The sequence below is a fragment of the Enterococcus sp. C74 genome (assembly GCF_040887125.1).
Taxonomy (GTDB): domain Bacteria; phylum Bacillota; class Bacilli; order Lactobacillales; family Enterococcaceae; genus Enterococcus_B; species Enterococcus_B hirae.
Window position 1 is genome coordinate 1 of record NZ_JBFOFA010000005.1, and the last position, 57,671, is coordinate 57,671.

A 57,671-nucleotide genomic window follows, 5' to 3' on the forward strand; every position below is an offset into this window, starting at 1 on the left:
GTCGAGATTGCCGTAGCAACTTTTATATCATATCAGAGTGACGTTTGTTTGTCAACTCTTTTTTTAAAAGTTTTTTTAACTTCGTTTTTCAGAAGTGTTTCAGCAACTCATTTATCATAACTCATCGTTTGTTATTTGTCAACAACTTTTTTGAAGTTTTTTTCGATAGAATCAAGCTTCGTAAGCTGTCGTTTTTTAACGACTTAGTTATCTTATCATGTGTTTTTAGAAACGTCAAGAACTTTTCTGCTATTTTTTTAGAAAGTTTCATTACGCTGTTTCTTAAATCAACGTTAATAAATTTATCACGTAAACCAAGGTACGTCAACAAGCATTTTCACTTAATTTTTCAAAAGAATATTCAAGCAAAAGATCATCATTCGCTTTTACTTCAAAAGAAGCATAAAAAAGTTTGCATTATCGAATATAATCCATGATAAACTGAACGTTTCATCCTTTAAAGAGGACCGGTTACCATAAAAAAAGAAACTTGAATTTTTTTCAAGTTTCTTTTGGTGTCTAATTCTACATTAAAAGAAAGGAACTCCTTCTACTTCGTAAGTGCCAAGGACAGAGCGCATTTGATCTGGGTCTTCCCAAAGATAGCCTTTACCTAAGTCTTCACTTTGACTTTTTTGCTCAGTTTCAAAAACAAACAATGGAACATTTTCGTGATTAATATGTGTATTGGTCAACTCCATCAAATTAATTTTGCTAACATCAATATGAACGATTTCTTTTAAAAAGCTAAGTATGTTTGCTAACCCCGTCTTTTCTTCTGAAAGCTCTGCTAATGCAAACTCCAGCTTGTCATCAATTGAATGGACTAAAAATTTTTTTGATCCATCCTCCAAATGCAACATGATTGTACCAGCTACTTTTTTGCTTGCCAAAATTTCCACCTCGATCAACTTGTTCTGTGGTTTACATAAAAATTCTAGCACATTTTCAGAAAAAATACACTTTTTATTTCTTATTTTCTTTCTGTTCTAGTTCTTCTAGTGCTTCGTCCACCCATTTTGGTAGTTGTTCCGCAATCGTGGCAAACCCGATCTTTTTATTTTTATTCGTAAAGTATCTTTTCCTTCGATAAGGAATAACAGGGCTCTTCTTCTCCAACGTACGTAACGACAAACTAATTTTTTTTGAATATTCATCAATATCAATGATTTGAACAGTTACTGGTTGACCAACTTTTAACAATGTGTGAATACTTTTCGTGTAACCTGATTGTACTTCTGATACGTGAATCAAGCCTTGTGTTTCCTCGTCTAAAGACACAAATGCACCATAAGGCTGTATTCCAGTTATTTTTCCTTTAATTATTTGTCCAATTTTATATGTCATGTACTTCCCTCTCTTTGCATTTATCATTATACTGTAAATGATTTAAAAAAAGAAGTTTTGAAAATACTCAATAGAAAAAGGGGTCCTTTAGATGAGTGAATTTGACAAGAAAGTTTCAAGAAGACATACCGATAGCGTAAAATGGGATTCAATTAAAGAAACCTATCAAAGAGACGACTTATTGCCTTTATGGGTTGCAGACATGGATTTTTTATCACCTGTTGGAGTAAAAAAAGCTTTTGAAAATTATGTTTCTCAAGGTCTTTTTGGTTACTCTACCGTTTCAGAAAAATTATATCACGCAGTCATCAATTGGGAAAAACAACAGCATCAGGTATCTTTAACAAAAGAACACATTGTCTTTACTAGCGCTGTTTTATCTAGTTTAGCTGTTGCAATTCAAACTTTTACTGAACTAGGTGACAGTGTGTTGATCCATGACCCCGTTTACCCACCTTTTTCTGCAATCGTCGAGAGTAATCACCGTCAGCTTATACGGAGTCAATTAATTGAACAAAACAATAAATTCATGATGGACTTTCAAGATATGGAAAAAAAGATCGTTGAACAACAAGTAAAAGTGGTAATCCTTTGTAATCCTCACAATCCAGGGGGGCGTGTTTGGACTAAAGAAGAATTATCACAACTAAGCGAACTATGTTTGAAACACAAAGTGCTGCTTTTTAGTGATGAAATTCATCAAGACTTAGTTTTTTCAACGAACCATTTTAACTCGATGTTAACGATTGATGAAACACTAAGCCAGTCTTTAATCACGTTTACTTCGGCAACCAAGACCTTTAATTTAGCAGCGATTAAAAACTCAATGGTGTTTATAAAAAATCCTAAATTAAAAGAACAATTTGAACAGCGGTTACTAATGAATCAGCAACAAGATATAAATACTTTTGGTCTAATCGGCACACAAGCTGCTTACGAAACGGGTAGAGAATGGCTTAGTCAACTGCTTCCTTATATAGAAAAAAACGCGGCCACTGCCACTTCTTTTTTTGAAAAACATTTACCTCAACTAGGTGTGATGACGATTGAAGGAACGTATTTGATGTGGTTAGATTTTTCTGCTTATGAAGCGAATGACGAGTTGCTAGAACAAACATTGATTACCAAAGGAAAAGTTGTTTTAAATCCTGGCATCTCATTTGGTCCTGCCGGTCATGCTCATATGCGATTGAATTTAGCTTGTCCGGAAGAAACACTACTAGATGGATTGATGCGGATAAAAAAAGCCTTCACATAAAAAACAAAAGCACTTTTGACGACTTTTAAACGAGGTTCTATTCTAATTAGAAATAAAATAAACCAACTGGTTCAATGATTGAAACCAGTTGGTTTATTTTGTGATTAGTTAATAATTAAAATGTCTTACTATTGCGAGTGATTATTCTGATACTTCAACTTTCTCGATCACTACATCATGTACTGGACGATCTTGTGGACCACGTTGTACGTTAGCAATTTCATCTACGGTAGTCATGCCATCAATCACATGACCAAATACAGTATGACGGAAATCTAGCCAAGGTGTCCCACCACCTTTGTATGCTTCGATGATTTCAGCCGGGAAGCCTGCACCTTCTAATTGATCTAGCATATTCGCTGGTACATTTTCATTATTCACGATAAAGAACTGGCTACCGTTTGTATTTGGTCCAGAGTTAGCCATCGATAACGCCCCACGTAAGTTGAACAACTCACGACTAAATTCATCTTCAAAACTTTCACCATAGATGCTTTCGCCACCCATACCTGTACCAGTTGGATCGCCACCTTGAATCATAAAATCAGGGATGACACGGTGGAAAATTACTCCGTCGTAATATCCTTTTTTAGCAAGTTCAATAAAATTTTTAACTGTTTTAGGCGCTAATTCTGGGAATAATTGGACCGTAATGTCACCACGGTTTGTTTTTATTACTGCCTTTGGTCCTTTTTCATTTTCTAAGCTTAATTGTGGGAATACCATATCTTTTTCCTCCTAAAAATTATTCCTTCATTGGTAATAATAACATATTCTCTCTATTCGCTGTTACATGAAACTTAAGAAAACAAAAAGACTCATCCTTATGTAAAAATGATTATATACTTTTTATCAAATGATAGATACTTTTCTGCGTTTCTCTGACTTAAAAAATAATCCACGAGTATTTTTTAATATGTGAACCAGTAGATTTCACGAGAGATCGTTTTCGCTTCTGCCCCAACCTCCTTAAGAATTAGAAATAAATCATTTGTTTGAGAAGTATTCTCAATTAAATTCTGCTATAGTGTGGGTATGAGGAGGAAGTTTTCTATGGAAATCTATGATATTACAATTATCGGTGCAGGACCAGTAGGGATGTTTGCAGCGTTTTACGCAGGTATGCGTCAAGCAAAAACTAAGATCATTGACAGTTTACCTCAACTAGGTGGGCAATTAGCAACGCTTTACCCAGAAAAATACATTTATGATATTCCCGGCTATCCCGCCGTGAAAGCCAGTGACTTAGTAGCAAATCTGGAAAAACAGTTAACCACATTCAATCACTCTTTTCATTTGAATGAGGAAGTTCTTTCTATTACTAAAGAAGATGAAATAATTGAGATCACAACTACTAAAGGAATCCACTATTCAAAAGCAGTCATTTTGACTTTAGGAAGCGGTTCTTTTCAACCTAGAAAATTAAATGTACCAGAAGCAACAACTTATGAGCATCACGGTCTCGATTATTTTGTGAACGATTTAATGAAATATGCTGGTAAAAAAGTAGCAATTGCAGGTGGTGGTGATTCAGCAATTGATTGGGCGTTGATGCTAGAACCGATTGCGAGTGAAGTTTATCTTATCCATCGCCGGCCAGAATTTAGAGCTCATGAGCATAGTGTAAACTTATTGAAAGCTTCATCAGTCAATCTTTTAACTCCCTATCTCATTGATGAATTATCTGGAGAAAATGGGGAATTGACTGCTGTTCGCTTAAAACGGGTAAAAAGCGAGGAAACAATTGAGTTACTGATTGATTCATTGATTGTTAATTATGGGTTCACCTCAAATCTAGAACATCTTTCAACATGGGGACTTGAAAGTACCAGAAATGCAATTTCAGTAAACTCAGATATGTCAACCTCGATACCAGGCGTTTATGCTGCTGGAGATATCTGTTCTTACAAAGGAAAAGTAAAATTGATCGCTACTGGATTTGGCGAAGCACCTACAGCTGTCAATAATGCGTTACACTTTATTAACCCTAAAGAACGCACACAACCTGGACATAGTACCAGTTTATATGATAAAAAAGTTCCTCCGAAATAGGATAGCTTGTGTGATTTTTGACCATTTTGTCCAAAGCAGAGGAGACAACATTTGTTTCTTGCTTTTTTATTTGGTAGGCTAACAATATAGTTGATTCACAGAAGCAAAAGGAGGAAGAAAATGGTTATCAAAACTGAAACGCTAGAAGAAAAAGCACGTGAATTGCTCAATGAGCGTGGAGTAACCCTTGAAGACATTGCTGAGCTAGTGATGTTTTTACAAAAAGATTACATTACTGATCTTACTTTAGCAGATTGTATCCAAAGTGTTCACGCTGTCTTAACCAAACGTGAAGTCCATAACGCGATCATAACTGGGGTTCAATTAGATATTTTAGCAGAAGAAAATAAATTGATGTCACCGCTCCAACATATCATTGAAGATGATGAAGGACTGTATGGGATCGATGAAATACTAGCCTTATCAATTGTAAATGTCTATGGGACAATCGGTTTCACTAATTATGGCTATATCGATAAAGTAAAGCCTGGTATTTTACAAAAATTAAATAGCCATGACGGAAAAAATGTGCATACTTTCTTGGATGACATCGTGGGTGCAATCGCTGCCTCTGCTGCCAGTCGTCTTGCTCACCAAGAGCCAGAAAAACGCAGTCGTTTGACTCAATAAGAGGTTGTGAAAACATCGTATAGCTCCGATGACAATAAGAAAGAATTTTTTAAAATAGCTTCTCATATTTTGAAAAATTCAGGCTTATTTCAAGGAGCTGATGTTTGAACACCGTTTAAAGCAAAAACCCGAGACAATCTCCTTGTCTCGGGCTTTTTTTATTCTGTTGAAACAAAATAGGCATTATGATTTGTTCTATTCTATGTTTGATTTTAACTTCTTTTTAGCTCTCTTTTTCCAATGATCACAAAAAAAGCAAAAAAGAGTTCAATTAAAATAAAAAATAAAATAAAACTATGCATAAAAAATTGTTCTGGTAAGACGTTAATGATTGGATCGGTTGTCGGATCAAACAGCCAATCGTCGTTGTTAAAAAATGTTTCATGGAACAAGATAAAAAAGCGATCAAATCCTACCAACATAAAAAAGCCAGAAACAATCGGTACGAGCATTCCAATCTTAAACGGTTGAACTAAACGCCAAAAACGCTTATGACGTTTCAGATAAAAGAGATAGTAGATACTAGGTATCAACGTCAACAGTAGCACAAAATAGTTAAGTAAAAAAAGTTTTTTGACTTCATAAAAATGATGTGCTCCACTTGCAGAAATAGGAAAATTTTGCAGACTTAATTCCTTCTGAAAAGGATTATTTAAATAAGCCATTAATTGATCAAAATTTTTCAATAAAGTTTCTTGATCAAGCGTAGTATGATCCAATATGTTCAGATATTTGATGTCTAGTTCATAGAGAAAGCGAAAATTGATTGTTATCGCGATCGCCAGACTGATCAGCATGAAGAATAGACAAACCAAACCCGCATATTCTCCCCACACCCATTTTGTTTTTCTCATTCTAGAAACTCCACTCATCTAACGAACGGAGAACGTGTGTAGCAGGTACCGGTAATAAAGGTACATCCTCAGCTTTCGTAAATCCTGAGAGCACCAACAACGTATCAATCCCATTTCGAATCCCTGCTTGGATGTCTGTTTCATAGTTGTCTCCAACCATGATGACATCTGCTTTCGTTAAACCTAATTTTTCTACCGCCTTATCCATAATGATCGCTTCTGGTTTGCCAATATAAATCGGTGGCGTCTGTGTAGCTGTCTCCACAAACGAAATAACCGATCCTGCACCCGGCAGCAACCCACGCTCAGTTGGAATATTTTTATCTGGATTTGTTCCAATAAATGTTGCCCCTTTTTGGATCGCAAGAGTCGCTTTGACTACTTTTTCATACGTCAGATAATTATCTAGACCGACCACTACATAATCGGGATTGTCTTCATCCCAGACAAACCCTGCTTCTAAAATCAAATCGATCAAACCAGCTTCACCTATGGCATAAAACGTGTTTCCTTTCCCGGCAGCGTGCATAAAATCGATCGTTGCTAAAGAAGCTGTATAAACAGTTTCTGGGCTAACGTGTATATCAAATTCATCTGCCAAGCGATTGGCTACTGCCTGCGGACTTTTTGTGGTGTTATTCGTAACAAACAGAAAAGGCTGTTTTTTTGCCTGAAGAGCCTCCACAAAACGTTTCCCAGCAGGTATAGGTTCAGTCCCCCGATAAATCGTTCCATCTAAATCAATCAAATATCCTTTATAATCCATCTTTACTCTTCCCTTTGTCTTATCGTAAAATTAGTGTTGGCTTTTGGTTTAGTTGATGTTTTTTCAGTCTTTTTTTGTTCTGTTTTTCTTTTTTTGATGACCGGTTTTTTGTGATTTGAAGAAACGGGTCCTTTTTTCTCATCAATGTACGCACGATGTTGGTTTTGATTTTTCTTTTTTCTTCGGCGAGGAGTATTTTTTTCCTTCTTACCTCCGATTTGTTCAATCACAAAATAAGCGCAACCAAAATTACAATACTCATACAAATAATCTTCCAAAGCATCAATTCGTTGGTCGGGATGAGCACGTCTGTTATCTACACGGAAAAATCCTTTTAATCTTAGTTGTTCATAGCCCCAATCACCAACGATATAGTCATAACGCGACAAGACTTCACTATATCTTTCGCCAAGTTTTTCTGGATTGAACCCCTCTCGATGATCCTTTACTAGGCGATAGTGCTGTTCGCCAATCAAAAAATTCTTCTCATCGATGAAAGTAATGATTTCTCCTTTTACTTTCTCCGGTTTGGGTTCTTCGATAATTTCTTCTAACACGGCGGTGATTTCTTCTGTCACCGTATGGTCCTCGACATTTTTCGCTGTCTGTTTTTCTTTTGTTTTAGCTTCAACGGCGTGTTGCTCTTTTTGTTTTGCCGACATGCTTTCACCACCTATCATTCCTATTATACCTTGTTTTTATTTTATTGGATAGTGAGCATTTAAGTATTCCCCTACTACGCTACGAATAAATTCCGGAAATAAAAATTCATTTTCACCAGCAATCTCAATCGTTGGAAAGAAAGGTACAAACATAAAATGATCCACTGTTGTAAATGTATATCGATGCTCGTTATCTATCGGCTGATTCAGCCAGTGAACTTGATGATTCACTGCATCATAAGAGATCCCACTATAAACTACTTGTCCAAAAATTTTCCCCCGAAATCCCATACCTCTGATTGGGTAATTGCGTAAAAAGGCACGATTTTTTTCGATTTCTAATACCAATCGAATCAAATCACTTCCTTTAAGTGTGACATTCAGTAAATGCATTGGATGAGGCAATGCCGTATGCAGTTGATCCTGATTGATCAGCCCTGCTGGTAATCCAGTTAAAAACAACCCACTATTTAGCATTGCGCCTTGTGTTTGCCCACGATACTTGACTGCTTCTAACGCCTCATAGATAAAAGAATGTTCCGAAAAAATATCTACTGATAAATCATAAGGTAACTTGGCTACTTTTTTTGCCGCTAATAGTTCGTGCCCTTTAGTTAAATAATCATGGCTTTCCTGCTCATCTTCAATAAACGTCGTCATCGTTTCTGTTGGGATAGCCCGAGCTGATTTTTGGATGATGTTTTTATGCTCATCAACGGTGAGGTGAACCTCTCCAACGTATTGTCCATATTTTCCCGCTGCTGCAAGCTGAACACCATTAACGATTTGACCATCAATCAGCAAATGATGCGTATGTGAGCCTAAGATTACATCGATTGATGGAAGTTCTTGGGCAATTTGACGATCGTCTTGGATACCTAGATGGCTCATCAATACCAAGATGTCTACTTTTGGTCTTAGTTCTTCCACTAATTCAGGCAAAATATCATAAGGGTTTCTGATATCCCAACCATTTGGACTATAAGTTAAGGGAAAAGGAGCCGTCAAAGCCAGTAAGCCGATTTTAGTCTGTTGAGGAGTTTCAATGATCTTGTACTTTTTTGCCCATTTCGGCGGTTGCAACAGATGTTTATCAAACAAATTATCCAATAAAATATCAAAATTTGCCTGATCATAAAGATGATTCAATTGATCCTTGGCATTTCCCACGCCTTCATTATTACCTATCGTCACAGCATCATAGCCTACGTTATTCATTAGTTCAACATTGGCTTGTCCATCGGTTGCTTCTGATAGCGGGTGCCAGCGATCAACAAAGTCACCTAAATCAACAGTGATGGTCGTGGTATTTTCTTTTTTTTCGTTTTCACGCTTTTTTTGCTCAATAAACCTTCTGATTTTAGGCCAGTTTTCTAGATGCGAGTGTAAATCATTCGTATGTAATAGAACTATTTTTTCCATCTTATTCTTTCGCCTCACTTTTCTTTATCATACCATAGGCTTTTTCTTTGTTCACTTTGAAAGATTTTAAAGAAAATCAAATTCCTCCGCTGTGAATAGACTCCATTCTAAACGTTAGCCTTGTGGATAATATCGGATCAAAGTAATAATCAGTCTATCTCTAGCTAGCGATTCGGGGTAGAAAAGTGATGAAAAAATACGTTACAGCAAAACATGATCAATAGATATAATTCTATCGGCATTGCCCATTTATTCGTCAACCAACGTTCAAACAAATCGACAGAAATAAGCCGTAGAATTTCCAGTATACGCAGGACGAATGTCGGAATTCTTCGGCTTATTTCTTAAAACTAACTCTTCTATCACTACTTCTTCAGTAATAATCAAGTAGCAATCAGTTTCTCATTTTTCTCTTTTCAGCCAACTAATTGAAGTTTTTTTAATCAAAAAATTGATTAGATGCAGCTATGCTGATTTGTAGACGATCCAATGGTTCGCCAAACATTCCTGCCCAGCCATCATAGCCAGCAATAGAGGTGCCATCATCACAACATACTCCTAGCCAACCAGCTCGGGCGGTCGTTTGGGAACGGTAGTAGGCTTGCGATAATGTCTTACCTGTAGGTGTTGTATAGTAAAGTTGCACACCATCGATGGCTTCACCAGGATTTCCTGCACATCCATTGACCATATCATTTGGATCACCTTTGCTGACCCAATCTAACCAACCACTTTTTACCGTATGGACTCGATAACGAATCGTTCCCGCATCTACTTTGATATAAAGCATGTCATGTTGATTATTTGGCAATCCTGAAAAACCATTGGAATCGACATCATTGAAATTGGTAATTTCTCCTAACCAACTTCCGCCCAACACACGTAACCCATAGTGAACATTGGTAGAAAAACTTCCCCCATTATTTACCCCTGGTGAATAAGTAAATAAAGGATTGGATTTCGCAATCCCGATTTGCAGACGGTCTAGCGGTTCGCCAAACATCCCTGCCCAACCATCGTAACCGACGATCGATGTTCCATCATCGCAACAAGTTTGTAACCAGTCAGCACGAGCGGTCGTTTGTGAACGGTAATATGCTTGTGAATAAGTTTCTCCAGCAGGTGTTGTGTAATAGATTTGTACACCATCAATCGCTTCTCCAGGATTCCCTGCACATCCATTGACCATATCATTTGGATCACCTTTACTAACCCAATCTAACCAACCGCTTGTCATCGTGTGTACTCGATAACGTAATGTTCCTTTATCAACCTTGATGTATAGCATATCGTGTTGATGATTCGGTAATCCTGAAAAACCATTAGAATCTGAATTGTTAAAGTTAGTGATTTCTCCTAACCAAGCTCCCCCCAACACTCGTAAACTATAATGAACATTTGTCGAAAATGAAGGTGGCGTTGGGTCATTAGTCATTCCTGTTGAACTTGATTGATTAAAACCGCCAGAAAAACGCCAAACTTCATAATAATGAAACCCATTTGCAACGATATAATTTTTATCAAAACGTAATTCTTGAATCGCAGTATTTTTTTCTCCTTGCGTATAGTAACAAGTTGAAGTGATGTTTTTACCACCACCAGTAATCACACCTGTATGTCCAATCGCACCACCTGAATCAGCCATCGAGGACCCACCAGAAAGTAAAACAATATCCTCATCTTTCAGCTGAGAGAGATTGGAAGCGTTTGAATTTCCGACTAAAACTAATACATAACCACATCTTTGGAGATAACCACCAAGGGTAACCGTATTATATAAATAGCTATAAGGAATTCCAGAGCTGTCTTTGACTGCTTGAGTAATACTTCCAGAACAATCTGCCGTTCCATCTGTACCGTTTCTTGAGCCAGTCATGGAATAGGTTATCTGTCCACGATGTTTATTGAACCAATCCACGACTTTTGTTCGGTTTAATTGTTGGTACCAGTATCTAGCTTGTTGCGCTCTTGCTGGTTGGTTTGCATTTGCCGGTCTTTCATAATATTGAATGAAAATATTCGCCAGTTCTTCTGGAGATTTGTTACTTGTCTTAAATTGTTGAAACGTCATAGATATATTATAAAATTGTTGATTGTTTGCTACCTCCCACTCAATACGTTTGCATTGAGAAATGACGTCTTTGTAATTTAATCCATTCGCATTTGCCCAATTGATATATTTAGATGCTGGTGTCCATTGCACTAGTCCGTATCCACCAGACATATTTCCAACAATGTCGCTCTCCCATCGGTCGGCAATAATGCCACTTTCTGATTGCATGTTCCCTAATAATCCAGCAACTGCGGTTTTTGACCAACCTTGACTGACCAAGTAATCCCAAATTGTTTTTGCTGTTTCAAATTGTCCCATAATAGTTGTTCGCTCCTTACTTTCAATCATTTTTTCATATTAGTTGCGCCTTTAAATGTACACAGCTTATTACTTACTGTTATCTTTCATCCTCCTAAAAAATTATTTTGATCATTTGATTCGAATCACATAGATATGTGAGCTATTTTAGTGATTTGTGACAGAAAAAATAAAATCTTTCACTTTTTTCTAAAAAGCTGTGCCTAGGTTGCTTTGTTAGTAAATAAAAAAGTCATTGTCACGTAGTATCTCGGTAAATTCACTTTGATCCTTCCTAATCGTTCTCTGTTTCGTTATTGTTTTGGTTTCATTTTGTCTTGAATTGATTTTAAAATCCCCTCAAAATAAGTCGTTACTTCTGACTCAGCAATATTGGTCAAAATGCTCCCAATCTCAGTGAAAATCAGGCAAGTCGTAAAAACCTTTACTAACGTAAATTCAAAATGAACGCCGTTTTGGATCAACACAAAATCAACGACTCCCGTCAGGATCAATAACACAAAATGACTGAGTTTTTTCCAAAGTCCTCGCCAACTTAGCGTTGAATACCAAACATGATTGACTTTTGCTTTAAGCCAACCTGTTATGAGATCTAATAGAACCACTAGAAAAAAACTGTGAATTAATGCTTGATCACTAGCAAAGACTTTCGTTAATGCCGTCATACTAACACCTCCTTTTAAACGTAATGACTGCGAAAGAAATGCCCTCCATAACAGACATTAGTTTGCAGTTTTGAGTCCCTTGCTTTTAGCTTTCATCATTTGTTTGATACACTATTCTTCTTTTTACATTGTCAGACCTTCCTTTCACTACTTTGCTAAAGATTTTTGTTTCCATTTAGATATGTTGGAAAATAATAAAATTTGTGACAAAAAAAAAGGACTGGGACAAAAGTTGTCTCAGTCTCTTCTAGTATCTCTAAAAACGAATAAACGGTGTTCAAGAAGCAACTCCTCAACAATAAGCCTGAATTTTTCAAAACATGAGAAGCTGTTTCAAAAAATTCTTTCTTATTGTCATCAGAGCTACCCGATGTTTTCACGACCTCTTGTTCACGGTGAGACAAAAGCAGTATCTTCGGAAAATTTGCCGAAATTTACCAAAAATTTGAGAATCACCAAGTAGGTAACAATCAACATCAAAAACTAGTTTTTGTGTTTCTTGTCAATTTTCGGAAATTCCTTCTTATTTCTTGATGCTGAACACTTTTGTCTCAACCTCTTTCAACTTTTCACTGTTCTTAAGTCAACTTATTCGTTCACTATTAAATTTAGAGCTGTCATTTTATCAAGTTCTCTGCTTATTCAAAAAAAGAATTTTACAAAATATTCGTTGTGAATATTTGTAAAATCCATATTTTGGACTAAAGTTAAATTTTATTCCAGGCTTTTTTCTTGTCATTTATTTTAATTATTTTTTACTTCTTCTGCTTTCTTTAAAATCGCATGTGTCAATGTTTCAGAAAAATTGATCTTCAATTCTTTGCCTAATTTATCTGCCCACTTAGGAATAGACACATTTTTACGTTCTCTCTTTTCCATGTCCAGATACTCTTTTATATTAACTGAAACAAGCGTGACAAATGAATCCTCTTTATTGTATGTATTCGTCTGCTCAAAAGGGAAAGAGTTTTCTACATTAATATTGTTTACACTTGAGCTAGACGGCAATTTATTTTCTTCCTCAATATAATAAGACAATTGTAGCCCAAGATAGTCACTAGCCATCTGCATACCGTCGTTTATATCATTTGCTTGTGTTCCGTTTCCATCAATATGTACCTCTTTCGATTATTTATTTTTAGGTCATTGGTATGGAATGCTGTCTTTTCACCAATAACAATTATACTCTATCTATTTACTTCTCTATAAAATACAAATAAAGTACCTAAAAAACTAAAGAGACACTGGTTCATTATACAAAAAAAAACGTAACAAGTAGTAAAGTACTACCTATCACGCTTTTAAGATTCGTTTTAATCAGACACATGGCGGATCCTGCTTAGTGCTGCTTCCTTCCAGATCTGACACGCTTCACAAGCCCGCCATTGTCCTAGCCTTTCGGCAAATAATAGTATACCTGATTTTTTTTTATTTGGCTAGCCTTTTTTTAATTTCTTTTTTCTTAAGCGCAACTCTCTAAAAAAATCCGTTAAAAGTTGGCCACATTCCGTTTCCAAAACGCCTCCTACTACATGGGCTTGGTGGTTAAAGCGTTCATCTGTCAACAAATTCATTAATGTTCCCGCTGTTCCGCCCTTTGGATCATACGCACCGAAGTATACTTCTTTGACTCGAGATAAAATCATCGCACCGCTACACATAGGACAAGGCTCGAGTGTCACATATAATTGGGCTTCTTCTAAACGCCAACTTCCAACATTTTGACAAGCTTCACGGATTGCAATCATTTCCGCATGCGTGGTTGCGTCTTGCGTGGTTTCTCTTAAATTGTAGCCTCTTCCAATGATTTCATCATTTAAAACAACAATCGCTCCAATTGGTACTTCCGCTAATTGTTGGGCTTTCTGAGCTTCTTCAATGGCTAAACGCATCCATTTTTCATGTTTTTCATTATCGATTTCCTTCATTTCCAATCGATCCCCTACTTTTCGTTTTCTTGCTTAACTTTAGCATAAGTCAAAAAGGTTGTAACTAGCTTTTTGTCTTATGGTAAAATAAAATATGAGGTGACTTTGATGGACTTGACAAAACTGATAACACTTTATCCTAATGCACAGAAAAAAAATTCCCCTGCTTCCGATAAAGGAATTCTCTCTTTAGCAATTGATGATTATTTTTTATGGATCGATCAATCGACGATTTCGACACAAGAAACAAATATTTTGAAAGCGTTATTCCCTGTAGCTACTGTCGAAGATAATCATCCATGGTATCATTATCTATTTGAAAATAAACCGCTAGTAGCAGAAGAAAGCTTTCGCATGATTCAATTTCACATTGATCCAAGAGGAGAATTTCTTAAGCGCCAATGGCAAGAAACAATCGGTGAAATGTTTTTCCACTTAGAAGATTTTTTCTTTTATACAGAAACCGATGCTATACTGATTGAAAAAAAATGTCCTAGTTATCTAGAAATTTCTGAGCTAAGAGGTATTTTTCTTTCATTAGATGCAGACTTTGAAATTACTACCCAAGTATTTATTGGCTCATTTCATTTGCCTTCTCCCAATTTTTCAGAACTGTTTTTTGAAGAGCGGAAAATATTTTTTGAAGAAAAAAAGCACTTTGCTTTACATGGTGGCGCAATCTCATTATCGGAGGTGGCTTTACATCATTATACAAAAGGAACAATGAACAACAATCAGTTAATTGCAAGTTATCAGGAGATGGTCAAACGGACAGAAATGGAAGAGATTATTTCAGTGTTATGGAAAAATTTAGGTAATATTAGTTCGACAGCTAAATCACTCTTTCTTCATCGAAATACATTGAAATACAAAATCGAAAAATTCCAAGAACAAACTGGGTTCAACTTAAAAGAAGCAAATGATTTACTGTTTTGTCATTTGCTCTTACTGCAAGAACAAACACATTGAACACAAAAAGCGAAAGTATTCGTTCATGAGACAAACCAATAATGTTTGTCCCATTTTCTAATACTTTCGCTCTTTTTGTACTTTTAACTTTACTTTTTTTGTTGCATCACATGATTTTATCAACGTAATGGAGTAAACGGTCTTTCACATCTTCCGTTGATCCTTTTAGAGAATCTCCGTAGACAGAAATTTTCTTTTTGCCTGACTTGATCTTCGCCAGGATTCCCATCAAAGAATCTAAATCACTATCCGATAAATGTTCAACGATATCTAGTAGTTTTTCGTTTCCATCAAATGTCTCATTAACGAACTTTTTTACTTTTGCCCGGTTCGTCAAATGATGGATTTTTTCAATGACTTTTCCCGAAACAACTACTGCTGTCGCTACGCTTGCTGCTGCTGCGACACCTAATCCAATTGTTACTTTTGTTGATGTTTTCATCATTATCAGCTCCTTTTATCTATATTAATCATAGCATAGATAAAAAGATAAACGAACTATTTACCCTTTTTCACTTTCAAAATCGCCGAAAGATAAAACGCTGCCACCAATTTTTCTGATCATCTATATGAAAGGACGCTTCAGCATCGTTTCATCCATTTACTTAGGGGAATATTCAATATTTGTTAATACTTCAGGCAAGTTCTCTTCCAACTCAGCCAATTTATTCCACATCAATGTCATTGTTTCAAAAAATTCATGAGAAGATCGATCTGAGTTCAAACTGCCTAATGCATTGAGCCAAAGTAATTCTAATAAGTAAGGCTCTTTGATCCCAGTATGTTCTTTGACATATTCTGAAAACGCACGTTTAAACAAGGAAGCCATATCTAACTCAGACTTAATCACTACTCCACGAATGCTTTCATGGATTGAAAAGAACTCTTTTAGTAGATGGACGATACTGAAGAAATCATCAATGACATATTCTGATAAATAGCGATCAAAACAGATCGTTATTTCTTCAAGTATTTTTTCTTTTAATATACGTATTGATTTAAAGTGGGCATAAATCGGATAAGTGGAACAGCCACAAAAAGAAGCTAAACTCCTAGCTGTTATCTTTGATAAGCCATTTTCTTCAGCATATACCATACTTTTAAAGAGTAAATACTCTTTGCTAAAATTTGTTACTCTACTCATACAATTCTTCCTTTCTCACTTTTGATCATTTTCTTTTAAAAAGACATTATTTTTAGTCATCTCTAAATTAAAGGCATTATTATTTAGAGGACAGTACTAATCCCCCATTAAAAATAACAACATAACATCAAAAAAATATATTTAGGTACAATTTCAACAAGAAGCTTATTTTATTAATAACTTTCTTCAATACTCAAAACCCAACATAACAAAATCAGCTAAATAACAATGTTTTTGTTATATAAATTGATTATTTAATCTGTTATAACTTGACAAAATGAGCGAAAAAAACAACAATAGAATAAACGATTGTTATATACCATTTAAATAACAACATGCACATACAACAACTACTACTATGTGAGAATAACATACATTAAAAACTCTTTCCACTCACAGTTTATGTCCTCCCATGGACAAAAAATAAAAGGAAAAGGAGCAACTTATGTTAACGGACGCAAAAAAGAAAGAATTGTTAGTATTCTATACCATTGTTCAAACCAATAAATGTTCCTTACGTGAATTATCTCAGGTTCTATCAATCCCTAAGAGAACGATCAAAGAAATCATCCGCAAATTAAACGGGACTATTTTTCAACAACTAAGTATCCCTAGATTCATTTACTCAACTGCCAAAGGCGAATTGAAATTAGATTCACAACATAAAGATGAAAAAATGGCGATCTTTCATTATATAAAATTGTTTTTCCTACGCGAATCAAATCGTTTTAATTTTTTATTGTTACTTTTTGATTCGCCACACAGCCGTGTTTCAAAAAAAATATTACTGGAAAAGTTGTACATATCTCCTTCTTATTTAGAAAAACTAACTAATCAATTAAACAAATCACTTAAAAAGTTCCATCTGCAAATCATCTCTCGCCAAAATTGTTACATTTTGAAAGGCGATGAATTATCGATTAGAATTTATATGTATTTCTTTTTTTCTGATGCTTTTCAGGGGATTGATTGGCCTTTGACAAATATGAAACTTTCCCAAGTAAAGCATACTCATTTATCCAATGAGCTTTTGATGACCAAGAAAACATCAAAGATACAAGAAAAAGTTTACTTATTAGTGGCAATCTTTTTAATGCGATCTGCTCATCATCAATTACCAGATGCTAGCCTCTTAGAAAGCTATGAAACAATGAAAATTTTAACTTCTACAAAAGATTTTAGCGGCGAATTGAAAAAACAATTGTCCCAATCCTTGCCTGAAAGTCTTGTCCAAAATGAAGTACTATACTTTAATTTTTTACTTTGCTATTTTTTTCCTAACCTCATTCCCGAACAACAAAAAACACTCTTTGGTTATGAGTTTTCTAAAAGTAATCATTCGCTTTGTCGACAAGTTTCTTTTCTGATCAAAAAAATAGCTGAGTCATTTCCTTCGATATCTGCTGGTGAAAAGAAATATTATTACCATTATTTGATTATGATGCTGACGACGTTTATTTTTTTATTCCAAGAAAAAATCGATTACTTCCATGCACTTTATTATCCTTCTGAAAATATGAAAATCGATGCCTCGGATCAACGATTAAAAAAAATACAAATGATCATCGCTGACACGTTTACTTCTCAACCAAGCCAAAATTTACTGCACGAACATCTTAGTCGCCTGATCTATACACTTTTAAAATCGGAAGAAAATAAAAAATTAGCGATACATCTACAGATAAGCAAGGTCTTTTCGGGAAACTACCACATCGAAAAATTATTAAAAAATATTTTTAATCATCAGTTTTTACAAATCACCGAAAACCCTGAAGAAGCTGATTTAATCGTCACTGATTGGTTCGATACCCAACAACAAACGGCAGATATCTTTTATCTTGACCCTGAACGTGAAGATGAACTTTGGCTCCATTTATTCCATCTGATACAAAGACTCCACCAAAAATAATCCTTTTGTTTCCTTAAGCTGGAAAATAGCTGAAACAAGCCAAAAAAGTATAGGACAACCTGTTGTCCTATACTTAACTATTATCTTGATAGATAAACCTATCTTATTCAACTCTTCACGTTTGAACCAGGTCAAAGCGGTTTAACGATAATTACTTACGATTTTTCATTGCTAGTAAGGACCTTAATAATGTCCCATGTACTAGTCTCTACGATTACCACCGAATAATAAGATCAAACGAAGCAATTGTAAGAAAGTGGCAAGTGCTGCAGCTACGTATGTCAATGCTGCGGCAAAGAGTACGTGTCTAGCCATTGGTACTTCTTCTGCTGTCAGAAGACCACCTTCGCTTAGAATTTGAATGGCTCGTCTGGATGCATTAAATTCGACTGGTAATGTAACTAGCTGAAACAAAAGCGCAAGTGAAAAAGCAAAAATACCGACGTTGATCAATGTATCATTCCAGCTCAGTAAAACACCAATCAAAATCAATGGAAATGAAATCATCGAACCAAAATTAGCCACTGGAACCAGTGCGGCACGAATCTTTAGTGGCGCATAACCAACAGCATCTTGTACCGCATGCCCACATTCATGGGCAGCAACACCAATTGCAGCTACCGAAGTAGACTGTGCCGTTGCTTGTGATAAGCTCAACATTTTATTTCCTGAATTATAATTATCGGTCAAATCTCCTGCAATTTGTTGGACACCGACATCATTAATTTGTTGACTTTGTAAAATGTATTGCGCTGCTTGAGTACCCGTCACGTTATTCTTACTTCTGATTTTGTCATATTTACGAAAAGTACTGTTCACATAAGCTGAGGCAATACCGGAAATAACTAATCCGATGATCACTAACAAAAATGTAGGATCAAAAAAGCCATACATGCCATATCCATACATGATAAATCCACTCCTTTTTATTTTAACTTATTTTACCATGAGTGATCTAAAAAGAAGGTGAAAATACCTTGAGTGTATTAGAGTTTTTTAACAAATTCTGATTTTAATTTCATCGGTCCAAATCCATCGACTTTACAATCAATGTTATGGTCGCCTTCCACTAGACGAATATTTTTCACTTTTGTTCCTTGTTTGATGGCACCAGATGCACCTTTCACTTTTAAATCTTTGATCACTGTCACACTATCGCCTTCTGCCAAAGGATTACCATTAGCATCAAGAACGATCAAGCCATCTACTTGGTCCTGTTCTTCATTTGTCCATTCATTTGCACATTCAGGACAAATAAATAATCCTCGATCTTCGTAAGTGTATTCAGAGCCACATTGTGGGCAGTTTGGTAATGTCATCTTCTTTCTCCTTTAAAAATAGCGTTGAACATTATTGTAACGGATAACGTGTCTTTTGAAAAGAGAGACTTGTGATTTTTAAAACAAAGTTTAGTAAAAATCATTTTTACAACGAACAACTCTCTCTTCTAAAATAGTTACTATCTTTGATACGCATGACAAATCTCTTTGATTTCGTCATAAATTTCTGCCACTTCCGCTAAATCTTTCGCACTTGCTCCACTTGCGAGCGGGTGGCCACCACCATGATGCTTTTTCGCTAATTCATTAATGATCGGACCTTTCGAACGTAACCGTACACGGTAATATCCTTCTGGTTGTTGCACAAAGATTCCCCAAGCTAATACCTCATCAATGACACCAGGCAAGGAAACAACAGCTGCTGTTTCAGAATCATCAATTCCGTATTGCGAAAGGAGTTCTTGTGATAAAATCACTTTTCCTGCGCCATTTTCATCAACCTGGATATTTTGGTATAAATAACCTGAAATTTTAGCAACTTTCATCGGCATTTGTTCAATTTCACGATTCAATGCACTGGCATCAAAAGGATAACGTCTTAAATCTGCTGCAATTTCCAACGTCCTGGCGGTTGTAGCTGGATATAGGAAGCGTCCTGTATCTCCTACAATCCCAGCATAAAGCAAACGCGCTGCACTGGTATTCAACGTTAACTCATTTGGAAACATGAGGGCAAACTCCGTAATCATCTCACTACAACTGCTGGCTTTCGTATCGACCCAGACCAGATCACCATACGGTTCATCATTTGGATGATGATCAATTTTTATTAATTTCTCACCTAACTTAAAACGATCATCACTGATTCTAGGTGCATTTGCTGTATCAGTGACAATGACCAAAGCTCCTTCATACACTTGATCATCAACTATTTGCATTTCTGCTAAAAAGCGCAAGCCCTCCACAGTTTCCCCGACTTGGTAAATTTCTTTTTGAGGAAACGTTGCTCTTAAAATCTCTGCTAAACCTACTTGAGAACCTAAAGCATCTGGGTCAGGACGTTGATGTCGATGAATGATGATTCGATCATATTTTTTTATTTCTGCTAAAATTTCAGATTGGACAGTCATTATTTCCCTGCTTTCTATGAACGTTCCATTACTTGGCAAACAACGATTGCCTTGGAAACGATCGTATTTTCGATATATACTTCAATGTCTAGTTTGGCTGATCTCCGACCAATTTCAAGCACTCTCGGACGAATATCCAATTCGCTTTCAAGTTGGATTAAACGTAGATAATGGAGACTCATCTGTTCGATCATGATATTTCTGCGTTGATTTAATACCATGGTTTTTTGTGCAACATCAGAAAGGATCTCACTTAATACACCAAATGAAATCGTACCGACCCCATTGACCATTTGAGGGGTAACCATAAATTTAAACTTTGGATTTGCCAAAAGATTCCCGTCTCGGTCTCGATCGATCGTTTGGATTCCTCCTGAGATTTGGTCAGAGATCGTATCTGCAATTTGCGGTTGTCGCTGAACTAACTGCATGGCTTTCATCACATCTTGCCGAGTAATCAGCCCTTCAAGTGTCAAATCATCCGAAACGACTGGCATGACTTCTAAACCATCCCAGATCATTTGATGACTGACAGAAGCAACACTCATGGTTTTTTTCACACTGATCGGGTCTTTTGTCATGACCCGCTCAATTACTTGTGTATCTGCTTTACCAAGTACATCTTTAGCAGTAATAATTCCCATCAAGCGCATGTGACGGTTCACTACTGGAAATCGTGAATGGTGCGTTTCCTCTGATAGTTTTTGATAATCGGCGATCGTATCTGTTTGTAGCAGGTAGTGTGTCTTTTCTGCTGACATATAGATATCACTGACAAGCATAATGTCTTTTTTAATCAATTGATCACTCAAAGCACGGTTGATCATCGTTGCTACGGTAAAGGTATCATAAGTCGTACGAAGAATCGGCATCGCTAATTCATCTGCTAAGCGAGCAATCTCGGGGGTAGTGTCAAATCCACCAGTAATCAGCACGGCGGCTCCATCTTCTAAAGCTAATTTTTGAACTTCCGAGCGGTTACCGACGATCATCAATGATCCTGGTGTGATATAGCGTTCCATCGCATGTTTCGTCATCGCACCGATCACAAATTTATTCAATACTTTGTCTAATCCTGTTGCGCCTCCCAATACATCTCCTTCAATGATCCTGACGACTTCCCCAAACGTTAGTCGTTCAATATGTTTTTTCAATTTTCGCTCAATCCGGATTGTTCCGACACGTTGGATCGTTGAAACTAATCCGATATTTTCAGCATCCTTGATGGCACGATAGGCCGTTCCTTCACTTACGTTTAATTCTTTTGCTATACTTCTGACTGAAATACGATTTCCAACCGGTAAGCTTTCGATATATTCTAAAATCAAGTCATGTTTCGTCGCCATATCTTTAACCTACACTTCCAGCGTTTCAGAAACGCTCATTATTTTTCCTTCGTTCCCTGCCAACTTCTCAATAAATAGTTGAGGATCTTGTTGGATAACAGGAAATGTATTGTAATGGATAGGAACGACTAGCTTAGCGCCAATCCGTTTTGCTGCTCTCGCTGCATCTTCTGGTCCCATTGTAAAATTATCACCAATTGGTAAAAAGGCAACGTCAATGGTAAATTGTTCGGCAAGTAAAGCCAAATCACTAAAATCAGCGGTATCTCCTGCGTGATAGATCGTTTTTCCTTCCGCTTGGATCACAATCCCACTAGGTTCGCCCATATAAAGCGGTGTGCCAGCTACCTCATAACTTGAGCTGTGCTGAGCAGGAACAAATTTTACGATCCCAAATGGAAATTCATATTTTCCACCAATATTCATCCCATGTCCTTTGGCACCTAACTGTTCCGCATAATTTGTAATCTCAACAATGCTGATAATCGTTGCATCATTTTGTTTAGCAATCGGCACCATGTCTCCTACATGATCGTTGTGCCCATGAGTAACTAAAACCCAGTCTACTTCTACCTTATCCACTGTTAAATCTGTTAACGGATTGCCTGTAATAAACGGGTCGATAATCAAGCGTTCACCATTTTTCATTTCGATCGACACACATGAATGTCCGTGATAAGTAATTTTCACTTTTCTCACTCCTTTTACTTTCTTTCATACATTAAATAAACCGATTTCATTTAGAGAATAATCCTAAATAATAGTACAGTACATACGTAATCATTGTAACAGATAATACAGTTTGTACCAAGTGGCAAATCAGCTCAAACCACTCTAAGTACGCTACTCCACTAACTCTGCATACGTAAAAGGAACTATTTTTTCGAAGTCTGTTCTAGCGATCTTAATGCTTCTGCCAATTTCGCCACTTGACATGACCAACATTTGCTTTTCTTTGAAAGATGCATCAACTAAAAAAAGATAATCTGGGTGTTTACGATAAATGCCGATCGGTGTATTTGCACCATGTGGATAACCAGTAGATGCCATCACAAAATCCATTCCGGGAAAACCGACTTTGTGATCACCAGAAATTTTCCTGGTTTTTTTGTAATCTAAATGTTCCGACAATGGAACAACGGCAATGATTACACCTGTTTTATCCCCTTTCAAAACTAATGTTTTACAAACACTGTTTTGATCAATCTGTTTTCGCTTGAGTATTTTTCGAAAATCATTCAATTCTGTCTGATTAAATGTCAGAGCTTCGTAAGAAATTCTTTCTTTTTCTAAATATTCTTCTACTTTTGTTTTCATCTACTATCTTCCTTCCATTTCCTTCTCTTTTATTTTACAAAAAAATAGAAAAAAAAGAACGAGCAAGAACTTTGGTTCAACTGATACAAAAAATGGTATGGAAAAGTCACCTCTTTAAAAGATTACGACCTTTTCCACACCATTATTGTTTCAATTATTTTTTGCCTCTACGTTGTGTTGCTTCCATGATCACTGGTAAAATCACTGGACGACGTTTTGTTTGTTCAAATAGGTAGCGTCCTAATTGATCTCGAATGTCTTGTTTTAATTTACTCCACTCAAAGTCGTTACTTTCCAAGTGTTTTTCCACGATTTCTTCGATCATCGTCCCACTTTCTTTCATCAAATCACGACTAGCTTTGACATAAACGAAACCGCGAGATGTGATTTGTGGTTTTGAGACGATTTTCTTTTCACGGCGACTAATAGTAACTACAGCTACAAAGATACCATCTTCTGACAAGATTTTACGGTCACGTAACACAATATTACCAATATCACCAATTCCTAAACCATCGATCATCACATTTTCAGCACTGATCGTTCCAGCGACACTCATCCGTTTATTTTTATATTCCAACACATCACCACGTCCTGTGATGTAAATGTTTTTGTAAGGGATCCCGACGGCATGAGCTAAATCAGCATGAGCAGCTAATTCACGATATTCACCTTGAACAGGAATAAAATAAGTTGGTCTCATCAAATTAAGCATCAACTGAAGATCATTAGGATTCGCATGTCCAGACACTCGCATGTTCTCAGAGATCAATTTGACCGTACCACCTGCACGATAAATGATATCTTCTGTTTTAGCTACCATCGTTTCCATCGCAATACTTGGAGTAGTTGTGATATAGACTAAGTCGCCTTCTTCGATTTTGATATTACGGTGGGTTTTATTGGCCATTTTTTGCAACGACTTAATTGGTTCACCCATCCGTCCAGTTTCTAAAATGATGATTTCTTCTGGTTTGTATTTCTTCATGTCCTTCAAGGTCACAAGCAAATCTTCACTCGGAAGTTGTAGTTTTTCCAGACGCATTGCTGTTCGGATGATCCGTTCAAAATCTTGCCCTGTCAATACTACTTTTCTTTGTGCCTTTTCGGCTGCATCCAAGACTTGTTGAACCCGCTGTAGATTACTTGCCACACAAGCAACGATGATTCTACCTTCCCAATACTTGATCGTATCGAAGACTTCATCCGCAATCTGCAGCTCTGATGCTACAGGAACTGAGTTTTCAGCGTTCGCTGATTCACTAAGTAATGCCAATACGCCTTCTTTACCGATTTCTGCCAAACGAGCATAATCAGTTTGATACATTGGAATAGCTGTCTGATCGAATTTAAAATCGCCTGTGTAAACGATACTGCCCTCTTTGGTTTTCAAGTTGATCCCGACTGAGTCTGGAATCGTGTGGGTGGTTCGGAAAAAGCTGACGATCGTCTCGCCAAAATCAATCTCCGTGTGTTCATCGACTACATGGAAATCTTTGAAACCTTTTGCTGCATCATTTCGTCCCACACTCAATTTAGCAAGCTCGATCGTTAACTCGGTTCCAAATACTGGTACAGAGAGCTTAGAAAGTAAATAAGGTAACGCTCCGATCGCATCTGCATGTCCATGTGTCAAAAAGACTCCCGCTACCCGATCAATGTTTTCTTCCAGATACGTAAAGTCAGGAATGACTACATCAATACCTAACAATTCGTTTTCAGGATATTTTAAACCACAGTCTAAAACAAAAATATCTTCTCCCACTTCAGCGATGTACATATTTTTTCCATTTTCACGTACGCCGCCTAAAGGGATAATTTTAATGGTACTCACAAATTTCACCTCTTCTTATGATGTCCAAGTTTAAAGACATCGATTCTCTTCTTTAACTAAATAGATGATTCATCTCAATGAGCAACTCACAAAATTTTAGCTGACTTCTTCTATTGCTTAGCAAGAAAAAGCAGCTGATTGACAGTCCTCTTGTTTATCTTCTGCCATTTTTGAATAAGTTTCATTAAAGCGATGAATCGATTATTTTTAACACAAAAGTCGAAAGCAATGGATTCGACTACTCCCCATCATTATACAACAAATTAGATAAATCGCTAGCATCTGCTATTTTCAAGAAAAAAAGCCTGGTTTTATAAAGCACAACCAATCTTGCCTCAAGTCGTTGATTAAAACAGTCTCAATTTAACAAACTGTCTACTTTTATCCGTTCTTCTGTTACAAACATACTCCGTCTATTTTACCATATTTTTAGGAATAACTATAGTAGGATTTTCGATCTCAATAAAAGCTTTCTTACTACAAATCACTTCAAAGCTCTATTAAGTTCATTGACTTATAATTATACTTATCATAATTCGAGAGAGTACATCGATAGATTTGCTGAAACGCATACTAAAAAAAGACGGTAGAATTGGTATCGTGGCGCACCTCAAAAGTTCGTTTACTAACTATAAGAGGTGCAAAACACAATAAACCAAATCTATCGTCTTTTACAATCAATCTTCCTTAAGAACTCGCTTTGGACAAAACCAGAGGATCATTCTCAAAGTTTTAACCAAACTTCTCTTTTGGAGAAACTATTTTTTATCATCTTTTTTGGAGAATTTTTCTTTGACATCTTCAAAGCCTTCTTTGATATCATCGCCTAAATTACGAGCTTTTTCTTTGATATCAGCACCAAGTGATTGTGCTTTTCCTTCAGCTTCTTTGCTTTTATCATCTGTTGCTTTACCGTAAGCTTCTTTTCCTTTACCAACTACTTTGTCTTTTGCATCTTCAGAACGTCCTTTTAAATCTGCCATCTTAATTCCTCCCTTAAATTTCTCATTTCTAACTATCTAACTATCTAACTATTATCAGGGTATCATCAACTTGAAAAACAGACAAACAGTATGCTCTTAGATCGTTTTTTCAAAGGTTCCCCACACTTTAACTTCTTTGTTTTCAACCATTACTTGTCCTTTGGCGATCACTGTTTCGATGGCTAAGGTTTCTTTGTCAAGTATACATAGATCAGCATCGTTCCCTACTTTGATTGTTCCTTTTCGCTCCAGCTTTAACACACGAGCGGGATTGACTGTGATTGCTCGCAAGGCTACTTCAAGTGGAATCTCTTCTTTTTCTACCGCTTCTTTGATACCTACCAGTAGTGATTTTGCGCTTCCGACACCCATACCAAGAAAGTGATTTTTTTCATCAAAGTAAGGTAAACTTCCTTGTCCATCAGATGACATTGTAAAATGATCAAGGGAAACGCCAGCTTCGATCAACTGTTTTAAAGCTTTACTAAAGCGGACTTCCCCATCTGTTCGTTCCCAAAAATCAGGATCTTCGCTCGCTGTGAAGTCAATTGTCCCACCTTTTTTCGCAAACTCGATACAAGCTGTTAAAAGTTCTGGCGTGCGGTTGGCATGGGTAGGTAAAAATTGCGTAATCGGAATCTCGGTTTCCTCAACTACCCTTGTTAATAACTCTAGTTTACGTTTTCCTCCACCTAAATGGACATTGACGATACCAGCTTTACCAGACAACATACCTCCTACTCGGGCATCAGCAGTTGCTCGAGAAAATTCTTCAAATGTAGGCTGAGATGATCGATGGTCAGAAACAGCAATTTCGCCAATTCCGATGATTTTATCAATTGTCAAAAAATCTTTGATGATTGAGTCCGTAACGGTTTTGATTGGTAATCGATAAGAACCTTCATAGACGTAAGTTGAAATTCCTTCTGCTTCTAAGCCTTTTGCCTTACTGATAAGCGCAGTCATGTCACGACCTTCACCATCTGTTCCCAAACACCCAACAACTGTTGTTACACCTGCTGTCGTCAATTGGCTTAAAGTTACTTCTGGCGTACGATTTTGAAAACCGCCCTCTCCACCTCCACCTAAAAGGTGAAAATGGCAATCAATAAAGCCCGGTGTCAACACTTTCCCACTACCGGAAATTTCTTCCACTTCTAACTCAGCATAGCCACCGGTCAACGCTTCTTCAAGCGCAATAATTTTATCCCCGGCAATCAATACATCCATGACCCCTAAATAATCTGGTGCATAGACCTCAATTTGACGAATGATTTTCATTTGACTTCATCCTTTCTGATACCGATATTTTGGTTTTCTTTGTTTCAAAAGTAACTATTTTTATTATAAAAAAGCCGAAGAATAATGAAAATAAGACAAACTATTTTCAGTCTCTTCGGCTTGCTTTCTATAAATCAACTTTTTGGCTAGCAAGTTTGAAAAAGCATCGAGTTCCTCTGTCATCAGAAAAAATACGATTCGTGGATTCTTCACTAGCCTTAACTTTATTGCTTCGCTATTGTAAGCCGATTGCTATCGCAATCATGATAAAGATAGTACCTAGGACAAAAAAGAATCCTTGCATTTTGATTTGGAATCTTGCCCATTTTGCCCACTCGATACGTGCAACACCTAAGACACCAATCAAACTAGCTGATACAGGGGTAAAGGCATCCATAAATCCAGCGCCTAATTGATAAGCTAATACAGCTACTTGACGAGAGACCCCTACTAAGTCAGCAAGTGGTGCCATGATTGGCATCGTTAACGCCGCTTGACCAGAATTGGATGTCACGACTAAATTAAACAGGCTTTGGAAAATATACATTGCCCACGCTCCGATAGCCGCTGGTACTCCTGCTAAAGCTGTACCGATACCATGTAGAATGGTGTTTAAAGCAGAAGGAACAGAAGCATCTGAGCCACCTAATACTAATAAGATCCCTTTTGCCATCCCTACAACGATTGCTGTTCCAGCTAGATCAGCAGCACCCGATTGGAAAGAAGAGGCAATATCATTGATCCGCATGCCATCCAATTTGAAGATTACTGCAATGATCCCTGCGACTAATCCCATAACAAAAAATTGTGAAGCAATTTCTGGGATATAATACCCTTCTTGCGTAACACCCCAAACGATCCAAACCAATACGATGAGCATTTCAAGTAAAATCAATTTGTGTCCCAACATAAACGCTTTTTTCTCGTCGGTTGTTTTTTTCAAATGACTTCTGAAATAATCATCTGATTTATACGTCAATGAGCTTTCAGGGTTTTTACGGATTTTCTCCCCATAAATCATCAAATAGCCAGCAGATAACGCTGTGATAACGACCCACATGATCAATCGGAACGTCGCACCCGATAACACTGGAATGCCAGCGATCCCTTGAGCAACTGCTACACTAAACGGACTCATCCAGGAAGTCGCATTTCCGACTTGAGAGGCGACATACGTGACTGTTACTGCAACGATCGAGTCATAACCAAGAGCTATCACAAATGGGACCATCACCATAGAAAAAGGAATGACTTCCTCTGCCATGCCGAATGTCGCGCCACCGAATGAAAAAGCAAAAAATAATAGCGGTAAGGCTAAACGCTCCAGTCCCCTTGTCTTACTGATGAAAGCATAGATCCCTGCATCAATTGCCCCGGTGCGCATGATAATTCCAAAAGCACCACCAACAACTAAAATAAGCGCAGCGATTCCGACAGCCGATCCATACTTGTCTCCTGAAACTAACCCTTCAAAGACAAAATTCAAAAATCCGAAACCACCAAAATCATCGGTCCCCCATACTCGAGCCGTTTTATGGAGTTTTTTTGAAGTATCATAAATGCGTTCGCCAAATTGGTCATAAAGTACATCATCTGTTAAAGAGATTTCATCTAACTTTTCTTGCGTTAATTTCTTTTCACCTTCAGAAATCACTTCTTCTAACCCTTTTTCAGGGACTTTTAATTTCTCTCTTTCCGTCGGATCATTTTGTAACTTCTCTAATTGATCAAATACATAGGAGCGATCCAAGGCATAAGCATAACGAAATGAATCTTGGCGTAATACAGTTCGCGTACTTGTTTCTCCATTTGCATCTTGGTATTCGATATCTTGTGTACTAAATTTTCCTGCTGGTACAATAAATGTCAGCAACCAAGCAAGGATAACCACTCCAAAAATGATGACATAAGTATGGGGTGTCGTCATTTTTGTGAGATCCCGTTTGGATTTCCCCGAAGACACTTGCTTCTTCACTATGAAGTCTTCCTTTCTATCTTTAATTTTTTATGAATAAAACAATCAATATCAGATTAGATTATACAGCAAAAAAACGCTAAACACATTAATTATCTATTAAAGCAATCTTTTTTATTTTTGTTAAAAGCAACCAAAAAAAGTTAAATAATTCTCTTGTATTTTGTGATGCAAGGATATAATTAATTAGTTTCATATGATATCTTTACTTGTTTTATTATTTATGAAGAAAAACCAATTATATTTTATCATTTTTAAAATATGTATATTTTTTCAACATTCGATATAAATAGAATTTTTTATTCATTATTTATCCGAAAAAAAACGAATAAAAAAACAGATAGTCTATGAGAAAAAATAGCTGCTTCAGACTTTTTTTAATCTATAAACAATCTTCATTGCAATAATCATAACTAATGTACTATAATTGCAATGTAAAGAGTTTTGGGGAAGACTCTTTCATCAACGTGTATTAAGAGACAAAAAAGAATTCACTTGAATTCTTTTTTGTCTCTTCTTTGTGATATTTTGCTTGTTTTAACTATTGAAAAAAGAGGTTACCTTGCACTACTTTTTACACTAACACTTAGAAATCGCCGAATGTTCCTAGTTTTATTCAAAGGTGTCCCTTTTTCATCTACTTCAAGGCAATGTTTCCATTCATTCTATTTTTACGTTCCCTAACGAATCAGCTGGCAGACTGTAAAATATAGGGTTTGCTGCAATAGTAATATGGTAGCGATAGAGGAACTATCACAAAGAGCAAGCTCAACTTCTGACAATGATAAAGCGGTATCATTCATTTGTGCATGGTTATCCAATACTAGGTCAGCAAATTCAAACAGTCGCAACCCATTACTGTGTTGTGATTTGATACTTCGCGAGAGATCAAATCCAGTAACAATAATCAGTAAATGACCATTTGACTTGATCCATTGAGCTAACTCCACAATACTTGGATCCCTGCCTTCATTGGAAAGAAGTAGAAAAATATCTGCTTGTTTGACAGAGAGCTGATCAATGATCGCTTTTCCTGTTCCTTCCAAAGTTTCATATATCCCATTTGCCGGATTTTCAATTAACTTGCCCGGTATCATTTCAGGTAAATGCTCCCAAAACTCAAATGCTATCCCGCTTAGTGTACGACTAGCAAAGATTTGTAAACGTCCACCTAATGAAACTTGACGAGCAATTAAAGAAGCAGCTTGAACCATCAAGGGTTCTTCGATTCTTAATTTCTTTTCTAGTTGCTGATAATAATCAAAATAGCGTAAACTCATTTATTTCTCCACCTTTAATTTCACAACAAAAACAGCAAGTGCGCTAAAACATAAAAAAAGAAATCAGTTAAGACGTATCAACCTTTTGCTTGAAAATGAAAGATAAAAAAAGGCATTGAGCATACTGCCCAATACCTTGACATAGTAAATAAACGAGCTACCGACCATCGAAAAACCGACACAAGGGTAGAAATCTCCCCAGAAATTAGGTACAATAAATACGGTCGATGCCTTGCATTGACTATGGCAAATGATCGGTCAGGGTGTATACGTGTGACTGGTCATTCCCTGATAGTTAGTTGCCGCTAACTATTAGGGAGCCTTTTTTTATTCTGCTGTTTCTATCTTCAATCATTTTAAGTAATCTATCAGACAAGTGCAAGTCCGAAAAAATAAAAAAACCATGGTCTGTTTTCTTGACATATAAATCAACTTTTTTAACTGAACAAGAATCCTATCACGATAGGATTCTTGTTTTTAGATTTATTTTTTAACAATGATAACAGCCAATATCTACTTAAATAAATAAATTTGCCGTCCACAATTAAACATGTCATGATCATTTTTTGTTTAGCCTACCAGGATGACTCTCCCCTACTGCTTTTTGCTAACTCCCATTCCTTAAATGGTATACTCAGACCCTAAAACCAGACAAAAAAGCAACCGCTCATCCAAATAAAATGGATTTAACCAGCGATTGCTTTGTTCTAACGAAAAACTCAAGCGAGCAATAACCGTAGTTGCAAGCTACATGGATCAACTTTCTTAACTCACTGCTTTTAGCGTTTATCTGATCGTTTTGTTCTGCGATGAGAAGCCGTGTGTCTGCCTTTTTTGCCGATATGAATGCCTCTAAAGAAATAAGGGATAAAGATGATGAAATAACCTATGATAAATATCAAAGCAAAAATCATAGCTTCCCACGCACCTAAAGCAAGTTCAAGCATAACACTTAAAATAGAAATTGTTGCTAAATACCAGATAAAAATCAATAATTTCTCTTTTTTTCTAGCCATTTGAATGAAAACATATCCACAAATTAGCACCAATGGAGTCAAAAACAACCAGTTATTTCCTTCCATCAGCCATTTCAATCCATCAAGAAGTGTTTGACCGATTGTAATCAATTTTCCCATACAAAGCTACACACCTTTTCTGTATTTAAAAGTCAATTTTGCCATAACTCTTTTATATTACTACATAATAAGAAAAATGACGTTTATTTTAATAGCTAACAAAAAGTATTTTACTAAAATTTAAGCAACGAACTAGATAAGACCAAGTAAAAGTACCTTAGTTTAGAAATTATAACTCTTTACTAAGTTGTATCAGATACTCTTTAAGGGCAGCGCCGATTTCTGGATGTTGTAACCCATAATCAATATTGGTTCGCATGTAACCATATTTATCACCAACATCATATCGTCTCCCTTTAAAATTTCTTGCATAGACTTTTTGATGGCGATTTAATGTATCAATCGCATCCGTTAATTGTATTTCATTGCCCGCACCTGGTGTTTGCGTTTCGAGTATTGGAAAAATGTCTGGTGTTAATAAATAGCGTCCAATAATGGCAAGGTTACTAGGCGCCTCTTGAGGAGTAGGTTTTTCTACCATTTTTCTTACTCGATATAACCCAGTTTTTTCTTCCTCTCCAGGATCAATGATTCCATATTTTCCTGTATCTTCTGGCAAAACTTCCATCACTGCAATCGTTGATGAATGAGTTTCCTCGAAGTCCATCATTAGCTGTTTTGTCAAAGGGACTTGATCCACCATCAAGTCGTCCCCTAACATGACAACAAATGGTTCATCTCCTACAAATGCTTTGGCCTGAAGAACTGCATGCCCTAATCCTTTAGGGTAAGATTGTCGGATAAAATGAAGATTAACAGCTTCCGTTTCCTTGATGGTACTTAATAAATCGAGTTTTCCCTTCTCACGCAGATTTAATTCCAATTCAAGGTTAGCATCAAAATGATCTTCGATAGGACGTTTTTCTTTCCCAGTAACAATTAAAATATCTTCAATCCCAGATTTTAACGCTTCTTCAACAATGAATTGGATCGTTGGTTTGTCAACAATAGGAAGCATTTCTTTAGCCATTGCTTTTGTCGCAGGTAAAAAACGCGTGCCTAAACCACCTGCAGGTATGATTGCTTTCTTAACTTTCATACACCCCGTCCTTTCATTTCAATATAAGCCCTTAGCTTAATGAAAATTCATTCTCTATTTTACCATCTCGCAACATGATTTCTTTGGCTGCTTGTTTGATGTCTTCTCCATTATATAATACATTGTAGATTGTCTGTGTGATCGGCATCTCTACCCCTAGTTGTTCCGCTAATTCAACCGCAGCTTTAGTGGTAGAGACTCCTTCAACCACCATTCCCATATTCTCAAGTACTTCTTCTAATTTATGTCCTTGACCAAGCAAATTTCCTGCTCGCCAGTTACGAGAATGAACACTTGTACAAGTCACGATCAAGTCACCTACACCACTCAAGCCAATAAATGTCAATGGATTGGCACCCATTGCCACTCCTAGACGGCTAATCTCCGCTAATCCTCGAGTCATGATCGCCGCTTTTGCATCATCACCAAAACCTAATCCATGGATGGCACCAGCACCGATAGCAATGATATTTTTTAAAGCCGCACCCGTTTCAACTCCGATGACATCATTATTCGTATAAATTCTAAAATAATCATTCATGAACAGATCTTGCACATAGATTGCCGCTTGCTGATCAATGCTTGCAGCAGTAATGGTCGTAATATCATGAACAGCAACTTCTTCCGCGTGGCTTGGTCCAGAAAGCACGACGATTGCCTTTCTTTTTTCCTCTGGAATCTCTTCAGCAATAACTTCAGAAATGCGTTTATGTGTTCCTTGCTCTAACCCTTTACTTGCATGAATGATGATTGGTTTAGTATTCATTTTCTCAATCAATTCTTGAGCAACTGAACGAATGGCTTTCGTTGGTACAACGAATAAAACCGCATCGACATCCTTCACTGCTTCTGCTAATTCTTTATAACCGATAATCGTTTCGGAAATTTTTAGGTTAGGTAAAAATTGTTTATTTGTATGATACTGATTAATTTCATCGATTTGTTCAGGAACATTTCCCCAAATACGAACATCATGTCCGTTTTCTGCTAAGGTTTGCGCTAAAGCAGTCCCCCAAGAGCCTGGGCCTAAAACTGCAATTTTTTGTTTCATTGATATTCCTCCAAATAGTTGATAGTAACTATTATAGTATAGATACTCTAAATGTTGAAAACTATTTTTCCCGTTTTAACAGTTTGTTTAACACTTGACATTGTTGTATTAAGATACATTTTAATTTTATGTCATTCAAAGCGTTATAATTATCATATAAATAATCATTGAATCAACTAGAAAGGGGGGCTAGAATATGTGGTCTGTTACACCGCCATTTTAATTAATGTTTCAGTTATTTTTATTCCAGCGATATGGGTTGCATCGTTTGTCCCATCACTTTTGTACGATCGTTACTAAATGATAAAAGAAGAAAACACCAGAATTCAGATTGAACTGTGTGTTTTCTTCTTTTGTTTATTCTCTCATCCTGAACAACTGAAAATAACTATTTAGATCAGAGCATGTAAAATGGTTGCGTGGCTTATCTTTTTTTGATTCTGACAATTTTATGGAAAAAAATCAGAGTGCGCTTTATATGTGTATGTCCTCATTACATCCTCATTGTAATAGCCCTGACATACTGCACTCTGACTCTTTTTTTATTTTGTTAACTTTATTAACTGATCTTCAGCCATAATGCTAAAGCCACATCAGGTTCCCAACCGATTTGTCCCATGTGGATGTTACGACAACGGTAAAGATTTCCTTTATAGGTCACAATATCACCAATATTATATAATTTCCCAATTTTCCATTCTTCTGCTTGATTATCTGCTGTCGTTTTCGCTGTCACTTGTTGACTTTTCTTAGAAATACCAGAAGAATTGACTGCTGCGATTTGATAAGTGTATGTCGTATCAGACACTAATCCCTTGTCTATAAAATCTGGTGTCATCGTGGTTGTTAATAGAACGCCATTTCGATAGATTTCATAGCCGATGACCTCTTCTTTCGGATCATTTGCAGACCAACCGAGTGTCACAGAGTTTTGCGATACACCTTTTACTACTAGACCAGTTGGCATCGAAGGGGCTGGTAATTGTGAACCAGCTTGTGTTCTGATCGTTAATACGTCAGACGATGTTGAGCGATTTCCAGAAGTATCGACTGCTTCAACCGTAAATGAATAGGTTGTGTCTGGGGATAAATTGCTCACCGTATAATTGGTTGTGTTACTAGTGCCAATGAGTTGTTTGTTTTGATAAACATTATAATGAGAAACACGCACATTATCAGTAGAAGCTGACCAGCTTAATGAAATGCTTGATTGCGTTGCGGTTCCTTTTAAATTTTCTGGTTTAGAAGGTTTCTCAGTATCTGGTACTTGCTCTTTGAACAATCCTTGATAAGCATTCGCAAACGACTGATTATAGGCAATCCCAGCTTTATTTCTGCCCTCGTCCCAATTGACACTCCATGTCATGATTCCTTTTAATGGCGTTTGATCTTTTGTCATTTGTTCAAATACTTGGTAGACCTTTGAAGGATCTTTAACATAGCCATTCGCTGCGGCATCTTCGTTAGCTGGGATCCCTAGAGCTAGTTTACTTGCCGGAATTTGGATAAAGCCACCGCTTCCTTCATTAAATGATTTTGAAATCCCGTACAAAAATTCATACTTTTTATTGTCATTGTTTTGGGCAATCCATTCCGTCCCAACACTAATCCCATCGCCTGCTTGATTATACAATTGAGGGGCAATAAAGTCATATTCATTTTGTAAAGCTGTAATGTATGGTACATATGCCCCATTTGTTCTTAAGTATGGAAATTCAGGCGCCATTGAGATAATAAAATGTTTGTTTTCTTTCTTGTAATGCTCACGAACGATTTTTAATGCCGCCGGAATGACTGTTTGATTATCCCCAGCAGCCACCGCAGTTTGTTCCAAATCAATATCTAATCCATCAAAGCCATATACTTCTACTAACCGAATGATTTCATTCGCAAAAGCTTGTTCCTGGCCACGATGTAATTCAATATGTGAATCTGCTCCTCCTAGAGAAATAATGACTGCTCGCCCTTGCGCATTCAATGTTGCTACTTTTTCACGAAAGGCCTGATCCGTCATATTATAAGGTTTAAAAGTAGGAATCCCTTCTCCTTTCATAAACGAAACCGTCACTACATTGTAAAAAGGATTTATTTTGGCCAAATCAATGTCGGCTGGACGACCTCCTTGATAGCCTGCGCCTTGTTCCGCTTGCCAGTTATGATAGTATCCGACTGCAATTTGTTTATTCGCGAGGTCAGGCATCGTGTCTGCTGCATCAGCTGCAAAAACCGTCGTACCTCCACTTACTATTGCACTAAACACGCCTACAGAAAATAATACTAGTTTTTTCTTCATCAAACCGCCTCCATTATTCTTTATTACATAACATATTACACCACCAATTAAAACGATTACAATTATTTGCATAGTATTGCAACACCCAAATAATCGATTACGCACTTTTTCTTTAAAAGCGCGCAAAAATGACGCTTTATTTAAATTTTATTACATTTGTGATATATTTAAAAAAACATCTACAATATATATAAAAAAACACTAGGAGGATAAAGATATGACTAACCATTCGTCTCTGATTCGTAAGTTAAGAAAAGAACGTGGCTTAACACAAGAACAGTTGACACGAGGTATCTCACAACGAGGAACCCTTGCAGCGTTTGAATCAAGAGGAACAAAGATCAGTTTTGAACTATTAGTTAACTACCTTGAACGAATGAACATTACTTTAGAAGAGTATCAATTTCTTCTTAATAGCAATTCACTTACGAATAAACAAAAATTAACCAACTATCTCATCTCATCCAAAAAAATCACTCACGAACAAGAATTAGAACTACTAAACGAATACGAAAAAACAGGCAGCATCTACTATCGTTTGATTTATGCCCAACGAAAATTGATTATGAACTACCTCTACAACCATACTGATACCAATTTGAAAATAGAAGAAGAAATTTTTGTGATCAAAAATTATCTTGAAAAAATTGAAACCTGGGGACATTTTGAACTAACGATTTTTTCAAACTGTTTGTTTATTTTTGATGATCAATACATCATCCATCTCTTTCAAACCAGTGTATCAAAAATGAAAACGTACATAGACGCTACCTACTATTCAGAACTTTTCTCTAATTTTATTCTTAATGGTTTACGCCTCTCATTTAACCGTCATTCTGCGATTCTTAGAAAACTTTTTCTATGCGAACTGAAAAGATTAACGCAAAACCACAAACAGTCAATTGATCTTGCCCAGTATAAATTATTTGCGGCTTTGGATCGATTAGCAGATGGCGATCATTCAGCCATCCCGGAAATCGAAAAGGGTCTTCGTTTTTTTGAGTGGTTAGATTTGACTAATGCTAAAGAATATTTTAGTAATCTCAAAAATTCATTGATTGAAAGCAGTTTACAAAACAAAGCTAATTAACAATAACGAACCGGAAGATGTTATTTTTGTTGTAATGCTAGACAAACAATCTAAGCTTACTGTTCTCCTCGTTATACTAAATTCATGAAAAGAAAACCTTTTCATAAAAATCATTTTGGAGGAAAGTTATAATATGAAAAAAAGTTCTTTATTAGGGTTAGGTTTGGTTTTAGCAACGACAGGATTGACAACATTATCTTCCGTCAATGTTTCAGCACATGGTTATGTTATCTCGCCAATTAGCCGTGCCTATCAAGGTCAATTGGATAAAGAAAACATTGGCTATGATTTCGCAGTTCAAAAATATGGTCCGATCATTAATGAACCACAATCACTAGAAGCTCCTCAGGGATTCCCTAAAGGTGGACCAGCAGATGGAAAAATCGCTTCTGCAAATGGTGCAAGAGGATTTGAATTAGATAAGCAAACTTCTAGTCTATGGACGAAACAAAATTTAACAGGGGGAGCGACAAAATTCACTTGGAAGTATACGCAATCACACCCAACTAGTAAATGGCATTACTATATCACTAAACCAGGTTGGAACCAGAATAAACCACTTTCTCGCAATGAACTTCAATTGATCGGCGAAGTCCAAGGAAAAGGTGCGCAAGCTAGCACGAGTCCAACTCACACCATTACGATCCCAAATGACCGGATAGGGTATCATGTGATTTTAGCAGTTTGGGATGTAAGTGATACATCAAATGCCTTCTACAATGTCATTGATGCGAATATCCAACCTCGTAGTATCTTAAATGATTTAAATGAATCCATGTGATTCTCTTTAACTGAACAATCAATCATTCTTCATTTTCTTTACTGTTTATTGAAAACATTTGCTCATTCTTTCCCACGATGGGTAGTTCTAGCATTGCTAGGCTCAACATCGTGGGATCTTTTTCGTTTCACTTTTGCCACTCATCAATAATAAGAGCGTATCAGAAAGAAGTTATCTTTTATCGAATGCTTTTTCATGATATCGAACTGAGTGTACTTTTTTAGGAACCATACTTTTTTTGTTGCAATAACAAACAATATTTAACCCTCTTCTCCTATCGTTTTATACTATTTTTGTGAAAAAATTTATTTCACATAATAAGCAATTGATGGAGGGAATCAAGATGAAAAAAAGTTTAGTCGTAGGATTAGGTCTCGTTTTAGCAACAACTGGTTTAACTGCCTTATCGACAGTTAATGTGGATGCTCACGGTTATGTGGAGAAACCTATCAGTCGTGCCTATCAAGGAGAATTAGACAGTAAGAAGAATTGGCATGCAGCTCTTGAAAAATACGGTGAAATAATTACTGAGCCACAATCACTAGAAGCACCTAAAGGATTCCCAAATGGTGGACCTGCAGATGGAAAAATTGCTTCCGCAAATGGTGTCAAAGGATTTGAATTAGACAAACAAACTGCTACTATTTGGACAAAACAAAACCTTTCAACTGGTCCAACGAAATTCACTTGGTCTTATACTGCCGCGCATAAAACAGCTAAATGGCATTACTATATCACGAAAAATAATTGGAATCCAAACAAACCATTATCCCGCGATGAATTTCAATTTATAGGTGAGGTAGACGGTCACGGGAAAGATGCCGACACAAATCTAACACACACGATCACTATTCCAGGTGATCATCTCGGTTATCATGTCATCTTAGCCGTTTGGGATGTGAATGATACTTCAAATGCCTTTTACAATGTGATTGATGCGAATATCCAACCTCGTAATCTCTTAACTGACTTATCAAACAATTCATAAAAATTCTTCTATCAACATATCAATACACGGATCAAATCGCTCACTTGATCCATGTCATAACAAAAAAACATACCAGCATGAACCGTTTATTTCACTGACAGACGATTCATATTGGTATGTTTTATTTTATTATTTTACGAAATCGTTCCTCTTAGAACTGATTGTGTCGCTTAATACTCAAATTGACGGTAATATCTTCTGATTTCTAAGGGGTGACAATTTAATTGCTCGATATGCGCATCGATTCGTTGCGTCACCGCATGCATCAGCAAATAAGAAAGGACACGTCCACGATAACTTTCGTCAATTCCTTCAATTGGATAGTCTTTTGTATCAATCAATGTATAATTTGCACAGATTTTTGGTAATAGGTTTGCGACTCTTTCTGCAAGTACACGTTGTTCATCTTCTCCTAAGAACAACGTCACTGGTGTCGTTTCTTCAATCACTTCTAGCGTACCATGTAAAAATTCAGCAGCGTGGATCGATTTAGAAGGCAACCAACTTTGCTCTTCCCAATAACACATCGCATAAGAATAGACAGCGCCCCATTGGTTCCCTGCACCGATAAAATAGTGCATCGAATCATGACGATGTTTTTCAGCAAACGCTAATCCAAAAGCATCTGCTTGTTTTTCGGCTTCGACTAAGCCAACTGCTAAGTGCTCTTCTAATTGTTGATAATAGGTTTCGTAGTCTTCAAATTCGCCATGATTATACATCAAACGATCTGCGACCATAAAGAATTTGATTTGTTCGGTTCCAGGTGCAGGATAAGTGATCGTATGGTCACAAAGTTCAGCGAGAATACTCTCTTTTGTATCAATAAACCCGATCAGTGTCGCACCCACTGTTTTAATTTCTTTGACCGCTTGCACGACTTCTTGCGTGGTACCGGTAACTGAAGACAAGACAACAATTGATTTTTCTGTTAGGCGTTTGTTGCCAGTTGTGTAATATTCTGCTGCATGTTGGACATAAACAGGCAGGTTACTTTTACCATTCATATAAGTCACAGCTTGCATCGCTGACGCGTAGGTTCCGCCGATTCCTAAATAATAAATTGCATCGAATCCCTCTCCCAATCCGTCAATGATTTGTTCCACTTGCGGACGTAAAGCTAGCGCCCCATTGATATCCTCGATTTGTTTTTGTTCATTGAATTTTAACATAGTCTCCACCTCTTAAATTTTACTTTTTAATACTTCATCAAAATCATCAAAAATTCTTTGACCTAAATCGATCCCTTTAGCAGTCGCAATTTTATAAGCCAAAACTTGGATCGGTACAACTAAAGCTAAAACAGAAAGTTCTTCTTCGCTAGTGATTCCCAGACTAAGCTGATTCTCAGTCGTTTCTCCTTCAGTCGTTACAACAATGACCTGTCCAACATATTGTTTCATGTATTGTGCTAATCGCTGGGAACGTTTTTGACTATCACTATCGGTTTCCAGGAAGAATAGGATATGACCAGGATTGGCTTCTAAATACGGACCGTGCATGTATGCCTCTAATTCAAAGCCTTGGGAAGGTTCCCGAACAGTTTCTGTAAACTTGGTTTCAAACTCTTTCGCTGTTCCCCAATTCGGTCCATACCCGATCGCAATAAATCGTTTTGCTACACGAAAGAGTGCTTCATTTTTTTCAAAAAATTGTTCTGTTTGCGCAATGATCTGAGGAATTTTCATCACGATTTCTCTTAGTTGAACTAGTTTTTCTTCTTTTTGCGCTGCTGTTATTCGATCTTTACTGGTTCCAATCGCTAGACCTAAGAGAATCAACTGAAGAACGGTTGCTGAATAGCCCTTGGTAACAAACCCCACTTTTTCCACGCCCATATTCAAGTCAATCACTTGATCCACTTCTTTGGTGATCGGACTTTGATCATCTCCAGTTAAAGTGATCGTCCGTCGTTTTGATGATCGGATCTTTCGAATGGCATCGACTGTCGAAGCACTTTTCCCACTTTGAGAAACAGCGATGACTGTGTCAACTTCTTCTGACAATTTCCCATAATGATTAAAATGATAAGGTTCTTGGATATCCACAGTGATGTCTCCATATCTTTCTAGTGCCGGCTTTGCAGCAAGACAAGCATTATACGAAGAACCTGTCGCCAGAATCAGAACGTGTTGCATGTTTTGATAAGACACATGAAGTGACGAATCATTCTTTTCAAGAATCGCTGATAAAGCTGTTTTTTCTTCATGAATATAATCAAGCATTGTGACCATCTTGTTCTCTCCTTTTCTAAAAGATACCAATCCATGAACCAGCAATCCCAAAAATAGCTAATCCAATCAAAATCATCAATGGTTTGACTTCTTTTTTCAATAAATAAAAGACTGCTCCAAAGGCACCTAAACTTAAAATATGAGGAACGATATCATCAAAAATACTTTGGATCGTGACGGCATTTTCACCTGTTCCGATTTTCAAAGGAATATTGATATCGATCATCGTCGCAGTCATTCCGCCAACTACCATCAATCCAATGATTGAAGCACCTAACGTTAAACTTTCCATCATTCCGTTTGCTTGGATTTTCTTTAAAAATCCAGTACCTAGTCGATAGCCCCAACTTGTTGCCAAGTAACGAAACAAAACATGAGGGATATTGAAAATCAAAAGGAATAAAATTGGTCCTAAAATATTTCCTTGTAGTGCTAGCGAAGTCCCAACACCCGTCGCAATCAAACGCAACGTTCCCCAAAAGAATGAATCGCCTAACCCTGCTAAAGGACCCATTAGTGAGGTCTTGATACTATCGATAGCTGTTACATCAAACTCTGGGTCATTTTTATTTTCTTCTTCCATTGCTGCATTGATCCCTAAGATCAGGGTCACGATATGTGGTGTCGTGTTAAAAAATTCCAAGTGGCGTTTAAGCGCCGCTGACATTTCTTCTTTGGTATGATAGAGCTTTTTCAAGATGGGAATAATGGCAAAGACATAGGCCATATTCATCTGTCTTTCATAGTTCCATGAAAATTCCATTTGAAATGAGCGCCAAAAGACCTGATTCAATTCTTTTTTGGTCACTTTGTGTTCTTCTTGATTAGAAGTCTTCATCCTCTTCTACCTCCCCTGCTGAAGTTTGAACGGATACTTGACGTACGTTCATGATATTGACGACAATGACGGCTAAGATCGCCCCAAAGATGGCAATACCTGTTACTGGAATCTCTAAGTAAGCTGCTACAGCAAAGCCTAAAAAGAAATAAGGTGCTACTTTTTTATTGATCAATAAACGTGCCAGCATGGCAAATCCAAGCGCTGGAATCAACCCAGTTGCAACGGTCAAGCCGTTTTGCACAAAATCTGGTATTTTCGCTAAGAGATTCCCGATCGTTTGACTTCCGACTAAATAAGAAATCATGACTACCAGACCAAGCATCAATGACAAGCCGAAACCAGCTAATAAGTGCATGTGTTCGACCCCTTTATAATTCCCATCCTCCGCATAACGATCTGCTCTGTGGTTCATGATCGGAATCAATAGTCCTAAATAAACATTTTTTAAAATAAGGGTAAGTGTCGCAATTGGTAAACCTAATAGTAATGCTGTTTCTGTTCCTGCTCCTGCAGTAATGGCAAATGCAGTTCCTAAGATTCCACCGGTCACAACGTCTGGTGGAATCGATGCTCCAACTGAAAATGAACCAATAAAAGCTAATTCCAAAGTTGCTCCCATAATAATACCTGTTTTTACATCTCCCAAAACAATCCCTGTAAATAATCCCGTTACGATCGGACGAGAAAGCAGGGAAGTTCCTAACGCATACTCTGATTGCGCAATAAAGGCAACCAGACCTAAAAGAATTGCTTGTAGGATCATCTTTTATTCTTCCTTTCTCATAAGACTTCCTTTGCTGCTATTTTTTTATCTGCTGGTACTTGACGAATTTCTACTTCTATCCCATCAGCGATCATTTGTTCCAACAATTTTTCTTCTTCAGGTAATACGTTGACCGCTTTACCTAGACTCCGCGTTCCTTCCTTTGCTTTAATCCCACCTAAATTGATTTGCTTGATCTGTGGACAAGCTTTTGCTAATTGATACGCATCTTTCACAGACTCTACTACGATAAATAGTTTATATTTATCCGTTACGCCACTTTGTAATGCAGCGATCGAATCTTCAATCGATTTGATCACTAGTTTCACTCCTTGTGGCTTTGCCAGCTTAATGGTTGTTTTGCGTATTTCATTGTTTGGCACATCATCATTTGCGATCAAAATACAATCTGCGCCAATTGATTGTGTCCAAGAAAAAGCGACTTGACCATGCAATAAACGATGATCGACTCTTGTTAAAATAATCATTTCCAATCCCTCCTAAAATTCTTCTTCTTCCATTTTTTTTTCGATACTTTCATTACAAAATTGGATCATTTCTTTTGAATCATTCAATACCTGATGGATCAATTCAACGATTGAATCAGCTGTCTCAATTTTTGTGGCAATCTCAATCAACAATGGCAGATTCAAACCAGCAATCAAGTAGATATTCGGTCGGTTAATGTACTGCAAAAATTCATTGTTTACACTGCCACCAAATAAGTCAGTGATGATGATCAACTCCTGCCCTTGATGATCGTTGATCAATTGCTGCACTGATTTTGCTAAATCAAACGTTTCAGTTCCATAGCAATCTAACGCTAGGATTGAATGCGTTTTACCAAAAATAAGTTCCAAAGAATCTAAAATCCCTGAAGCAAAACGTCCATGGGAGGCTAGAATAATTGTTCTTTCCATGTTTCCACCTCTTTCTTACTCTCACTACAAATAAAGCAAGATACGTGCCAACATAGTGGCGGTATCTTGCTTACGATTAAAATTCTTCTTCTGAGCCTATTTTATCCTCTACATTTTCGAGAATATCATAAATATAAGCGACTTCTGATGGTGGAATCGTGACACTATAATGTTCTTCGATGACACTAAATGCTTCTTTGATTCGATCCAAGGTTTCTTTTTGACACTGTAACAACTGTTCTTGACCATGGTAACTTTCAATCGGGATCTGCCTGATCAATCGTTCAATCAAACAACTGACATGGACAAAAAGGGCGATCTTTTGTGGCGTCGTGATGTTCTTATCAAAACGCATCTCCAATTCGCGCATAAACAGCTCGATTTCTGTCATCACTTTTTCTGTATCAAGGATCGTCACCGACTCCAGTACTTTTTCTAATGAAAAATTTCGGACAAATTGCTGATCAAAGTTAGCTTGTTCTTTCAATGAAAAAATAGGAGCCAGCCATTGAACAAGTTCATCCATCTTCTCTCCTGAAATCAATGACTCTAGCGACAGATATGGCATCGTGTCGATTTGAGGATTCGTTGTCCCAATGATGCCAATCACATCATACATCGAAAAAACCGATTCCGTTAATTTTCTTTGGGTTAATACTTGGTATTCATAAGGGATGATTTTAAGTGCGCTGTTTGCTGGTAAACTTTTTTCAAGTAGTTCACTCATATGGACAGCCGTTCCGATCCCCGTCATGCAAGTGATCAGTAATGCTTTTTGTTTATTTTTTTGAGGGTAAATGATCGTCCACTCTGCTTCCAAGGAGGCCACCGCTTCCTTGACGATTTCTTCCAGATCAGTCATTTTTTGCATTTTTTCTCCAATACTGATAACTAATGGTGTTGTCACATTATTCAAAATAACGATTGGGGCAAAGACCTGATCTTTGAATAGTTGATGGATTTCTTTTAGCGAGCCCATATCAACTAAAATGATCAGTCCATTAGAGATATCATGACGATTACTGTAATCAATCATTTCATCCGCAATTTGTTGGGGAGTCACATCTAAGGGCATATCAAAGGATTCAAACAGATCATTTCCCAACAGTCGATTAGCGACGTTTGCCATACTACTAGCGGTAGCATAACCATGAGCAGCAATGATTGCTTTAGGCACACTTTGTTCTTTTGTCCATTTCGTCCGTCTCAAATAGATCGTTAATAAAATATGATCTAATAAAGTAACTTCTAAATCTAACTTGGCTTGTGTCAATTCCAAGATCCGATGGGCGTAGTGATAGTTTGCTGGATACATTAGTTCTAACTGGCGGTCTAGTTCCTTGATCAATTGTTCGATTTCTCCATCTTCTGGTAACCACTTTACTGTGCTTCTTTGATAGAGATAATAACTTAGCGCATAGACGCTGTTACCATCAAACTTGATCTGATAGGCACTTTCCATTTGTTTTAGCGTTTCTCGAATGGAGTGCAACCAGTAGACTAGTAGTTCATGTTTTTCTTGGCGACTCGTTTCAAAGAGTAAAAAATCAAATAAATAAACGACTTCTTCTTTTAATTTTTCTTCACAGTTACTTACTGTTGCGCCATTTTTCTTAAAGGTCAATAATAGTTGTTCAAAGCAGCGGATCATTCGCTCCTGTTCTGGTTGTCTTTTTTCAACCAAATGAGCTAATTCTTTTTTCTCAGTGATCCACACAGCTGATTGGGCTGGGCTGTCTTGATGGGGAACCTTCAAAAGATATCTTTGTAAATGTTGGAGTTTGATCGATAGGCTCTCTTCCTCTTTTTGTTCAGCGAATGCTTTGGCTACAGCTACTTTTACGCTATTTTTCAATTCGCCGATGTTTCCCGAAAAACTTTGGTTCGTCAATAATGACAGCACTTGCCCACTCACTTTCATTGGTCGCTCGATTTTTCTTTGTTCATTTAAGAAAAAAGAATAAATCAGCTCCAATCGTTCTTCTTTTCCACGAGCACGTAAAGAAGGCAGATCAATCTTAAAAGGAATCCGACGCATAAAAGTGGGCAGAAAATGTTTGGTGACTTCTTCAGTCGTTGCAAAGAAGAGCCGAACATCGACTTTTTTCCCCTGATTCGTTTCTCCCATTCGATAAATAATCCCTTGATCCAGATACGTAAACAATTTTTCTTGTCCTTCAGGGCTAAGTCGATGAACTTCATCTAAAAATAATAATCCCCCATCGGCTGCCTCAAAAGCGCCAACCTTATCTTGTGTCGCACCGGTGTAAGCTCCACTGACATGTCCAAATAAATTACTCGTCAACAATTCTGGATTGTCGGCATATTGGGCACAATTCAACGTCACGAAAGGCGCATTTTCTGGTAAGAGATCATGTTCTAAACAGTATTGATAAACGATATTGACTAAGAAGCTTTTCCCTGTACCACTTTCTCCAGTTAATAACACAGGTAGCCCACCATCTGGATAAAAAAGAGCTGTTTTGATTTGTTCAATGCTTTCTTTCAGGCTTGCTTCGTGACCGATCACTAAAGAAAACAGATCTTTACTTCTTGAAAAAATAGGCTGTTCAGCCCTTATTTCTTCAGTTGAGGCATAATACGTTTTACTTAAAGCAAAAAATTGCTGTTCAAAAGCCATTTTATGAAAGTAATAGACCGGACGAGAATTGATCTTAACCAAAATGCCAGCTTCATTTAATTGATTAAGATAATGACTGACCGTATTACGTTTCACTTTAAAGTATGCTGCTAAATATTTCGCTGTAAAAACATCACTTAATTGTGCTAAATCGATAAATGCCGTTTGATTTTCTAAATAATCTTGGATTTCTTCTTTTAACATTCTCTCACCTCTTCTCCATCATAGGAAACGCATTCATTTTGTCAATAGCTATTTTTATCTAAAAAGAAGGAGAAACAAACGAGATTCGTCAATGACTTTTTTTGCTAATTCACTTCAAAGTTTCATTTATGAAAAGGCTTATTCACTTTTCATTCTAAATTTCATAAGATACAATGTGAGAGTACCTACTTATACATAGGAAAGTACTCGTTTAAGACAAAGGGTCATCAATGTAAAATAGACAGAAATTTCTTGCAACTGACTCCCCTTTCTCTTAAATCTGTGCCTACCGTTTAAGTAGCTAAGAAAGAAATTCGAGAAAATTTATTTGGCTTTTTCTTAGCTAATGGTAAATATATTTTAGGAGGAATCATATGATTCAGTTATTGCGTTATGCAAGAGATTACCGTAAACAAATCATTCTGGGTCCCGTTTTTAAATTCTTAGAAGCTGTCTTTGAATTGATTTTGCCATTATTGATGGCCTCATTGATTGATAACGGTCTAAAGATGAATGATCGTGGTGTGATCATCCAAATGGGGATCTGGATGGTCGTGATGTCAGTTGTTGGATTGATTTGTGCGATCATTTGTCAATATTATGCTTCAATAGCTTCACAAGGATTTGGTACTGAGCTTAGAAATCAACTAATCAAGAAAATCAATTCCTTTTCACATAGTGAATTAAATCATTTTGGTACAGATACATTGATCACTCGAATGACGAACGACATCAACCAACTCCAATTAGCATTAGCCATGGTAATCCGTTTATTGATCCGTGCGCCATTTCTAAGTATCGGTTCAGTCGTCATGGCCTTTGTGATTGACTGGGAAATCGGCTTGTTTTTCTTAGCTATCCTACCGATTTTTTCAATCATTTTATACTTTATCATCAAAAAAACAATTCCACTGTACCAAAAAGTCCAAGAAAAACTGGATCGTTTAAATGAAACGGTTAGTCAAAATCTAAGCGGTGTTCGTGTAATTCGGGCATTCTCCCGCACAAAAACAGAAATTGATACTTTTGATGAGGACACCGATGAATTAGCTAAAAACTATTTACGTGTTTCAAACATCTCAGCTCTCTTATCACCGGCTACCACATTGATCATGAATATCGGTATTATTTGTTTGTTGACTGTTGGTGGGATCAAAGTCAATATCGGACATTTGCAACAAGGTCAAGTCCTTGCGTTGATTAATTACATGAATCAAATGTTACTGGCATTGATCGTCGTATCTAACCTGGTCGTTATCTTTACCCGGGCCGAAGCTTCAGGTAATCGGGTCAAAGAAGTCCTAGAAACTGACACCACACTGACAGATGCAGAAGATGCCTTGACACCGAATTTCCAATCCGAAAACATCGTTCAATTTGAACATGTCGACTTTCGTTATACTGAAAAATCAGGATTATCTTTACAAGACATTACTTTTGCTTTGAAACGAAACACGGTTTTGGGGATCATTGGACCAACCGGTAGCGGAAAAACAACTTTAACTCAATTGATTCCACGTTTCTATGACGTCAACGCAGGTTCCGTTGCTTTTGATGACGTGGATGTTCGCTCATGGAAACTTGATCCTTTAAGAAGCCAAATCTCACAAGTTCCTCAAACCGCTGTTTTATTCACTGGAACTATCCGTGAAAACCTTCAATGGGGAAAAGAAGATGCCACAGATGAAGAATGTTGGGAAGCTCTTAGAATTGCTCAAGCAGAAGATTTTGTTCGACAACTTCCTAAAGGATTAGAAACAAAAGTAATGGAAAACGGAAAAAACTTTTCTGGCGGTCAAAAACAACGGCTAACGATTGCACGTGCGTTAATTGCCAAACCTGAATTATTGATTTTAGATGATTCTTTAAGCGCGTTAGATTATCAAACCGATCTTAACTTAAGAAAAGCATTACAAACCTCACTAGATACGACAGTCATTATTATTTCTCAACGAATCCGCTCGATTCAAGAAGCACATAAGATCCTCGTGATGGATCAAGGAAAGATCGTTGCGCAAGGGAAACATGAAGATTTATTGAAGGATTCCGTTGAGTATCGCGAAATCGTCGCATCACAGGAGGAAGAATAAGATGAAAACAAAAAAATTATCCTGGAAAACCCTCAAACGATTCGTTCCTTACCTTACAGCCTATTCAAAAGATATCTGGTTTGCGATCCTTTTAGGGATCATCAACGGGATCGCTACTGTGGTAATGACTTTACAGATTGGTCAAAGTATTGACCAAATGATCGGCGCAGGTCAAGTCCGATTTGCTCAATTGTTCCACCTCTTATTATTATTTGGCGGGATCGTATTGATCAACGTGATCAGTCAATGGCTGATCCAAGTCTTAAGTAATCGCTTGGCTTATCTTTCCGTAGCAAAATTAAGAAAAGATGCCTTTGCACGTTTGAATAAATTACCGCTTCGTTACTATGATCAAAATTCACACGGGAATATCGTTAGTCGTTTTACCAACGATATGGATAATATTTCCATTGCGATCTCTGCGGCGTTTAACCAAATGTTTGCCGGCGTGGCTATCATCGTCTTGTCTTTTATATTTATGTTACGCCTTAGTCCTTTATTGACACTCGTCGTGATTTGCTCCACACCGATCATTTTTCTTGTGAGTTGGATCGTTGCCCGTGCATCACAAAACGACTTTGACAATCAACAAAAGATTATCGGGAATATCTCTGGCTTTGTTACCGAACGGATCGGGAATCAGAAAATCGTCAAAGCCTTTCAACAAGAAGAAATGAATCAACGACAATTCCAAGCATTGAACACTGATCTCTATCAAAAAGGACAACGTGCCCAATTTTCTTCTTCTTTGACGAATCCGTCTTCTCGTTTTGTGGATCACTTAGCTTATCTTTCGATTGGATTAGTTGGTGGTTTACTAGCATTAAGAAGTGGCTCAGCCATTACAGTCGGTGTGATCTCTAGTTTCACGATCTATTCTAGTCAGTTTTCTAAACCGTTTATTGAACTTTCTGGAATCACGACACAGATCCAAACCGCTTTTTCTGGATTAGAACGTGCCTTTGAACTCATCGATCAACCCGAAGAAACGCCAGATGAACCTAATGCTTATGCGTTGAATCCAGCAACAATCAAAGGTGAAGTAGCGTTCAATCATGTATCCTTTTCTTATGAACCAAGTCAACGATTGATCGAAAATTTCAGTTTTGTTGCTAAACCAGGGCAAACGATTGCGATTGTAGGTAAGACTGGTGCTGGTAAATCCACGTTAGTTAACCTGTTGATGCGTTTTTATGATGCGACAGGTGGAACCATTACGATCGACGGGTATGATATTCGAGATATCCAAAGAGATAGCTTGCGAAAAAGCTTTGGAATGGTTTTACAAGATACTTGGCTCTTTGACAGTACGTTAAAAGAAAATCTACAGTATGGCAATCCAGATGCTAGTGATGAAGAAATCAATCAAGCACTCAAAGCTTCGTATATGTATGAATTTGTGGAACGCTTGCCTGAAAAGTTAGCAACAAAAATCGGCGGACAAGGACTGAAAATCTCTGACGGACAAAGACAATTGTTAACGATCGCCCGTACAATGATCAGCAACCCTCCTATGTTGATCCTAGATGAAGCAACTAGTTCAGTCGATACTTTGACGGAAAAGAAAATTCAAGATGCCTTTTTAACAATGATGGAAGGCAAAACGAGCTTTTTGATTGCCCACCGTTTATCGACAATCAAAAATGCCGATCAAATCTTAGTCATGGAGCAAGGCGCCATCGTTGAGATGGGTACCCACGATGAATTACTACAAAAAGACGGGTACTACCATCAACTATATCAAGCGCAGTTTACTAAAAATAGTTAACTGAATCAAAAAGTAGTTGTAATAAATCAGTGTAACTGTCCCTCAAGAGCTAGTTTTTCACTAACTTTTGTGGGACAGTTATTATTTTATTAGAGAAAAGCATTAAAAGAACCTATTCATTCACTCCTAAAACATGAACAACGTCTTTGCGACATGACTCACTTTATATGTAAATGGTTATCAAAACTATACTTCTTCATAAAAAAACAAAAGCAAAACATTTCATCCCTAGCTCATCTTTAAATAGCTTAGCTGCCCAAAACTTCCTTACTACCAACGGTTTTTATTCTATAATTGAAGGTAAAAGAGAAAGACCATAAAGTCTCTCATATTTTTTTAAAGCTAAAAGAAACTCCTCTTCAAGTTGAGTTGCACCAATTAACCTAATCCCCATAAAAAAATCTGTTAATTGCTTAGGATTAGCTGTACGCTCGACCAAGCTATTCAGTAGCAAATCGTCAAACCTTTCGTGTACCTCTGTTTTTTGTGGTGTCACTAGTCTACCTCGAACCATCTTTAATTTTTCTAAATATTCTTTTGAATAGCCGCTTTCTTTTCTTTCTAGCATTAAAAGAAAGAGAACATGATACAACGTGCAAAGTGAAGAGAGAAAATTTTCGTTATCACCCATTCTTTCTACTTTCGAAGCTTGCATTTGAATAAATTCTGTTGTAAAAAGAAAAGCCAGTGAAGTAAATGTGACTATTTCAAAACGACCATATTCTGCTACTTTTTCTAGATGGTTCATGATCGCTTTGATATAAACCTTATCATGTAGGGTAAACTTTCTTTCATCATTCGGTAGTAAATGCCATTGATAGCCTTTAGCTATTAGATAATTCCGCTTTTCAACAATGCTTTTTGTTTTTTTGATATCTAATTCTAAATTTCTTAATCGGTCGTCAATTGGTAACTTGACATCTTCCAATTGACTAAGTAGCTGATTTAACTTTTGTCTTGGATGATTTCCGTTTATTTTATTTAAATAAAATAAACATTCGTCTAACTCAATGTTCATCTTTTTTAAAAAAGCTAATAAAGGAATCAATGGAATCTGATTTTTACCACTTTCGTATTTTACTAAAGATTCTCTAGAAGTTATTTTATGTGCTAACTCTTTTTGAGATAACCCCCTTTCCTTTCGAAATTTACGTAGTAATTCATGAATTTCCATTCGTCGTTCACTTCCTTTTTTAAATTCAATGTGACTATTGATACCATATAAAATAATTTACTCGTTTTCATTCTATACTATGGATACAAGCAATAAAAGCGCTTTAAATAATAGTAAAGGAGAAAATATCAGGAGATTTGTGAATATAGTTATTTGGTGATTATGTTTTATTCACTAAATTGTTATAAAGTGCTTATTTTTACTGCAAAGTACAAAAAAGAAATGTTATGTAAGAATTCACACGACTAAGAGTAACTATTTTTTACTTAAACTGGATCATCGAAAGGAATTAAAAAAATATGTTAAAAAACAAATTCATTATAAGTCTTATTGCTGTTATAACTCTAGCTTCCTTTATCATTCCTAACTTTTCTATGATTGTCAATGCAGAGATGATTCAAGAGACTGACTATGTGCCAATGACACAAACGATTAGTACCTATTTTGAAAGTAATCCAGTGACGGTTCCTGGTATAAATTCGAAAGAAGCTACATCAATCGTTAAAAATATGGTTATTTTGTCTGAAACAGCAAAAGAAATTAGCTCGAAAGAAAAAAACAAACTAATGGACGTATTTTCATCTAAACTTGACTCTACTATTCAATTACATGTTTCAGAAAAATATTTAACATTGGACAATGCTACAGCGTTACAAATTATAAGTGAAAATGGAGAAAATAAAGATTATTATTCATTGACTGTACCAATCACAAATGAACACTATAATCTATTCAGCAGTGTTACGGTAATCTTTGATATGATGTACAACATTAAGGGAGTCCAAGAATCTTTGATCACTCAATCAGAAAAAGATACTTTCGAGATTAGAACATTTTCCAATGGCGAAGAAATGACTCACCAAATTCTTGAAGATAAATTTATACCAAATAATGAATTGAAAAAACAGTTACAAGAAGTTCAAAGTGAGTTTCTTCATTTGAAGCAAGCCCGTGGAATGGCTGAAAAAGCAGCCTGTCTAGCAATTGTTTTAGGAATAAGCCGTGCAGTTGCTAACATCATTGCCCCTACATGTGCTGCTGCTTGTCTTGCAGTTCCATTAGTATGTGCTGCTTGTATAACAGGTTTTGTCGCTCTTGCTGGTGGTGCCATCGGTGGAGTAGTCGCATGTTTTAAATTATAAACTGGTTGTGTTTATGATAAATATTAATCCAAAAAAATTGATGTGTTTCATTTTAATTATTTTTAGTTTACCTACTATTTTATATGTCTATACTCAAATGGCAACATCTAAAGAAGGTTTATATGAAGTGGATAGTATTTCTTTAGAAAAAATAATGAATGGAAAGGATACTTTATTTGTTTATGTAGGGAGACCTACATGCCCCCAATGTAAAGAATTTGAGCCTATTTTGCGAAAAGTACTAAACAACCAGCACCAATCTATGGGATATTATAATACAGATAACGCTCGTAAAGAGAATGAGGATAAGTTGGAAATAATGGCTGACAGCTTAGGAATTAATTCTATCCCGGCCATAATAAAAATTGTGGATGGGAAAGTTATTGATCGAATAATTGGCCTTAAAAATGAAAAAGCAATCGAGGAGTTTATCCTAAATGGCTAAAAAAAATTTGTACAAAGAATTGTTAAAGATATCACTGTGTATAAATATTATTATGACACTTTTCCCTAATTTTAGATCTGGAAGTGCTATTTTCTACTTCAATCTTCAAATTGGGCTTGCCTATTACTATCTTTCATTAACAAAGCCCTCTAAAAGTGTCACAATCCTTTTGACCATCATCAGTAGTATTCTAGGTGGTATGGCCATATATCATCTCTTTCAATCGTTGTTCACTATTTTATAGAAATAAACGTCTCCTTTCTTACAATAAATAAGCAAAAGAAGCAACCTTCTGGGATGGGAAGGTTGCTTCTTTGGTTTCTGAGTTGACTATTTTGCGTGAAGAGTCATACTTCTTAAAATCTTTTTGTATGGAATACTACGTCCGACGTAATACATCGCAATGGTTTGAATAGGAATCCAAACGACTGTTTTTAATAACCTTGGTGCCCAGACGATCCAACTAAATAATGGAACATGATACATCATCGCTAGCCACAAAGGAGTCAATAGCAAATTAATGATCAGCGTGACCGAAAGTGTAGCTAATAGCGAATTTTTCCAAGTAATCTCTTTTCGGTAAAAAAAGAAACCATAAATTGCTCCTTCGATAAAGGCATTCAAAGTAAAGCCAATAAAGAAAGCTGTTTTTGAAAATAACGCCATTCCTACTAAGTCAGCTAATACACCCCCAATTCCAGACCAAAACGGGCCAAATAAAATCCCCATGATCATTTGTGGAATAAATGTGACACTGATCTTCACAAAAGGGGTTTCGATCGATACCAAACGGGATAAAGTGACCATCAAAGCAATCAACAAACCCATGATAGCGATCATGCGTGCGTCTAACCGATTTTTCTTCATTTCTTAGCATCTCCTTTAAGAGCTGCTACATCCTACATGCAGCGAATGCGAAAATAAAACCGCGAACAACTTGTCCTTCGTCAAAGAGGCAACATCCCATCCTCTCAGCACTTAACGCTTTATTTTCTACTCTGTTTATTTTTGGGAAGTCATTCCCAGCAAAACTATAGCATAGATCACACACGACTGTAAATAAAAAAACATACATTCCCGAATAAAAAGCAATTCATGTTCGTGAAAAATCACACATTCAACGAACATAAATGGACGATCAATAGCAAATAACGAATTTTATTCCAGAGACAACGGTCGATTTTCTAACTCATGAACTACAGTACGGAAATCCAGAAAGCCAGCTTCTAGTCCTCGCAACAGTACTTCTGCTGTTCCAATATTGGTCGCTAAAGGAATTTCGTAAACATCCGATAAGCGGATCAGTGCAGTCACATCCGGTTCATGAGGCTGTGCAGCCAACGGATCTCGCAGAAAAATCACGAGGTCTAATTGATCTTCTGAGATCATTGCACCAATTTGTTGGTCACCACCTAAAGGACCGGATTTAAAGCGATGGACTTTTAAGCCAGTTGCTTCGGTGATTTTACCACCTGTTGTCCCAGTTGCGAATAATTCATGTTTTTCCAGGATTGCCTTATATGCGGTTGTCAACTTGATCATCAAGGGCTTTTTGCGGTCATGAGCTATTAAAGCAATTTTCATATTGATCATCCTTTCCTCTCTCAACATCTTGTTCCTACTCTCTATTTTACCTCAAGGTGTAGCATATTGCCCAAAAAGACAATCAATTCTTGTTCAAGTTGCCATTGAGCATAGATAACGCTTTCATTTATACTTAATTCAACATTAAAACTAAACAGAAAGCGTGGAATGAATCATGGTAGAAATGGCACTGAAACATGTATACAAACAATATGACAACGCAGAAAATTATTCCGTAACGGATTTTAACTTAGCAATCGATGATCGTGAATTTATTGTCTTTGTTGGACCTTCTGGTTGTGGAAAATCAACTACATTAAGAATGATTGCTGGGCTAGAAGATATCTCGGAAGGAGAATTAAGCATCGGCGGTAAAGTGATGAACGATGTAGCACCAAAAGATCGTGATATCGCTATGGTATTCCAGAACTATGCGTTATACCCACACATGACTGTATTTGACAATATGGCTTTTGGGTTGAAGTTGAGAAAGTATGACAAAGCAGACATCAAAAAACGGGTAGAAAATGCTGCTGAGATTTTAGGGCTTACTGAATATTTGAAACGTAAACCTGCTGCTCTCTCAGGTGGCCAACGTCAACGGGTTGCTTTAGGACGTGCCATCGTTCGTGACGCAAAAGTTTTCTTGATGGATGAACCATTATCAAACTTAGATGCAAAATTACGGGTAGCGATGCGTGCTGAGATCGCCAAACTCCATCAACGTTTAGAAACAACAACCATCTATGTAACCCACGACCAAACAGAAGCAATGACGATGGCAGATCGTATCGTTATCATGAAAGATGGCTTTATCCAACAGATCGGTACGCCAAAAGAAGTGTATGACACACCAGTCAATATGTTCGTCGCAGGCTTTATCGGTTCACCTGCAATGAACTTCTTCAACGTTACTTTAAACAATGGAGTAATCAGTGACGGTCATGGCTTAAAATTAAAAATCCCTGAAGGAAAAAACAAAGTCTTAGTTGAAAAAGGCTATGAAGGGAAAGAAGTTGTTTTTGGTATTCGCCCTGAAGATATCCACAGTGAACAAGTGGTGTTAGAAGCACAACCCGAAGCAGTTGTTCATTCAGAAGTTGTTGTATCAGAATTGTTAGGTGCAGAAACCATGCTTTATACCCGAACAGGTACAACTGAATTTATTTCAAAAGTCGATGCACGTGACTTCCATAAACCAGGGGAAATGGTCGACTTAGCATTCAATATCAGCAAAGGACATTTCTTTGACAAATCAACTGAAGAAGTGATCGGATTGCCATAAAAATTAAAAAATCAGCTTTTGATGTAAATTTTGGCAGAAACTATGCCAAAAGCTAGAACTATAAAAAATAAGCCGAAAGTGCTGTGTTCATACACAGCACTTTCGGCTTATTCATTTTAAAGGAGTTATCTCTAGTTAAAGAGGAAAAACTGATTGATAATGGTACTTTTTTCAAGCCATTTTCTTGATTGATTTCGTTGAAGGTGTCTTCTGACTTACTTGCTTAGCTTTAGTGAAAACTGGAATATCAAAGTATTTGCTCAATGTTCCGGCTACAAAATAAGCAATATTGTAATCGACTAAACTATGGATCAACCCACCAATCCCCATTAGGATAAAGACTGTATAAAAATAGCCTTCAGAATAATAAGTTTCTGGCATGTTCCCTACAAAGAAAAAGACACTAACCACTAACATTTCCGCAATCGAATGAATGATACCTATCACAAAATTGAAACTTTGGAAGCGCCAGTTGGCTAAAGTAAATTGGCCATTTTTTAAAACGATTTCTGGTTTCTTTTGCAAATACCAAGAACCAATCACTGCAAAAATCAAATGAGATAATGCACGTAGCGCAATAATCACTGGTGTGGTCAAAAAGAAGCCAAATGTTGTACCCAAAGCAACGGTAATCGCAATTCCTGGTGAAAAAAACATCGCAATAAATATGGGTACATGAGAAGCCAAAGTAAAAGAAGCAGGTGGAATCATGATTTTTGGCATAACCATTGGAATAATAACCCCCATAGCTATCAACAAGGCAGAAATAGTCAGGGATCGTACTGATTTTTTTTTCATTTTTTTCTCTCCTAATGTGTCTTGACACCTTTATGATGTCTTATTTTAACTTTAACAACAAAATGTGTCAAGACACATCAATCAGAAAAATGTTGAATGAGCCTTTTTCATGTATTCAATTATCCGACACCAGATAAAGTAAATTTTGAATGAAGCTTATACAAGAAATATGTTTTAAACTACAGTCTCTGCTAGCTACATCATCTCCTTTTATTTTTGTCTATATAGATGAAAGACAAATACAAAAAAGAAGTACGCTCTATGTACATGTCAACAACAATATTTCCTGGAACCCTATTTAGCCCCAGTATCATTCTAATTCCCTACCCTAAGGTATACACTAAAACAACGAGATACACTGGGCTCACCCTCTTGAAGTATAATCCATTTTAATGGTTGCTGATTTTAATACAAAAATAAACCCGTCCACCCTCACTGAAGTTTATGACAGGTTTATTTTTGGTTATTTTACTTCAATCAAAAAAATTTTTTTCTTTTTTATAAGGATAGCTCCACCAAAACAACAGTATGAACACGATAAAAAAAATTACTTTTAAATAGACAGGAACATCCCTGAAATAAACTCTTATTGTTTTTCCAAAATCATCATGAATGAATAATCTAATGAAATTAGATACACAAAAAAATAGTGTCAGTCCCCAAAAAATCAGTCTCTTTGTTCCTTTCATTTTCTTACACTCATCCTATAAGAAAATGAAGCTAGCAGTCTTAACAGTCCAATGAGCTGCGGTTCTATTCCACCCATGATTCACTAACCAATTTTCTGCACCTTGTTCTAAATTATCTTGCCATTCGAATAAGTAATTAGTAACATCACTTACCGTTTTTTCACCTGTTTTAGCTACTAACCATTTGGCTATCTTTTTAATGACGGCAATTTTCCAGCGAGGAGTTGGTTGTCTATCGGACTCGTATTTTTCTTTTAATATTTGTAATTGCTCCACTTGGGATAAGTGAGCACCGGATACTAATCGTTCAAA

52 protein-coding genes, 1 other RNA gene, 2 pseudogenes and 1 riboswitch (1 of these 56 running past the window's edge) are annotated in these 57,671 nt (G+C 36.8%); of the genes and pseudogenes, 13 read left to right on the plus strand and 42 right to left on the minus strand.

What is annotated here, in order from left to right:
* Nucleotides 1-530: 530 nt before the first annotated feature.
* On the minus strand, nucleotides 531-893 hold the full coding sequence (locus AB3H93_RS07880) for a hypothetical protein (RefSeq protein ID WP_010720718.1): 363 nt from the start codon (nucleotides 891-893) through the stop codon (nucleotides 531-533).
* A gap of 73 nt (nucleotides 894-966) precedes the next feature.
* Nucleotides 967-1,347: a CvfD/Ygs/GSP13 family RNA-binding post-transcriptional regulator gene (locus tag AB3H93_RS07885; protein ID WP_010720719.1), complete on the minus strand. Its 381-nt coding sequence runs from the start codon at nucleotides 1,345-1,347 to the stop codon at nucleotides 967-969.
* Between the two features lie 91 nt (nucleotides 1,348-1,438).
* Between AB3H93_RS07885 and AB3H93_RS07890 the strand changes: the two genes are divergently transcribed.
* Nucleotides 1,439-2,605, plus strand: a complete 1,167-nt coding sequence (locus AB3H93_RS07890) for a MalY/PatB family protein (RefSeq protein ID WP_368020399.1) — start codon at nucleotides 1,439-1,441, stop codon at nucleotides 2,603-2,605.
* A gap of 141 nt (nucleotides 2,606-2,746) precedes the next feature.
* On the opposite strand, the gene AB3H93_RS07895 is transcribed toward AB3H93_RS07890, so the two are convergent.
* On the minus strand, nucleotides 2,747-3,331 hold the full coding sequence (locus AB3H93_RS07895) for a peptidylprolyl isomerase (protein ID WP_010720721.1): 585 nt from the start codon (nucleotides 3,329-3,331) through the stop codon (nucleotides 2,747-2,749).
* 327 nt (nucleotides 3,332-3,658) lie between these two features.
* Between AB3H93_RS07895 and AB3H93_RS07900 the strand changes: the two genes are divergently transcribed.
* The gene (locus AB3H93_RS07900) at nucleotides 3,659-4,657 is read left to right on the plus strand and encodes an NAD(P)/FAD-dependent oxidoreductase (RefSeq protein WP_034700569.1); all 999 of its coding nucleotides are present in this window, start codon (nucleotides 3,659-3,661) and stop codon (nucleotides 4,655-4,657) included.
* A gap of 120 nt (nucleotides 4,658-4,777) precedes the next feature.
* The gene (locus AB3H93_RS07905; RefSeq protein WP_010720723.1) at nucleotides 4,778-5,287 is read left to right on the plus strand and encodes a phosphatidylglycerophosphatase A; all 510 of its coding nucleotides are present in this window, start codon (nucleotides 4,778-4,780) and stop codon (nucleotides 5,285-5,287) included.
* A gap of 212 nt (nucleotides 5,288-5,499) precedes the next feature.
* Here the strand turns inward: AB3H93_RS07905 and AB3H93_RS07910 are convergent, their stop codons facing one another.
* The 10 genes and pseudogenes from AB3H93_RS07910 to tadA all read right to left on the minus strand — a co-directional run bounded on the left by AB3H93_RS07910 (nucleotide 5,500) and on the right by tadA (nucleotide 13,955).
* Nucleotides 5,500-6,141 carry a TIGR01906 family membrane protein gene (locus AB3H93_RS07910; protein ID WP_368020400.1) on the minus strand — a complete coding sequence of 214 codons (642 nt, stop codon included), beginning with the start codon at nucleotides 6,139-6,141 and terminating at the stop codon, nucleotides 5,500-5,502.
* A 1-nt stretch (nucleotide 6,142) separates the two neighbouring features.
* Nucleotides 6,143-6,907 (minus strand): TIGR01457 family HAD-type hydrolase, encoded by a 765-nt coding sequence (locus tag AB3H93_RS07915; RefSeq protein ID WP_368020401.1) that lies wholly within the window; start codon nucleotides 6,905-6,907, stop codon nucleotides 6,143-6,145.
* Nucleotides 6,908-6,909: 2 nt separating this feature from the next.
* Complete coding sequence (locus AB3H93_RS07920; protein ID WP_010720726.1) at nucleotides 6,910-7,569, minus strand: YutD family protein; 660 nt, start codon at nucleotides 7,567-7,569, stop codon at nucleotides 6,910-6,912.
* Between the two features lie 36 nt (nucleotides 7,570-7,605).
* Complete coding sequence (locus AB3H93_RS07925) at nucleotides 7,606-8,991, minus strand: bifunctional UDP-sugar hydrolase/5'-nucleotidase (protein WP_368020402.1); 1,386 nt, start codon at nucleotides 8,989-8,991, stop codon at nucleotides 7,606-7,608.
* 439 nt (nucleotides 8,992-9,430) lie between these two features.
* Nucleotides 9,431-9,898, minus strand: a pseudogene (locus AB3H93_RS07930) (hypothetical protein); the annotation flags it as partial.
* Nucleotides 9,899-10,558: 660 nt separating this feature from the next.
* A pseudogene (locus AB3H93_RS07935) lies at nucleotides 10,559-11,392 on the minus strand (phage tail tip lysozyme); the annotation flags it as partial.
* 263 nt (nucleotides 11,393-11,655) lie between these two features.
* The gene (locus AB3H93_RS07940; protein ID WP_053766345.1) at nucleotides 11,656-12,027 is read right to left on the minus strand and encodes a phage holin family protein; all 372 of its coding nucleotides are present in this window, start codon (nucleotides 12,025-12,027) and stop codon (nucleotides 11,656-11,658) included.
* A 744-nt stretch (nucleotides 12,028-12,771) separates the two neighbouring features.
* Nucleotides 12,772-13,092 carry a hypothetical protein gene (locus AB3H93_RS07945; protein ID WP_368020403.1) on the minus strand — a complete coding sequence of 107 codons (321 nt, stop codon included), beginning with the start codon at nucleotides 13,090-13,092 and terminating at the stop codon, nucleotides 12,772-12,774.
* 246 nt (nucleotides 13,093-13,338) lie between these two features.
* Nucleotides 13,339-13,423: signal recognition particle sRNA small type (gene ffs / locus AB3H93_RS07950), an RNA gene on the minus strand.
* A gap of 40 nt (nucleotides 13,424-13,463) precedes the next feature.
* On the minus strand, nucleotides 13,464-13,955 hold the full coding sequence (gene tadA, locus AB3H93_RS07955; RefSeq protein WP_010720731.1) for a tRNA adenosine(34) deaminase TadA: 492 nt from the start codon (nucleotides 13,953-13,955) through the stop codon (nucleotides 13,464-13,466).
* Between the two features lie 108 nt (nucleotides 13,956-14,063).
* On the opposite strand from tadA, the gene AB3H93_RS07960 reads away from it, so the two are divergent.
* A complete protein-coding gene (locus tag AB3H93_RS07960; protein ID WP_368020404.1) occupies nucleotides 14,064-14,924 on the plus strand; it encodes a helix-turn-helix domain-containing protein in 861 nt (286 codons plus the stop codon).
* A 106-nt stretch (nucleotides 14,925-15,030) separates the two neighbouring features.
* On the opposite strand, the gene AB3H93_RS07965 is transcribed toward AB3H93_RS07960, so the two are convergent.
* Both AB3H93_RS07965 and AB3H93_RS07970 read right to left on the minus strand, forming a co-directional pair.
* On the minus strand, nucleotides 15,031-15,366 hold the full coding sequence (locus AB3H93_RS07965) for a hypothetical protein (RefSeq protein ID WP_010737193.1): 336 nt from the start codon (nucleotides 15,364-15,366) through the stop codon (nucleotides 15,031-15,033).
* Between the two features lie 159 nt (nucleotides 15,367-15,525).
* Complete coding sequence (locus AB3H93_RS07970) at nucleotides 15,526-16,068, minus strand: TetR/AcrR family transcriptional regulator (RefSeq protein WP_368020405.1); 543 nt, start codon at nucleotides 16,066-16,068, stop codon at nucleotides 15,526-15,528.
* Nucleotides 16,069-16,513: 445 nt separating this feature from the next.
* Here AB3H93_RS07970 and AB3H93_RS07975 point away from each other — a divergent pair, with 445 nt between their 5' ends.
* Entirely contained in the window at nucleotides 16,514-17,977 is a 1,464-nt protein-coding gene (locus AB3H93_RS07975) for a helix-turn-helix domain-containing protein (protein ID WP_010737192.1), read from the plus strand.
* A gap of 201 nt (nucleotides 17,978-18,178) precedes the next feature.
* Here the strand turns inward: AB3H93_RS07975 and AB3H93_RS07980 are convergent, their stop codons facing one another.
* From AB3H93_RS07980 to AB3H93_RS08050, 15 genes are all read right to left on the minus strand, one after another.
* Nucleotides 18,179-18,886, minus strand: a complete 708-nt coding sequence (locus AB3H93_RS07980; RefSeq protein WP_368020406.1) for a zinc metallopeptidase — start codon at nucleotides 18,884-18,886, stop codon at nucleotides 18,179-18,181.
* Between the two features lie 77 nt (nucleotides 18,887-18,963).
* Nucleotides 18,964-19,296 carry a zinc ribbon domain-containing protein YjdM gene (locus AB3H93_RS07985; RefSeq protein ID WP_010720737.1) on the minus strand — a complete coding sequence of 111 codons (333 nt, stop codon included), beginning with the start codon at nucleotides 19,294-19,296 and terminating at the stop codon, nucleotides 18,964-18,966.
* A gap of 140 nt (nucleotides 19,297-19,436) precedes the next feature.
* On the minus strand, nucleotides 19,437-20,387 hold the full coding sequence (locus AB3H93_RS07990; protein ID WP_368020407.1) for a bifunctional oligoribonuclease/PAP phosphatase NrnA: 951 nt from the start codon (nucleotides 20,385-20,387) through the stop codon (nucleotides 19,437-19,439).
* Nucleotides 20,388-20,401: 14 nt separating this feature from the next.
* Nucleotides 20,402-21,733 carry a DRTGG domain-containing protein gene (locus AB3H93_RS07995; protein WP_010737191.1) on the minus strand — a complete coding sequence of 444 codons (1,332 nt, stop codon included), beginning with the start codon at nucleotides 21,731-21,733 and terminating at the stop codon, nucleotides 20,402-20,404.
* Nucleotides 21,734-21,742: 9 nt separating this feature from the next.
* Entirely contained in the window at nucleotides 21,743-22,423 is a 681-nt protein-coding gene (locus tag AB3H93_RS08000; RefSeq protein ID WP_010720740.1) for a metal-dependent hydrolase, read from the minus strand.
* Nucleotides 22,424-22,576: 153 nt separating this feature from the next.
* Entirely contained in the window at nucleotides 22,577-23,050 is a 474-nt protein-coding gene (locus tag AB3H93_RS08005) for a YbaK/EbsC family protein (RefSeq protein WP_368020408.1), read from the minus strand.
* A gap of 154 nt (nucleotides 23,051-23,204) precedes the next feature.
* Complete coding sequence (locus tag AB3H93_RS08010) at nucleotides 23,205-24,884, minus strand: ribonuclease J (RefSeq protein ID WP_010720742.1); 1,680 nt, start codon at nucleotides 24,882-24,884, stop codon at nucleotides 23,205-23,207.
* Between the two features lie 758 nt (nucleotides 24,885-25,642).
* Complete coding sequence (locus AB3H93_RS08015) at nucleotides 25,643-25,867, minus strand: CsbD family protein (RefSeq protein ID WP_010720743.1); 225 nt, start codon at nucleotides 25,865-25,867, stop codon at nucleotides 25,643-25,645.
* 96 nt (nucleotides 25,868-25,963) lie between these two features.
* Nucleotides 25,964-27,148: a beta-aspartyl-peptidase gene (iadA, locus tag AB3H93_RS08020; RefSeq protein WP_368020409.1), complete on the minus strand. Its 1,185-nt coding sequence runs from the start codon at nucleotides 27,146-27,148 to the stop codon at nucleotides 25,964-25,966.
* 235 nt (nucleotides 27,149-27,383) lie between these two features.
* On the minus strand, nucleotides 27,384-29,123 hold the full coding sequence (gene yfcC, locus AB3H93_RS08025; RefSeq protein ID WP_010720745.1) for a putative basic amino acid antiporter YfcC: 1,740 nt from the start codon (nucleotides 29,121-29,123) through the stop codon (nucleotides 27,384-27,386).
* A 680-nt stretch (nucleotides 29,124-29,803) separates the two neighbouring features.
* Complete coding sequence (locus AB3H93_RS08030) at nucleotides 29,804-30,403, minus strand: SIS domain-containing protein (protein WP_010737187.1); 600 nt, start codon at nucleotides 30,401-30,403, stop codon at nucleotides 29,804-29,806.
* A 779-nt stretch (nucleotides 30,404-31,182) separates the two neighbouring features.
* Nucleotides 31,183-31,539 (minus strand): hypothetical protein, encoded by a 357-nt coding sequence (locus AB3H93_RS08035; protein WP_081128528.1) that lies wholly within the window; start codon nucleotides 31,537-31,539, stop codon nucleotides 31,183-31,185.
* A gap of 169 nt (nucleotides 31,540-31,708) precedes the next feature.
* On the minus strand, nucleotides 31,709-32,578 hold the full coding sequence (gene galU / locus AB3H93_RS08040) for a UTP--glucose-1-phosphate uridylyltransferase GalU (protein ID WP_034700586.1): 870 nt from the start codon (nucleotides 32,576-32,578) through the stop codon (nucleotides 31,709-31,711).
* Between the two features lie 31 nt (nucleotides 32,579-32,609).
* Complete coding sequence (locus AB3H93_RS08045; RefSeq protein ID WP_094940103.1) at nucleotides 32,610-33,629, minus strand: NAD(P)H-dependent glycerol-3-phosphate dehydrogenase; 1,020 nt, start codon at nucleotides 33,627-33,629, stop codon at nucleotides 32,610-32,612.
* A 559-nt stretch (nucleotides 33,630-34,188) separates the two neighbouring features.
* Nucleotides 34,189-35,922 carry a glycosyl hydrolase family 18 protein gene (locus tag AB3H93_RS08050; RefSeq protein ID WP_368020410.1) on the minus strand — a complete coding sequence of 578 codons (1,734 nt, stop codon included), beginning with the start codon at nucleotides 35,920-35,922 and terminating at the stop codon, nucleotides 34,189-34,191.
* Between the two features lie 217 nt (nucleotides 35,923-36,139).
* Between AB3H93_RS08050 and AB3H93_RS08055 the strand changes: the two genes are divergently transcribed.
* The 3 genes from AB3H93_RS08055 (at nucleotide 36,140) to AB3H93_RS08065 (ending at nucleotide 38,781) form a co-directional block, all read left to right on the plus strand.
* Complete coding sequence (locus AB3H93_RS08055; protein WP_178285705.1) at nucleotides 36,140-37,012, plus strand: helix-turn-helix domain-containing protein; 873 nt, start codon at nucleotides 36,140-36,142, stop codon at nucleotides 37,010-37,012.
* 133 nt (nucleotides 37,013-37,145) lie between these two features.
* Nucleotides 37,146-37,793 carry a lytic polysaccharide monooxygenase gene (locus AB3H93_RS08060; protein ID WP_010737182.1) on the plus strand — a complete coding sequence of 216 codons (648 nt, stop codon included), beginning with the start codon at nucleotides 37,146-37,148 and terminating at the stop codon, nucleotides 37,791-37,793.
* Between the two features lie 343 nt (nucleotides 37,794-38,136).
* Nucleotides 38,137-38,781 (plus strand): lytic polysaccharide monooxygenase, encoded by a 645-nt coding sequence (locus AB3H93_RS08065; RefSeq protein ID WP_010720753.1) that lies wholly within the window; start codon nucleotides 38,137-38,139, stop codon nucleotides 38,779-38,781.
* Between the two features lie 170 nt (nucleotides 38,782-38,951).
* Here the strand turns inward: AB3H93_RS08065 and AB3H93_RS08070 are convergent, their stop codons facing one another.
* From AB3H93_RS08070 to AB3H93_RS08100, 7 genes are all read right to left on the minus strand, one after another.
* The gene (locus tag AB3H93_RS08070; protein WP_010737180.1) at nucleotides 38,952-39,953 is read right to left on the minus strand and encodes an SIS domain-containing protein; all 1,002 of its coding nucleotides are present in this window, start codon (nucleotides 39,951-39,953) and stop codon (nucleotides 38,952-38,954) included.
* Nucleotides 39,954-39,965: 12 nt separating this feature from the next.
* Nucleotides 39,966-41,015 (minus strand): SIS domain-containing protein, encoded by a 1,050-nt coding sequence (locus AB3H93_RS08075; RefSeq protein ID WP_368020411.1) that lies wholly within the window; start codon nucleotides 41,013-41,015, stop codon nucleotides 39,966-39,968.
* Between the two features lie 16 nt (nucleotides 41,016-41,031).
* The gene (locus AB3H93_RS08080; protein WP_010720756.1) at nucleotides 41,032-41,853 is read right to left on the minus strand and encodes a PTS system mannose/fructose/sorbose family transporter subunit IID; all 822 of its coding nucleotides are present in this window, start codon (nucleotides 41,851-41,853) and stop codon (nucleotides 41,032-41,034) included.
* Nucleotides 41,840-42,619, minus strand: a complete 780-nt coding sequence (locus tag AB3H93_RS08085; RefSeq protein WP_010720757.1) for a PTS mannose/fructose/sorbose/N-acetylgalactosamine transporter subunit IIC — start codon at nucleotides 42,617-42,619, stop codon at nucleotides 41,840-41,842. Before AB3H93_RS08085 ends, AB3H93_RS08080 begins: the two co-directional genes overlap by 14 nt.
* Nucleotides 42,620-42,636: 17 nt before the next feature.
* Nucleotides 42,637-43,107, minus strand: a complete 471-nt coding sequence (locus AB3H93_RS08090) for a PTS sugar transporter subunit IIB (protein WP_010720758.1) — start codon at nucleotides 43,105-43,107, stop codon at nucleotides 42,637-42,639.
* Between the two features lie 12 nt (nucleotides 43,108-43,119).
* Entirely contained in the window at nucleotides 43,120-43,539 is a 420-nt protein-coding gene (locus AB3H93_RS08095) for a PTS sugar transporter subunit IIA (RefSeq protein WP_010720759.1), read from the minus strand.
* A 76-nt stretch (nucleotides 43,540-43,615) separates the two neighbouring features.
* On the minus strand, nucleotides 43,616-46,384 hold the full coding sequence (locus AB3H93_RS08100) for a sigma 54-interacting transcriptional regulator (protein WP_088745473.1): 2,769 nt from the start codon (nucleotides 46,382-46,384) through the stop codon (nucleotides 43,616-43,618).
* A 374-nt stretch (nucleotides 46,385-46,758) separates the two neighbouring features.
* Between AB3H93_RS08100 and AB3H93_RS08105 the strand changes: the two genes are divergently transcribed.
* Together AB3H93_RS08105 and AB3H93_RS08110 are read left to right on the plus strand one after the other, a co-directional pair.
* A complete protein-coding gene (locus tag AB3H93_RS08105; RefSeq protein ID WP_096709999.1) occupies nucleotides 46,759-48,474 on the plus strand; it encodes an ABC transporter ATP-binding protein in 1,716 nt (571 codons plus the stop codon).
* A 1-nt stretch (nucleotide 48,475) separates the two neighbouring features.
* Nucleotides 48,476-50,242 carry an ABC transporter ATP-binding protein gene (locus AB3H93_RS08110; RefSeq protein ID WP_034700602.1) on the plus strand — a complete coding sequence of 589 codons (1,767 nt, stop codon included), beginning with the start codon at nucleotides 48,476-48,478 and terminating at the stop codon, nucleotides 50,240-50,242.
* Nucleotides 50,243-50,525: 283 nt separating this feature from the next.
* Here AB3H93_RS08110 and AB3H93_RS08115 read toward each other — a convergent pair whose 3' ends face one another.
* Complete coding sequence (locus AB3H93_RS08115) at nucleotides 50,526-51,416, minus strand: helix-turn-helix domain-containing protein (protein ID WP_368020412.1); 891 nt, start codon at nucleotides 51,414-51,416, stop codon at nucleotides 50,526-50,528.
* A 299-nt stretch (nucleotides 51,417-51,715) separates the two neighbouring features.
* On the opposite strand from AB3H93_RS08115, the gene AB3H93_RS08120 reads away from it, so the two are divergent.
* Both AB3H93_RS08120 and AB3H93_RS08125 read left to right on the plus strand, forming a co-directional pair.
* Nucleotides 51,716-52,558 carry a hypothetical protein gene (locus tag AB3H93_RS08120; protein ID WP_096709997.1) on the plus strand — a complete coding sequence of 281 codons (843 nt, stop codon included), beginning with the start codon at nucleotides 51,716-51,718 and terminating at the stop codon, nucleotides 52,556-52,558.
* 13 nt (nucleotides 52,559-52,571) lie between these two features.
* Nucleotides 52,572-53,003 (plus strand): thioredoxin family protein, encoded by a 432-nt coding sequence (locus AB3H93_RS08125; protein WP_094940096.1) that lies wholly within the window; start codon nucleotides 52,572-52,574, stop codon nucleotides 53,001-53,003.
* Between the two features lie 330 nt (nucleotides 53,004-53,333).
* Here the strand turns inward: AB3H93_RS08125 and AB3H93_RS08130 are convergent, their stop codons facing one another.
* Both AB3H93_RS08130 and mgsA read right to left on the minus strand, forming a co-directional pair.
* On the minus strand, nucleotides 53,334-53,870 hold the full coding sequence (locus AB3H93_RS08130; RefSeq protein ID WP_010720763.1) for a folate family ECF transporter S component: 537 nt from the start codon (nucleotides 53,868-53,870) through the stop codon (nucleotides 53,334-53,336).
* Between the two features lie 37 nt (nucleotides 53,871-53,907).
* Nucleotides 53,908-54,006, minus strand: a riboswitch (THF riboswitch).
* 155 nt (nucleotides 54,007-54,161) lie between these two features.
* Entirely contained in the window at nucleotides 54,162-54,587 is a 426-nt protein-coding gene (mgsA, locus tag AB3H93_RS08135; RefSeq protein ID WP_014834468.1) for a methylglyoxal synthase, read from the minus strand.
* Between the two features lie 175 nt (nucleotides 54,588-54,762).
* Between mgsA and AB3H93_RS08140 the strand changes: the two genes are divergently transcribed.
* Nucleotides 54,763-55,872, plus strand: a complete 1,110-nt coding sequence (locus AB3H93_RS08140) for an ABC transporter ATP-binding protein (RefSeq protein WP_010720765.1) — start codon at nucleotides 54,763-54,765, stop codon at nucleotides 55,870-55,872.
* Between the two features lie 171 nt (nucleotides 55,873-56,043).
* Here the strand turns inward: AB3H93_RS08140 and AB3H93_RS08145 are convergent, their stop codons facing one another.
* Complete coding sequence (locus AB3H93_RS08145) at nucleotides 56,044-56,670, minus strand: hypothetical protein (RefSeq protein WP_010720766.1); 627 nt, start codon at nucleotides 56,668-56,670, stop codon at nucleotides 56,044-56,046.
* 704 nt (nucleotides 56,671-57,374) lie between these two features.
* Nucleotides 57,375-57,671: the 3' portion of a hypothetical protein gene (locus AB3H93_RS08150; protein ID WP_034700608.1), read on the minus strand. 168 nt of this gene lie beyond the right edge of the window; the window shows 297 of its 465 coding nt (coding positions 169-465); the start codon falls outside the window, past its right edge; the stop codon is at nucleotides 57,375-57,377.

Bases quoted from the DNA above. Each gene is read 5' to 3' on its own strand.
- AB3H93_RS07885 (WP_010720719.1), bottom strand. From the start codon at position 1,347: ATGACATATAAAATTGGACAAATAATTAAAGGAAAAATAACTGGAATA.
- AB3H93_RS07890 (WP_368020399.1), top strand. From the start codon at position 1,439: ATGAGTGAATTTGACAAGAAAGTTTCAAGAAGACATACCGATAGCGTA.
- AB3H93_RS07895 (WP_010720721.1), bottom strand. From the start codon at position 3,331: ATGGTATTCCCACAATTAAGCTTAGAAAATGAAAAAGGACCAAAGGCA.
- AB3H93_RS07900 (WP_034700569.1), top strand. From the start codon at position 3,659: ATGGAAATCTATGATATTACAATTATCGGTGCAGGACCAGTAGGGATG.
- AB3H93_RS07905 (WP_010720723.1), top strand. From the start codon at position 4,778: ATGGTTATCAAAACTGAAACGCTAGAAGAAAAAGCACGTGAATTGCTC.
- AB3H93_RS07910 (WP_368020400.1), bottom strand. From the start codon at position 6,141: ATGAGAAAAACAAAATGGGTGTGGGGAGAATATGCGGGTTTGGTTTGT.
- AB3H93_RS07915 (WP_368020401.1), bottom strand. From the start codon at position 6,907: ATGGATTATAAAGGATATTTGATTGATTTAGATGGAACGATTTATCGG.
- AB3H93_RS07920 (WP_010720726.1), bottom strand. From the start codon at position 7,569: ATGTCGGCAAAACAAAAAGAGCAACACGCCGTTGAAGCTAAAACAAAA.
- AB3H93_RS07925 (WP_368020402.1), bottom strand. From the start codon at position 8,991: ATGGAAAAAATAGTTCTATTACATACGAATGATTTACACTCGCATCTA.
- AB3H93_RS07940 (WP_053766345.1), bottom strand. From the start codon at position 12,027: ATGACGGCATTAACGAAAGTCTTTGCTAGTGATCAAGCATTAATTCAC.
- AB3H93_RS07945 (WP_368020403.1), bottom strand. From the start codon at position 13,092: ATGGCTAGTGACTATCTTGGGCTACAATTGTCTTATTATATTGAGGAA.
- tadA (WP_010720731.1), bottom strand. From the start codon at position 13,955: ATGAAGGAAATCGATAATGAAAAACATGAAAAATGGATGCGTTTAGCC.
- AB3H93_RS07960 (WP_368020404.1), top strand. From the start codon at position 14,064: ATGGACTTGACAAAACTGATAACACTTTATCCTAATGCACAGAAAAAA.
- AB3H93_RS07965 (WP_010737193.1), bottom strand. From the start codon at position 15,366: ATGAAAACATCAACAAAAGTAACAATTGGATTAGGTGTCGCAGCAGCA.
- AB3H93_RS07970 (WP_368020405.1), bottom strand. From the start codon at position 16,068: ATGAGTAGAGTAACAAATTTTAGCAAAGAGTATTTACTCTTTAAAAGT.
- AB3H93_RS07975 (WP_010737192.1), top strand. From the start codon at position 16,514: ATGTTAACGGACGCAAAAAAGAAAGAATTGTTAGTATTCTATACCATT.
- AB3H93_RS07980 (WP_368020406.1), bottom strand. From the start codon at position 18,886: ATGTATGGATATGGCATGTATGGCTTTTTTGATCCTACATTTTTGTTA.
- AB3H93_RS07985 (WP_010720737.1), bottom strand. From the start codon at position 19,296: ATGACATTACCAAACTGCCCACAATGTGGCTCTGAATACACTTACGAA.
- AB3H93_RS07990 (WP_368020407.1), bottom strand. From the start codon at position 20,387: ATGACTGTCCAATCTGAAATTTTAGCAGAAATAAAAAAATATGATCGA.
- AB3H93_RS07995 (WP_010737191.1), bottom strand. From the start codon at position 21,733: ATGGCGACGAAACATGACTTGATTTTAGAATATATCGAAAGCTTACCG.
- AB3H93_RS08005 (WP_368020408.1), bottom strand. From the start codon at position 23,050: ATGAAAACAAAAGTAGAAGAATATTTAGAAAAAGAAAGAATTTCTTAC.
- AB3H93_RS08015 (WP_010720743.1), bottom strand. From the start codon at position 25,867: ATGGCAGATTTAAAAGGACGTTCTGAAGATGCAAAAGACAAAGTAGTT.
- iadA (WP_368020409.1), bottom strand. From the start codon at position 27,148: ATGAAAATCATTCGTCAAATTGAGGTCTATGCACCAGATTATTTAGGG.
- AB3H93_RS08030 (WP_010737187.1), bottom strand. From the start codon at position 30,403: ATGAGTTTACGCTATTTTGATTATTATCAGCAACTAGAAAAGAAATTA.
- AB3H93_RS08035 (WP_081128528.1), bottom strand. From the start codon at position 31,539: ATGGGAAAATTGATTACAATCGGTCAAACACTTCTTGATGGATTGAAA.
- galU (WP_034700586.1), bottom strand. From the start codon at position 32,578: ATGAAAGTTAAGAAAGCAATCATACCTGCAGGTGGTTTAGGCACGCGT.
- AB3H93_RS08045 (WP_094940103.1), bottom strand. From the start codon at position 33,629: ATGAAACAAAAAATTGCAGTTTTAGGCCCAGGCTCTTGGGGGACTGCT.
- AB3H93_RS08050 (WP_368020410.1), bottom strand. From the start codon at position 35,922: ATGAAGAAAAAACTAGTATTATTTTCTGTAGGCGTGTTTAGTGCAATA.
- AB3H93_RS08055 (WP_178285705.1), top strand. From the start codon at position 36,140: ATGACTAACCATTCGTCTCTGATTCGTAAGTTAAGAAAAGAACGTGGC.
- AB3H93_RS08060 (WP_010737182.1), top strand. From the start codon at position 37,146: ATGAAAAAAAGTTCTTTATTAGGGTTAGGTTTGGTTTTAGCAACGACA.
- AB3H93_RS08065 (WP_010720753.1), top strand. From the start codon at position 38,137: ATGAAAAAAAGTTTAGTCGTAGGATTAGGTCTCGTTTTAGCAACAACT.
- AB3H93_RS08070 (WP_010737180.1), bottom strand. From the start codon at position 39,953: ATGTTAAAATTCAATGAACAAAAACAAATCGAGGATATCAATGGGGCG.
- AB3H93_RS08075 (WP_368020411.1), bottom strand. From the start codon at position 41,015: ATGGTCACAATGCTTGATTATATTCATGAAGAAAAAACAGCTTTATCA.
- AB3H93_RS08080 (WP_010720756.1), bottom strand. From the start codon at position 41,853: ATGAAGACTTCTAATCAAGAAGAACACAAAGTGACCAAAAAAGAATTG.
- AB3H93_RS08085 (WP_010720757.1), bottom strand. From the start codon at position 42,619: ATGATCCTACAAGCAATTCTTTTAGGTCTGGTTGCCTTTATTGCGCAA.
- AB3H93_RS08090 (WP_010720758.1), bottom strand. From the start codon at position 43,107: ATGATTATTTTAACAAGAGTCGATCATCGTTTATTGCATGGTCAAGTC.
- AB3H93_RS08095 (WP_010720759.1), bottom strand. From the start codon at position 43,539: ATGGAAAGAACAATTATTCTAGCCTCCCATGGACGTTTTGCTTCAGGG.
- AB3H93_RS08100 (WP_088745473.1), bottom strand. From the start codon at position 46,384: ATGTTAAAAGAAGAAATCCAAGATTATTTAGAAAATCAAACGGCATTT.
- AB3H93_RS08105 (WP_096709999.1), top strand. From the start codon at position 46,759: ATGATTCAGTTATTGCGTTATGCAAGAGATTACCGTAAACAAATCATT.
- AB3H93_RS08110 (WP_034700602.1), top strand. From the start codon at position 48,476: ATGAAAACAAAAAAATTATCCTGGAAAACCCTCAAACGATTCGTTCCT.
- AB3H93_RS08115 (WP_368020412.1), bottom strand. From the start codon at position 51,416: ATGGAAATTCATGAATTACTACGTAAATTTCGAAAGGAAAGGGGGTTA.
- AB3H93_RS08120 (WP_096709997.1), top strand. From the start codon at position 51,716: ATGTTAAAAAACAAATTCATTATAAGTCTTATTGCTGTTATAACTCTA.
- AB3H93_RS08125 (WP_094940096.1), top strand. From the start codon at position 52,572: ATGATAAATATTAATCCAAAAAAATTGATGTGTTTCATTTTAATTATT.
- AB3H93_RS08130 (WP_010720763.1), bottom strand. From the start codon at position 53,870: ATGAAGAAAAATCGGTTAGACGCACGCATGATCGCTATCATGGGTTTG.
- mgsA (WP_014834468.1), bottom strand. From the start codon at position 54,587: ATGAAAATTGCTTTAATAGCTCATGACCGCAAAAAGCCCTTGATGATC.
- AB3H93_RS08140 (WP_010720765.1), top strand. From the start codon at position 54,763: ATGGTAGAAATGGCACTGAAACATGTATACAAACAATATGACAACGCA.
- AB3H93_RS08145 (WP_010720766.1), bottom strand. From the start codon at position 56,670: ATGAAAAAAAAATCAGTACGATCCCTGACTATTTCTGCCTTGTTGATA.